Annotated in this window: 52 protein-coding genes and 1 tRNA gene (2 of these 53 cut by a window edge); 31 read left to right on the plus strand and 22 right to left on the minus strand. The window is 63.4% G+C overall.

From position 1 onward, the window contains the following. The 3 genes from NKI58_RS07485 to NKI58_RS07495 form a co-directional block, all read right to left on the minus strand. Positions 1–284 carry the 5' end (the start) of an SH3 domain-containing protein gene (locus NKI58_RS07485; protein WP_352783614.1) on the minus strand. Its footprint begins 517 nt before the window's first position, so only the first 284 of its 801 coding nucleotides appear in the window; the start codon lies at positions 282–284; its stop codon lies off the left edge, out of view. Between the two features lie 259 nt (positions 285–543). Beyond that, complete coding sequence (locus tag NKI58_RS07490) at positions 544–1830, minus strand: NAD(P)/FAD-dependent oxidoreductase (protein WP_352783616.1); 1287 nt, start codon at positions 1828–1830, stop codon at positions 544–546. Positions 1831–1987: 157 nt separating this feature from the next. Continuing rightward, complete coding sequence (locus NKI58_RS07495; protein WP_352783617.1) at positions 1988–3421, minus strand: glutamine synthetase family protein; 1434 nt, start codon at positions 3419–3421, stop codon at positions 1988–1990. A 167-nt stretch (positions 3422–3588) separates the two neighbouring features. Here NKI58_RS07495 and NKI58_RS07500 point away from each other — a divergent pair, with 167 nt between their 5' ends. Beyond that, positions 3589–4305 carry an HAD family hydrolase gene (locus tag NKI58_RS07500; protein WP_352783618.1) on the plus strand — a complete coding sequence of 239 codons (717 nt, stop codon included), beginning with the start codon at positions 3589–3591 and terminating at the stop codon, positions 4303–4305. Positions 4306–4337: 32 nt separating this feature from the next. Here NKI58_RS07500 and NKI58_RS07505 read toward each other — a convergent pair whose 3' ends face one another. Further along, positions 4338–4727 (minus strand): ANTAR domain-containing protein, encoded by a 390-nt coding sequence (locus NKI58_RS07505; protein WP_245274728.1) that lies wholly within the window; start codon positions 4725–4727, stop codon positions 4338–4340. Between the two features lie 160 nt (positions 4728–4887). Here NKI58_RS07505 and NKI58_RS07510 point away from each other — a divergent pair, with 160 nt between their 5' ends. Together NKI58_RS07510 and NKI58_RS07515 are read left to right on the plus strand one after the other, a co-directional pair. Beyond that, on the plus strand, positions 4888–5046 hold the full coding sequence (locus NKI58_RS07510) for a hypothetical protein (protein ID WP_352783621.1): 159 nt from the start codon (positions 4888–4890) through the stop codon (positions 5044–5046). 111 nt (positions 5047–5157) lie between these two features. After that, complete coding sequence (locus NKI58_RS07515; protein WP_352783623.1) at positions 5158–5619, plus strand: RidA family protein; 462 nt, start codon at positions 5158–5160, stop codon at positions 5617–5619. A 65-nt stretch (positions 5620–5684) separates the two neighbouring features. Here the strand turns inward: NKI58_RS07515 and NKI58_RS07520 are convergent, their stop codons facing one another. Beyond that, the gene (locus NKI58_RS07520) at positions 5685–5927 is read right to left on the minus strand and encodes an SMc00767 family acetate metabolism repressor (RefSeq protein ID WP_023719402.1); all 243 of its coding nucleotides are present in this window, start codon (positions 5925–5927) and stop codon (positions 5685–5687) included. Between the two features lie 78 nt (positions 5928–6005). Continuing rightward, positions 6006–7295, minus strand: a complete 1290-nt coding sequence (gene aceA, locus NKI58_RS07525) for an isocitrate lyase (protein ID WP_352783625.1) — start codon at positions 7293–7295, stop codon at positions 6006–6008. A 236-nt stretch (positions 7296–7531) separates the two neighbouring features. On the opposite strand from aceA, the gene NKI58_RS07530 reads away from it, so the two are divergent. From NKI58_RS07530 to NKI58_RS07560, 7 genes are all read left to right on the plus strand, one after another. Beyond that, the gene (locus NKI58_RS07530; protein WP_352783627.1) at positions 7532–8983 is read left to right on the plus strand and encodes a helix-turn-helix domain-containing protein; all 1452 of its coding nucleotides are present in this window, start codon (positions 7532–7534) and stop codon (positions 8981–8983) included. 197 nt (positions 8984–9180) lie between these two features. Further along, positions 9181–10080, plus strand: coding sequence for a DUF2167 domain-containing protein (locus NKI58_RS07535; RefSeq protein ID WP_352571625.1), 900 nt, complete (start codon positions 9181–9183; stop codon positions 10078–10080). Between the two features lie 182 nt (positions 10081–10262). Further along, positions 10263–11216, plus strand: a complete 954-nt coding sequence (locus tag NKI58_RS07540; RefSeq protein ID WP_023677450.1) for a DMT family transporter — start codon at positions 10263–10265, stop codon at positions 11214–11216. Between the two features lie 352 nt (positions 11217–11568). Next, positions 11569–12666 carry a polyamine ABC transporter substrate-binding protein gene (locus NKI58_RS07545; protein ID WP_352783629.1) on the plus strand — a complete coding sequence of 366 codons (1098 nt, stop codon included), beginning with the start codon at positions 11569–11571 and terminating at the stop codon, positions 12664–12666. Positions 12667–12739: 73 nt separating this feature from the next. Continuing rightward, on the plus strand, positions 12740–13879 hold the full coding sequence (locus NKI58_RS07550) for an ABC transporter ATP-binding protein (protein WP_352577542.1): 1140 nt from the start codon (positions 12740–12742) through the stop codon (positions 13877–13879). 9 nt (positions 13880–13888) lie between these two features. Then, positions 13889–14857, plus strand: a complete 969-nt coding sequence (locus NKI58_RS07555) for an ABC transporter permease subunit (protein WP_352577543.1) — start codon at positions 13889–13891, stop codon at positions 14855–14857. Next, positions 14854–15672: an ABC transporter permease gene (locus tag NKI58_RS07560; RefSeq protein WP_352577544.1), complete on the plus strand. Its 819-nt coding sequence runs from the start codon at positions 14854–14856 to the stop codon at positions 15670–15672. The genes NKI58_RS07555 and NKI58_RS07560 overlap by 4 nt, the downstream gene beginning before the upstream one ends. 7 nt (positions 15673–15679) lie before the next feature. Here NKI58_RS07560 and NKI58_RS07565 read toward each other — a convergent pair whose 3' ends face one another. Beyond that, the gene (locus tag NKI58_RS07565) at positions 15680–17530 is read right to left on the minus strand and encodes an AsmA family protein (RefSeq protein ID WP_352577545.1); all 1851 of its coding nucleotides are present in this window, start codon (positions 17528–17530) and stop codon (positions 15680–15682) included. Positions 17531–17813: 283 nt separating this feature from the next. Between NKI58_RS07565 and NKI58_RS07570 the strand changes: the two genes are divergently transcribed. Further along, complete coding sequence (locus NKI58_RS07570) at positions 17814–19772, plus strand: acetoacetate--CoA ligase (protein ID WP_352783631.1); 1959 nt, start codon at positions 17814–17816, stop codon at positions 19770–19772. A gap of 282 nt (positions 19773–20054) precedes the next feature. Here the strand turns inward: NKI58_RS07570 and NKI58_RS07575 are convergent, their stop codons facing one another. Beyond that, positions 20055–23801, minus strand: coding sequence for a PAS domain S-box protein (locus NKI58_RS07575; protein WP_352826587.1), 3747 nt, complete (start codon positions 23799–23801; stop codon positions 20055–20057). 253 nt (positions 23802–24054) lie between these two features. Between NKI58_RS07575 and NKI58_RS07580 the strand changes: the two genes are divergently transcribed. Together NKI58_RS07580 and NKI58_RS07585 are read left to right on the plus strand one after the other, a co-directional pair. Further along, positions 24055–24513 (plus strand): phasin, encoded by a 459-nt coding sequence (locus NKI58_RS07580; protein WP_254819298.1) that lies wholly within the window; start codon positions 24055–24057, stop codon positions 24511–24513. A gap of 339 nt (positions 24514–24852) precedes the next feature. Further along, a tRNA-His gene (locus NKI58_RS07585) sits at positions 24853–24929 on the plus strand. 60 nt (positions 24930–24989) lie between these two features. On the opposite strand, the gene NKI58_RS07590 is transcribed toward NKI58_RS07585, so the two are convergent. After that, positions 24990–25898, minus strand: a complete 909-nt coding sequence (locus NKI58_RS07590; protein ID WP_352571618.1) for a LysR family transcriptional regulator — start codon at positions 25896–25898, stop codon at positions 24990–24992. Positions 25899–26036: 138 nt separating this feature from the next. Between NKI58_RS07590 and NKI58_RS07595 the strand changes: the two genes are divergently transcribed. The 4 genes from NKI58_RS07595 to NKI58_RS07610 all read left to right on the plus strand — a co-directional run bounded on the left by NKI58_RS07595 (position 26037) and on the right by NKI58_RS07610 (position 28719). Beyond that, on the plus strand, positions 26037–26789 hold the full coding sequence (locus NKI58_RS07595) for an SDR family NAD(P)-dependent oxidoreductase (protein WP_352571617.1): 753 nt from the start codon (positions 26037–26039) through the stop codon (positions 26787–26789). Between the two features lie 92 nt (positions 26790–26881). Continuing rightward, a complete protein-coding gene (locus tag NKI58_RS07600) occupies positions 26882–27610 on the plus strand; it encodes an SDR family oxidoreductase (protein WP_352541770.1) in 729 nt (242 codons plus the stop codon). After that, complete coding sequence (locus tag NKI58_RS07605; RefSeq protein WP_352577548.1) at positions 27610–27954, plus strand: Atu4866 domain-containing protein; 345 nt, start codon at positions 27610–27612, stop codon at positions 27952–27954. Before NKI58_RS07600 ends, NKI58_RS07605 begins: the two co-directional genes overlap by 1 nt. A gap of 510 nt (positions 27955–28464) precedes the next feature. Continuing rightward, positions 28465–28719, plus strand: coding sequence for a DUF768 domain-containing protein (locus tag NKI58_RS07610; protein ID WP_023677464.1), 255 nt, complete (start codon positions 28465–28467; stop codon positions 28717–28719). A 61-nt stretch (positions 28720–28780) separates the two neighbouring features. Here NKI58_RS07610 and NKI58_RS07615 read toward each other — a convergent pair whose 3' ends face one another. From NKI58_RS07615 to NKI58_RS07625, 3 genes are all read right to left on the minus strand, one after another. Next, entirely contained in the window at positions 28781–29908 is a 1128-nt protein-coding gene (locus NKI58_RS07615) for a DmpA family aminopeptidase (RefSeq protein WP_352698063.1), read from the minus strand. Positions 29909–29915: 7 nt separating this feature from the next. Continuing rightward, positions 29916–31481 carry an exodeoxyribonuclease VII large subunit gene (gene xseA / locus NKI58_RS07620; protein WP_352457093.1) on the minus strand — a complete coding sequence of 522 codons (1566 nt, stop codon included), beginning with the start codon at positions 31479–31481 and terminating at the stop codon, positions 29916–29918. Positions 31482–31551: 70 nt separating this feature from the next. After that, entirely contained in the window at positions 31552–32508 is a 957-nt protein-coding gene (locus NKI58_RS07625) for a LysR substrate-binding domain-containing protein (RefSeq protein ID WP_023680469.1), read from the minus strand. Between the two features lie 178 nt (positions 32509–32686). On the opposite strand from NKI58_RS07625, the gene NKI58_RS07630 reads away from it, so the two are divergent. Then, positions 32687–32977: a DUF1127 domain-containing protein gene (locus tag NKI58_RS07630; protein WP_352571613.1), complete on the plus strand. Its 291-nt coding sequence runs from the start codon at positions 32687–32689 to the stop codon at positions 32975–32977. A 175-nt stretch (positions 32978–33152) separates the two neighbouring features. Here NKI58_RS07630 and NKI58_RS07635 read toward each other — a convergent pair whose 3' ends face one another. The 4 genes from NKI58_RS07635 to NKI58_RS07650 all read right to left on the minus strand — a co-directional run bounded on the left by NKI58_RS07635 (position 33153) and on the right by NKI58_RS07650 (position 37288). Then, positions 33153–34211 (minus strand): DUF937 domain-containing protein, encoded by a 1059-nt coding sequence (locus tag NKI58_RS07635; RefSeq protein WP_352783639.1) that lies wholly within the window; start codon positions 34209–34211, stop codon positions 33153–33155. Between the two features lie 102 nt (positions 34212–34313). Next, positions 34314–35687, minus strand: coding sequence for a glutamate--cysteine ligase (locus tag NKI58_RS07640; protein WP_023680466.1), 1374 nt, complete (start codon positions 35685–35687; stop codon positions 34314–34316). A gap of 186 nt (positions 35688–35873) precedes the next feature. Next, positions 35874–36608 (minus strand): 16S rRNA (uracil(1498)-N(3))-methyltransferase, encoded by a 735-nt coding sequence (locus NKI58_RS07645; RefSeq protein ID WP_352853115.1) that lies wholly within the window; start codon positions 36606–36608, stop codon positions 35874–35876. Positions 36609–36640: 32 nt separating this feature from the next. After that, the gene (locus NKI58_RS07650; RefSeq protein ID WP_023680464.1) at positions 36641–37288 is read right to left on the minus strand and encodes a hypothetical protein; all 648 of its coding nucleotides are present in this window, start codon (positions 37286–37288) and stop codon (positions 36641–36643) included. A gap of 74 nt (positions 37289–37362) precedes the next feature. On the opposite strand from NKI58_RS07650, the gene NKI58_RS07655 reads away from it, so the two are divergent. Continuing rightward, positions 37363–38061 (plus strand): type 1 glutamine amidotransferase, encoded by a 699-nt coding sequence (locus tag NKI58_RS07655; RefSeq protein ID WP_352457097.1) that lies wholly within the window; start codon positions 37363–37365, stop codon positions 38059–38061. A 296-nt stretch (positions 38062–38357) separates the two neighbouring features. Then, on the plus strand, positions 38358–38489 hold the full coding sequence (locus NKI58_RS07660) for a hypothetical protein (RefSeq protein WP_280952144.1): 132 nt from the start codon (positions 38358–38360) through the stop codon (positions 38487–38489). A 28-nt stretch (positions 38490–38517) separates the two neighbouring features. Here the strand turns inward: NKI58_RS07660 and NKI58_RS07665 are convergent, their stop codons facing one another. The 3 genes from NKI58_RS07665 to NKI58_RS07675 are packed head-to-tail and all read right to left on the minus strand — an operon-like array spanning position 38518 to position 41323. Further along, positions 38518–39288, minus strand: coding sequence for a metallophosphoesterase family protein (locus tag NKI58_RS07665; RefSeq protein WP_352457601.1), 771 nt, complete (start codon positions 39286–39288; stop codon positions 38518–38520). A 38-nt stretch (positions 39289–39326) separates the two neighbouring features. Continuing rightward, positions 39327–40463 carry an alpha-hydroxy acid oxidase gene (locus tag NKI58_RS07670; RefSeq protein WP_352784856.1) on the minus strand — a complete coding sequence of 379 codons (1137 nt, stop codon included), beginning with the start codon at positions 40461–40463 and terminating at the stop codon, positions 39327–39329. A 56-nt stretch (positions 40464–40519) separates the two neighbouring features. Further along, positions 40520–41323 (minus strand): FCD domain-containing protein, encoded by an 804-nt coding sequence (locus NKI58_RS07675; protein WP_352589305.1) that lies wholly within the window; start codon positions 41321–41323, stop codon positions 40520–40522. A 210-nt stretch (positions 41324–41533) separates the two neighbouring features. Between NKI58_RS07675 and NKI58_RS07680 the strand changes: the two genes are divergently transcribed. From NKI58_RS07680 to glcF, 5 genes are all read left to right on the plus strand, one after another. Beyond that, a complete protein-coding gene (locus tag NKI58_RS07680; protein WP_352571607.1) occupies positions 41534–42868 on the plus strand; it encodes a DUF3422 family protein in 1335 nt (444 codons plus the stop codon). 136 nt (positions 42869–43004) lie between these two features. Beyond that, a complete protein-coding gene (locus tag NKI58_RS07685; RefSeq protein WP_352589307.1) occupies positions 43005–44501 on the plus strand; it encodes an FAD-linked oxidase C-terminal domain-containing protein in 1497 nt (498 codons plus the stop codon). 224 nt (positions 44502–44725) lie between these two features. Then, the gene (locus NKI58_RS07690; protein ID WP_352589310.1) at positions 44726–45982 is read left to right on the plus strand and encodes an FAD-binding protein; all 1257 of its coding nucleotides are present in this window, start codon (positions 44726–44728) and stop codon (positions 45980–45982) included. After that, on the plus strand, positions 45979–46362 hold the full coding sequence (locus NKI58_RS07695; protein WP_352577553.1) for a DUF4870 family protein: 384 nt from the start codon (positions 45979–45981) through the stop codon (positions 46360–46362). Before NKI58_RS07690 ends, NKI58_RS07695 begins: the two co-directional genes overlap by 4 nt. A gap of 68 nt (positions 46363–46430) precedes the next feature. After that, positions 46431–47762, plus strand: coding sequence for a glycolate oxidase subunit GlcF (glcF, locus tag NKI58_RS07700; RefSeq protein ID WP_352783645.1), 1332 nt, complete (start codon positions 46431–46433; stop codon positions 47760–47762). Between the two features lie 12 nt (positions 47763–47774). Here glcF and NKI58_RS07705 read toward each other — a convergent pair whose 3' ends face one another. Both NKI58_RS07705 and NKI58_RS07710 read right to left on the minus strand, forming a co-directional pair. Then, positions 47775–48695 carry a bifunctional 5,10-methylenetetrahydrofolate dehydrogenase/5,10-methenyltetrahydrofolate cyclohydrolase gene (locus NKI58_RS07705; RefSeq protein WP_352784862.1) on the minus strand — a complete coding sequence of 307 codons (921 nt, stop codon included), beginning with the start codon at positions 48693–48695 and terminating at the stop codon, positions 47775–47777. Positions 48696–48956: 261 nt separating this feature from the next. Then, positions 48957–49691 (minus strand): L,D-transpeptidase, encoded by a 735-nt coding sequence (locus tag NKI58_RS07710; RefSeq protein ID WP_352625629.1) that lies wholly within the window; start codon positions 49689–49691, stop codon positions 48957–48959. A 222-nt stretch (positions 49692–49913) separates the two neighbouring features. Between NKI58_RS07710 and NKI58_RS07715 the strand changes: the two genes are divergently transcribed. Beyond that, complete coding sequence (locus NKI58_RS07715; RefSeq protein ID WP_352783650.1) at positions 49914–50549, plus strand: DNA-3-methyladenine glycosylase I; 636 nt, start codon at positions 49914–49916, stop codon at positions 50547–50549. 4 nt (positions 50550–50553) lie between these two features. On the opposite strand, the gene NKI58_RS07720 is transcribed toward NKI58_RS07715, so the two are convergent. After that, a complete protein-coding gene (locus NKI58_RS07720) occupies positions 50554–50805 on the minus strand; it encodes a hypothetical protein (RefSeq protein WP_031213141.1) in 252 nt (83 codons plus the stop codon). A 233-nt stretch (positions 50806–51038) separates the two neighbouring features. On the opposite strand from NKI58_RS07720, the gene hisS reads away from it, so the two are divergent. From hisS to NKI58_RS07745, 5 genes are all read left to right on the plus strand, one after another. Continuing rightward, a complete protein-coding gene (gene hisS, locus NKI58_RS07725) occupies positions 51039–52598 on the plus strand; it encodes a histidine--tRNA ligase (RefSeq protein WP_352784865.1) in 1560 nt (519 codons plus the stop codon). Positions 52599–52769: 171 nt separating this feature from the next. Beyond that, positions 52770–53888: an ATP phosphoribosyltransferase regulatory subunit gene (locus NKI58_RS07730; protein WP_352784867.1), complete on the plus strand. Its 1119-nt coding sequence runs from the start codon at positions 52770–52772 to the stop codon at positions 53886–53888. After that, positions 53885–54586, plus strand: a complete 702-nt coding sequence (gene hisG, locus NKI58_RS07735; RefSeq protein ID WP_352784869.1) for an ATP phosphoribosyltransferase — start codon at positions 53885–53887, stop codon at positions 54584–54586. The genes NKI58_RS07730 and hisG overlap by 4 nt, the downstream gene beginning before the upstream one ends. A gap of 166 nt (positions 54587–54752) precedes the next feature. Then, positions 54753–54962 carry a hypothetical protein gene (locus tag NKI58_RS07740; protein WP_352784872.1) on the plus strand — a complete coding sequence of 70 codons (210 nt, stop codon included), beginning with the start codon at positions 54753–54755 and terminating at the stop codon, positions 54960–54962. A 31-nt stretch (positions 54963–54993) separates the two neighbouring features. Further along, positions 54994–56629 carry the 5' portion of an AMP-binding protein gene (locus NKI58_RS07745; protein WP_352784874.1) on the plus strand. Its footprint extends 131 nt past the window's final position, so 1636 of the gene's 1767 nt are visible here — the first part of the coding sequence; it begins with the start codon at positions 54994–54996; its stop codon lies beyond the right edge, outside the window.

Genomic DNA, 56629 nt, shown 5'->3' on the forward strand with positions numbered 1-56629 from the left:
GCTTCCGCTGCGGCCACCGCTGGGGAAACCGCATCTGCCTTGCCCGTCGTCCGCGGCGCCGCAGCAAGCTTGGCAGGCATGATCTTCGTCGTCTTGACCGGGATGGTCGGAACGATCTGCTCAGGACTTGCGGCCGCTTGCCGCTCATTTGCCGGCAATGCCAGCCACAGTGCCACCGCGGCAACGCCGAGCAGTGCGGCCGTGCCAAGCGCGGCTATCACCAGATGCGCGTTCGACCGGACCCCGTGCCAGAACGTCGGCCGCATATCGTAACCGAATTGCATCGCAAGGCGCCGTCGTTCCGGCGCGCCGAAACTGAAGGGCTCTCTCACACTTGCCACCTCCATTTGCGGGCCGATGTTCTTACGACCCATGCCGGAGAGCCGGCATTTCGATCGGCATCGGTCCCAAACCAAAAGCGGGCAGGCCCGCAAAAATTCCCCGTTCAGCTGCCCACGAGCATCATCTTTCGCCCGCGATTGTGGCATCACTGCGCCCTTGGCGGGAATTCTGCGCCCTGGTTAAGGATTCTGCGACGTCTGGTTAAATCCTGTCCCGCAACGCGTACCAGTTGAGCGCAAGAAAGAGCAGTGGCGCGCGCAAACGCCGGCCGCCGGGGAAGGGTGGAATTTTCAGGTCCTCGATCAGCTTCAGCCGGTCGCGGTTGCCGGCGACCGTCTCGGCATAAAGCTTGCCGAAAAAGTTCGACAGCATGACGCCGTGGCCGGAATAACCGCCGATCGAGGTCACATTGGGCATCACTTCGCGCACGAACGGCTTTCTCGGCACGGTGATGCCGACATAGCCGCCCCAGCCATGGGTGATCTCGACGTCCTTCAGTGCCGGATAAATCTCGGCAATCTGCCGGCGGATGTGGATGTGGATGTCCTTGGGATCGTTGACCGCATAGATCTCGCGCCCGCCAAACAGCAGCCGCCCATCCTTCGATTTGCGGAAATAGCGCACGACGAAGCGCGAATCGTCGACCGCCTCGCCACCCGGTAGTACTTTGGAATCGGCTCCCAGCAGTACCGTCGCGCCGATGAAGGAGCCGATCGGCATGATATGCGCGGCACTCACCGGTTCGAGCGTACCGCCATAGGCATTGACCCCGATCAGGCATTTAGCGGCGGCGATCGTGCCCTTCGGCGTCACAACCCTCACCTTGCCGCCGCTGGAGGTGATGCCGGTTGATGACGTCTGCTCGAATAGCTTTGCGCCGGCCTCTGCCGCCACCTTTGCGGTGCCGATGACCAGTTTCAGCGGATGGATGTGGCCGGTGCCGGTGTCGCGGGTGCCGCCGAAATAATGCGTCGAGCCCAGCCGCTCGGCTGTCTCCGCGGCATCCATGAATGAGATGTGCGGATAGCCGAAACGGCTCGCCATGATGTCGGCATGCGCCTTGTAGTCGTCGACATAGCGCTTCTTGTGCGCCACCGACATCTGGCCGGGCATATAGTCGATCTCGATCTGGTGCATCGCGGCAAAGTCGAGCAGATGCGCCTTGGCCTCTTCGGCCAGGTCGAACAGCGCCTTGGCGCGGGAAAAGCCGTATTCCGCTTCCAGTTCCTCGGCCCAGGCCCGTTGTCCGGTGCCGAGCTGGCCACCATTGCGGCCCGATGCGCCGTCACCGAAACGATGCGTTTCGATAAGCACGACATCCGCGCCTGTCTTAGCGAGATGAGCCGCCGCCGACAGACCGGTAAAGCCGCCGCCGACAATCACCACATCGCATGTCCGGTCGCCGTCGAGCGCCGGATATTCTGGCCTTGGCCCGGCCGTGTCTTCGTACCAGGAGCGGCCGGGGGAGATTGGGGATTGGTAAATCATAGGCGCGCCGCCATTCGGCAGCGGTGAATACGGTGAATGGTGAATGGTGAATGGTGAATAGAATACAAAGCGGCCCGCTTGCCGCCGGCGAAAACATTTTTCATCTCAACCATTCACCATTCACCATTCACCATTCACCATTCACCATTCACCCCCTTCACACATTCAGCAGCAAATACTCCCTCTCCCACGGGCTGATCACTTCCATGAAGGTCTCGAATTCCGCTCGCTTGATCGCCGTATAGGTGGCGGCAAATGACTTGCCGAGCAGGGCGCAGAGTTCCTCGTCGGCCTCGAACAGGTCGACGGCTTCGAGCAGGCTGCGCGGCAGGTCGATCTGGTCCTCGTTGGCGGTCGTCAGAACCGGCGGCTCGGCCTGGATCTTGTTGGTCATGCCGATCAGCCCGCAGGCGAGCGATGCCGCCATCGCCAGATAGGGGTTGGCGTCAGAGGAGGGAATGCGGTTTTCGACGCGCCGCGCCGCCGGGTCGGAGCGGGGCACGCGGAAGGCCGTGGTGCGGTTGTCGTAGCCCCATTTGTTGTTGACCGGCGCCGAGGCCGACTGCGTCAGCCGCCGGTAGGAATTGACGTAGGGCGCAAACATCACCAGCGCGTTGGGCACATGTTTCTGCATGCCGCCGATGAAATGGAAGAAGGCCTCGGTCTCCGAGCCGTCCTCCGCCGAAAAAACGTTCTTGCCGGTCTTCTTGTCGATGATCGACTGATGGATATGCATGGCCGAACCGGGCTGCCCTTGGATCGGCTTGGCCATAAACGTGGCGTAGATCTCGTGCTTGAGCGCCGCCTCGCGGATGGTTCGCTTGAACATGAACACCTGGTCGGCGAGCTCGATCGGATCGCCGTGACGCAGATTGATTTCGAGCTGGCCGGCGCCCTCCTCGTGGATCAGCGTGTCGATCTCCAGGCCCTGGCTTTCAGAGAAATGGTAGATGTCGTCGATCAATTCGTCGAATTCGTTAACCCCGGCGATCGAATAGCCGGCGCCGCCGCCGATCGGCCGTCCCGATCGACCTACCGGCGGGGTCAGCGGATAGTCCGGATCGGGGTTCTTGCGCACCAGGTAGAACTCGATCTCGGGTGCCACGACCGGCCTCAGCCCACGCTTGTCATAGGCGGCAAGCACGCGCTTCAGCACGTTGCGCGGCGTGAACTCGACCGAGCGGCCGTCCTGGTGGACGAGGTCGCAGATAACCGCCGCGGTAGGGTCCTCCTCCCACGGCACCACCGTCAGCGTCGAGAGGTCAGGCATCAGCTTGAGGTCGCCGTCGTCCTCCGGATAGTGGAAGCCGTTGCCGTCCTCCGGATAGCCGCCGGAAATCGTTGTCATGAACACCGCCGAAGGCAGCGCCAGCGAGGTGTTGGAGGTGAACTTCTTCGATGGCATCATCTTGCCGCGCGCAACCCCGGCCTGGTCGGGTGTGATGCATTCGATATCTTCGATGCCGCGCCATTCCAGCCAGGCGCTGACTTCCTTCCAGTTCTTGACGCCACGTTGGTTTTTCACGAAGGCAGGCGTGCGGGCGCGTCCTCCGCGGCTCGACGGACGGACTTCCTTTTTTGCAGGCGGCATCAATCACCAGATTTGTTGCAGATTGTGGAGTATAGCCGTTGCCGACGACGAAAGGGAAGGGGAGCCGGCTGGCGTGCGCCTCGATAACCGGGGGAACACAACGACTTTCGGATAAAAGCCTCCTGGTCTAGGGTCGGCCTCCCGCAACGCTGCAATTAATGGTCCCCATGCAACACAGCCGCAAACTGACGACGATCGGCTTCGACGCCGATGACACGCTGTGGCAGAACGAACAGTTCTTCCGCGTGACCGAGAAGCGCTTTGCCGCACTGCTCGCCGATCACGCCGAGGAGGACCGGATTTCAGCAAGATTGCTGGAGGCCGAGAAGCGCAACCTCGCGGTCTACGGCTTCGGCATCAAGGGGTTCACGCTGTCGATGATCGAGACGGCGATCGAGGTCACCAACGGCCAGGTGCCGGCCTCGACTATCGCCGAAATTCTCGCCGCGGGCCGCGAGATGCTCAACCATCCGATCGAGCCGCTTCCGCATGCGCGCGAAACCGTGGAAAAGCTGGCCGGCGCCTACCGCCTGGTGCTGATCACCAAGGGCGACCTGTTCGACCAGGAACGCAAGCTGGCGCAATCCGGGCTGGGCGAGCTGTTTGATGCCGTCGAGATCGTCAGCGACAAGAGCGCGGCCATCTATAGCCGCATCTTCAGCCGCCACGGCGACGGCCCGGAAAAGGGCATGATGGTCGGCAACTCGCTCAAATCGGACGTCGTGCCGGCCATCGAAGCCGGCAGTTGGGGCATCCACGTTCCGCATGAGCTGACCTGGGTGCTGGAACATGTCGAGGCGCCGGTCTCGGCACCACGCTTTCGCCAGGTAGCCAATCTCGGTGAACTGCCGGGCTTGATCGAGCGTATCGGCGAGATTGATTGATCAGGTCTGCAGCCGAGGCATCACGGTAGGCGTCAATTGCGGCTAATTGCGATCAGCCGGTCGATCACCGGCTGCAGCCGTTCGGTGGTGATCGGCTTGACGACCACTGCATCGATGACGCTGGACAGGCCCAGGCTCTCCGGCGTGCCGGTCTTGACTGAAAGCAGGATCACCGACGGAAGCGATCTGCCTGACGCCCTTCGCAGTGCATCGATACCCGACAGCAAGGCGTCGCAGTCCCCATTCTCCGCACCGCCGTCGAGAACGACAGTCCCGGGAATCAGCGCGTGCAAGGCCTTTGCCGCGGTTTCGGGAGTTTCCGAGATCGGTTTGAGGCCGGACCGCTCCACGATTTTTGAAACCACGACGCGGTTGATCGGTGATTTTCCGACCACCAGCACCCGCGAGAAATCCGGGAGCATCCGCGTCTCCATGTCCCGGCTGACAAAAGGCAGCTGTTTTGCAGTCTCGATATCGCGATTCGCTGGGCACATGGCGGGGCAGGCCGTTGTTCAATGTTTCAATGCAGGGTTGAAACTCGAGAGGTAATTGGCGTGAGATCACTGCTCATGTCAAGCTCAAATGGCGTATCAGGAGAATATCGCAAGAAACATTAAAATTAAAATTAAGTGCTTTTCTTTGCCGCCGCCCGAAGAAGAAGTTGCCACCACAACCGGGCAGGCTCAGCTAAGTTTGGCTTTGCAGCGCGAACGCACCAACTCACAGCCGCAGCCGGGTTGACGTAAGGTTGGACGAAGGCGAGTCAGGCCTGTCGCCAGCTTGTCGTATCGCCTCGCCGGACTACCCTTCCTCGTTGGCTAAGCACGTCTCTTTGACCGACGGGAGATGACGATGGAACTCGTGACTCACAAGAAATTCAAAAATGGCCGGTTGATGCCATGGGGAAAGGGTACGGTCGTTACCGGCGCAAAGGGGTTTGTCTACCTTTCCGGAAACACCGCGACGGCCGACGACTACGATCCGATCGGCAAAAGCGGCGGCGCCGCCATTGGCGATGCAGCGGCACAGTGGCGCGCAATTCTCACCAATATCAAATCAGATCTGGAGGAGCTTGGCAGTGCGCTCGAGCATCTCATCCGGCTGACCTTCTTTGTTAAGGAGCCATTTCCAGATGGCGGCGTGCTGAGCTCTCCCAATTTCCGCCTGGACGTCTTGGACGAATTCTTTGCGGTGCACTGCCCGAAGCACTGCAGCTACAACAACCCGCCGCCCTCGGAAGTTATTGGCGTTGCAGCGCTTGCGCAGCCTGATCTTGTCATTGAAATCGTTGCATTAGCGGCTCTGCCGGATTAGGCAAAGCCGCGGCGTGCGGGGTGCGATAACATGCGCTCAAAAAAGGCGCGGTGCGGTAGAATTCATCAGTCGTGGCTCCGTTGCGTGACGATGACCGGGATCAGCAGATCGCCCCAGTTGCCGTCGCCGCCATGGTGTCGTGCCGAGCGCACCAGCTCGACCGAGACGCCGGCCTCGACCGCCTTCATCACCGACTGATTGAGCCTGTGCAGATCGTTCGCCAGCATTCGGATGGTTGCCTGCTGGTCGACATTCATGCTGGTGGCCTGCTCTTCGGCCCGTTCCTTGACGCGGCTTATCGAAGCCATTGGTCTTCTCCCTGTGTTGCCATGCCTGTTGTGTTGCCATGCCCGTTTGGGCGTTCCCTCTGTTTGTCTGCTACCCCGCTATTCCGCCGCCGGCCTGAACTGGGCGTGCTCGGTCGATCCACGCATGGCCGTGGTCGAAGACTGGCCACCGGTGATCGCCATCGAGACGGCGTCGAAATAGCCGGTGCCGACCTCGCGCTGGTGCTTGGTGGCGGTGTAGCCATTGGCTTCTGCGGCGAATTCCGCCTCCTGCAGTTCCGAATAGGCGGCCATCTGCCGCTCCTTGTAGCCGCGGGCGAGCTCGAACATGCCGAAGTTGAGCTGGTGGAAACCGGCCAGCGTAATGAACTGGAACTTGTAACCGATGGCGCCGAGTTCCTTCTGGAAGTTCGCAATCGTCGCGTCATCGAGATTCTTCTTCCAGTTGAAAGACGGCGAGCAATTATAGGCAAGCAGCTTGCCTGGATGATGCTTGCGCACGCCTTCGGCAAACGTCCTGGCCTGCGCCAGATCGGGCTTGGAAGTCTCGCACCAGATCAGGTCCGCATAGGGCGCATAGGCGACGGCGCGGGCGATGCAGGGCTCGATGCCGTTGCTGACATGGTAGAAGCCCTCCGCCGTGCGGCCGGCGCCATAATCGACGAAGGGCTGGTCGCGTTCGTCGATGTCGGAGATCAAGAGCTTTGCCGCTTCAGCGTCGGTGCGCGCCACGACCAGCGTCGGCGTGCCCATGACGTCGGCGGCAAGCCGCGCGGCGTTGAGGTTGCGGATGTGTGCGGCGGTCGGGATCAGTACCTTGCCGCCGAGATGGCCGCATTTCTTCTCCGAAGCCAGCTGGTCCTCGTAATGGACGCCGGCCGCACCCGCCTCGATGAACGCCTTCATGATCTCGAAGGCGTTGAGCGGGCCGCCGAAGCCGGCTTCCGCGTCGGCGACGATCGGCGCGAACCAGGTGTCGACCGACAGCCCGTTGCCTTCCGAAGTCTCGATCTGGTCGGCGCGCTGTAAGGTGCGGTTTATGCGCTTGACCAGTTCGGGCGCGGCATTTGCGGGATAAAGCGACTGGTCCGGGTACATGGAGGAAGCGGTATTGGCATCAGCGGCGACCTGCCATCCTGACAGATAGATCGCTTTCAGCCCGGCCCGCACCTGCTGCATCGCCTGGTTGCCCGACATGGCACCCAGCGCGTTGACGAAATCCCCTTCATGGATGAGCTGCCACAGCCGGTTTGCCCCCATTTCGGCGAGGCTCTGCCGGATCTGCACCGAGCCGCGCAGCCGCTTCACGTCGTCCGGCGAATAGGGCCTTTCGATGTCATCAAAGCGGCCTTGCGGCGCCGAGGGGACGAGGTTGTAAAAGTCGGTCATTGATCACTCCAGGCGGTTTTGATGCCGGTTTAGGAAGGCGTTGCAGAGGGAAAATATGTGCGCCATATGTGACATCATTTACACGTCGGCACGACGCAAGCGAGGTAAACCTCCTGATCAGTCATAAAATAAGGGAAAACCTGTGTTGTGTTTGACTGATGAGAGCTGTAAATCTGTCATGATTGTAAAGGCCGCCATGCCATTGGCGGATGTAAATTTCTGTCAAGGGCAGTCGATTGGCCGACCACAAAATCTTTGCCGGGCCGCGCATTCGTCGCATCCGCAACGCCAAGGGGCTGACCCAGACGGCGATGGCCGAAGGGCTCGGCATCTCGCCGTCCTATCTCAATCTCATCGAGCGCAACCAGCGGCCGCTGACGGTGCAACTGATCCTGAGGCTGGCAACCGTCTACAAGGTCGACCCACATGAATTGCAGGGCGAGGCGAGGGGGTCGGTCGCCGATTTGAAGGAAGTGTTTTCAGATCCGCTGCTGGCCGGCGAACTGCCGGGCGACCAGGAACTCATCGAGCTTGCCGAGGCGGCGCCCAACGCTTCCGCCGCTGTCATAAAACTGTTTCGCGCCTATCGCGAGCAGGCCAAGCGATTATCGGATCTCAACGAGCTGCTCGCGCGTGAGGGCAAGGCGACCGCACTCTCCGGTGCCCGGCTGCCGATCGACGAGGTGCATGAGATTTTCGAACGCCGGCCGAACCATTTTGCCGCGCTCGAAGAGGAAGCCGAGGCATTCACGTCGGTGCTCGATCCTGGCGACGATCTGTTCAGTGCGTTGAAGGCTTGGCTGCGGCGTGAATTCGGCATCGTCGTCAAGGTACTGCCGGTCGCCACCATGCCCAACTGGCGCCGTCGCTATGACCGTCACTCGCAACGCCTGTTCCTGTCCGAGCGGCTGTCGCCATTCGATCAGCTGCGCGAGGTGGCTATGGAGGCCTGCCTGATCCGCATGAGCGTCGCTGTCGCCGCCGAGATCCAGGCGCTGAAGCTGACCACGGACGAAGCCCGCCGGCTGGCGCGTTTCGAGCTCGGCCGCTATGCCGCGCACGCTCTGATGATGCCCTATCAGCCTTTTCACGCCGCTGCGGTCCGCACCCGCTACGATATAGACATGTTGCGGTCGCGCTTCGGCGTTTCCTTCGAGCAGGCGGCGAACCGGCTGGCCACGCTGCAGCGGCCGGGTGCGTCAGGTGTGCCGTTCTTCATGCTCGAGGTCGACAGTGCCGGCAATCGGTTCCGCAAGGCGGGCAGCCACGGCTTTCCGCAAAGCCGCTTCGGCGGCGGCTGTCCGAGGCTGCCGGTCCATGCCGCCTTCGCCCAGCCCGGCCAGATCCTGGTCGAGGCAGTGGAAATGCCCGACGGCGCGGCGTTTCTCTGCATTGCCCGCACGCTCGAAGGGCCGCAGGGCTCGTTTGCCGAGCGACCGCGGCGCACGGCGCTGCTGCTCGGCTGCGACATCGGTTTTCGCGACGAGGTCGTCTATGGAGCGGCATTGCCGGGGCCGGCCGCGATCGGCAAGACCGGACAGAGCGCCGCTGCGCTGGCGACGCCGGTCGGCCCTGCCTGCCGGCTGTGCGAACGCATCGGCTGCCTCGCCCGCGCCGAGCCACCCGTTACACGTCCGCTCGGCCTCGACGAGATGGTCACGGGACTGTCGGCGTTCGATTTCCAGTGATTCGGCTCCAGCAATATTGCGGCTGAATCTTCGACCAAAGGACCTCATCTGTTCCTGCGGCGGCAACCAGTAAGCTGGTTCGCGGTTGCCGGCCAAAATATTGGTTCAGCCAAAATATTGATTCAGCCGAATATTGATTCAGCATTGACGGGTACGGTATCAAAAAAAAGAACTGCGCAACGGTCGGGGGATCAATGATGGGCAGGACAGTTTTTTGGCTTGGCTTGGCGCTCGCGTTTTCCGCCGATCCCGCTTTGGCTGAAAAGTCCTCGGATTTCTTCAATTCCTATCAACACTATAATGATGCCGGCAAGGCGTTCCTGGACAAGATCGATCCGAAGACCGGCGCGATAAATCTTGCCGAAGGCATCCATCTCGACCTCAAGGACAAGTTCTATTTTCTGGACAAGAAAGACACGCTCTCCGTACTCACCGAAGCCTGGGGCAATCCGCCCGACTCTGGTTCCGATGCCCTCGGCATGATCTTTCCAGTCTCCCATGATCCCATTGCCGACAACAATTGGGGGATAGAGCTGCGCTGGGAAAAGATCGGTTACGTCGACGACAGCGACGCCGCGTCCATCGATTACAATGAACTGCTGCGCAACATGCAGTCAGACACTCTGTCCGGCAACGATCAGAGGGTAAAGGATGGCTATGCGCCCATTACGCTGATCGGCTGGGCGTCGCCGCCGGTTTATGACGCGGCCCACAAGCGCCTGCACTGGGCCAAGGAGCTGCAATTTGGCAACGATGCCGCCCATACGCTCAACTACGACGTCCGTTTCCTTGGCAGGGAGGGCGTCTTCGTGATGAGCTATATCGCGACGGTGGAACAATTGCCGGAGATAAGGCAAAGCCTGGATGAAGTGCTTGGCCTCGCGGACTTCAATACCGGCAAGACATACGCCGATTTCGTGCCGGGCGTCGATACGGTTGCGGCGATTGGCGTCGGTGGCCTGATTGCCGGCAAGCTGGCGGCGAAAGCAGGTTTTCTGGTCGTGGCGCTGATCGCGCTGAAAAAGTTTGGCCTGCTCCTGCTGATTCCGCTGGCCGGTCTCTGGCGTTTTATCCGCGGCAACAAGAGCACCTCGTAACGCATCATCGACAGGTCGCCTCGGATCATCGCCGGGCGAGGGGCGAGGCGCCGTCATCAGTGCGCCAAAGGGAACATCGAACTGGATCACGCCCGGCCTTCTGCTTTGCGTTACGCGAATTAGGCACGTCTCTGTCGTCCATTGCACATCGTGCTGCTCCGAATTCGCCGACAGTCGTACCCATGACCGATACCGCATCATCTCCGGTTGCCGCTTCGCCGATCGTGTCGCCGCAAGGGGAACGCGTCGGCTTCCTGCTGGTATTCCTGTCGGCGTTGATGTGGAGCTTCGGCGGCAGCATTGCGCGCTTCATCGACAACGCCGACAGCTGGACGGTGGTGTTCTGGCGCTCGGTCTGGGCCGCCGCCTTCCTGCTCTGCTTCATGGTCTGGCGCGACGGCTGGCGTGGCACGCTGAAGCTGTTTCGCGGCATGGGCCTGGCCGGCCTTGCGGTGGCGTTCTGCTTCGCCACGGCGTCGACCTCTTTCGTCGTGGCGCTTGCCTATACCACCGTCGCCAACATCCTGTTGATGCAGGCCGGCGTGCCGCTTCTGGCGGCGCTGTTTGCCTGGGCGCTGTTTCGCGAACGGGTGGCGGTGGCGACCTGGGTGGCGATCGCCGCCGTCATTGTCGGCGTCGCCATCATGGTGTCGGAATCGCTCGATGGCGCGGTGTCGCCGATCGGCGACGGGCTGGCGCTGCTCATCGCTGTCATGTTCTCGATCGCCACCGTCATCACGCGCCGCTTTGCCCATGTGCGCATGACGCCGGCGACCTGCCTCGGCACGATGCTGGCGGCCGCCTTTGCGGCATCGCAGGCGTCGGCGCTGGGCGTCTCCAGCCATGATATGGGCTTCCTCTTTGCCTTTGGCGTGATCAATCTGGGACTTGGTCTCGCCTTCTTCGCCACCGGAGCCCGGCTTGTTCCGGCCGCCGTCGCCGCGCTGCTCGGCACGTTCGAACCTATCCTTGGCCCGATCTGGGTCTGGCTCATCCATTCCGAGGTGCCGTCGGCGCGCACCATCGTCGGCGGTGCGGTCGTGGTCACCGCGCTGCTCGTCCATATCGGGCTCGAGTTCAAGCGTCAGACGCGGCCCGCGCGAGCGGGCGTCACCGGTGTGCCGTCACCTAATTAATGCAGTGCGCGCGTCAAAGCGAGATGAACCATTGACAACGTCGCAGCCGCGCGGGCAGGCTGCGATCACGGCAACAACAAGACAGGCGTATCTTGCCAAGTCTCCATGCCGGCCGCATCGAGGCCGGACAATATCGTCGTCTCCCTGCCCGCGCCGTAGCGAAAGCTTCCGACGGCGTCGGAACACCACCAACGCCACGCCAGGTCTTCGCTGTCGGCTCGCCGCCGAACGATAATGGCGCCGGCAATTCGCGCTTGTCGCCTGCCTGCAAGCCCAATACCTTGAAGCAAATGCCCAGCCGCGCGGACGCCGCGACGAGCTGGCGACGGAACACTCATCAAAGGAGAATAGCATGATCCGCAAAGCGCTCTGGCTTTCGGCGACTTCGGCGTTTCTGGCAGTTTTTACCTTGGGCGCGCATGCCGAGGACCGTGTCGTCAACGTCTTCAACTGGTCGGACTATATCGACAGTTCGATCATCGACGACTTCACCAAGGAAACCGGCATCAAGGTCGTCTACGACACTTTCGATTCCAACGAGATCCTGGAAACGAAACTGCTCGCCGGCGGCAGCGGCTACGATGTCGTCGTGCCCAGCGGCAATTTCCTTGCACGCCAGATCCAGGCGGGTGTGTTCCAGAAGCTCGACAAATCGAAACTGCCGAATATTTCCAACATGTGGGATGTTATTTCGGAACGGACCAATGAATACGACCCAGGCAACGAATATTCGGTCAACTATATGTGGGGAACGGTCGGCATCGGCTACAACATCAAGAAAGTGCAGGCGGCGCTCGGCTCCGACAAGATCGACAGCTGGGACGTGTTCTTCAATCCCGAAAGCCTGGCCAAATTGAAGGACTGCGGCGTCTATGTGCTGGACTCGCCGGCGGACATGATACCGGCGGCACTGAAATATCTCGGTCTTGACCCGAACAGCACGTCTGCCAACGATATCGCCAAGGCCGAGGAGGCTCTGCTCAAGGTCCGGCCCTATATCCGCAAGTTCCACTCTTCCGAATACATCAATGCCCTGGCCAACGGCGACATCTGCGTGGCGGTCGGCTTCTCGGGCGACATCTTCCAGGCGCGCGATCGCGCCGATGAAGCCAAGCAGGGCGTCGAGATCGGCTACTCCGTGCCGAAGGAAGGGGCACAGATATGGTTTGATCAGATGGCGATCCCGGCCGATGCACCGCACGTCGCCGAGGCACACGAATTCGTCAACTACATGATGAAGCCGGAAGTGATCGCCAAATCATCAAATGCCGTTCTGTACGCCAACGGCAACAAGGCTTCGCAGCAGTTCATCGACAAGGCGATCCTGGAAGATCCGGCGATCTATCCGGATGCAGCCACGTTGCAGAAGCTCTACACCGTATCGCCTTACGATCCCAAGACCCAGCGCAACATCACCCGCACCTGGACCAAGATCGTCACCGGCCAATAGCAATCTGACCAGGCCCCGGCAGCCGTTGCCGGGGCCGCTTTCTCATGGGGCAAGCAGCAGGACGGAGTGGGACATGAAATCGCTTGGCAGCATCCGCAGGGATTTTGCGCCATGGAACGATCCGAACGCCAAGCCATACATCCAGTTCGACAACGTCACCAAGAAATTCGGTGAGTTCACAGCGGTCAACAACCTGTCGCTGACCATTTTCGAACGCGAATTCTTTGCCTTGCTCGGGGCCTCAGGCTGCGGGAAATCGACGCTGCTTAGGATGCTTGCCGGCTTCGAGGAGCCGACCGCCGGCCGCATCCTGCTCGATGGCCAGGATCTGCGCGGCATTCCGCCCTACCGGCGGCCGGTCAACATGATGTTCCAGTCCTACGCCTTGTTTCCGCACATGACGGTTGAGAACAACATCGCCTTCGGCCTCAAGCAGGAAGGCATGGCCAAGGCCGACATCGACAAGCGCGTCGCCGAGATGCTGAAACTGGTCAAGCTCGAGCAGTTCGCCAAGCGCAAACCGCACCAATTGTCGGGTGGCCAGCGCCAGCGCGTCGCGCTCGCGCGCTCGGTGGCCAAGCGGCCGAAAGTCCTGCTGCTCGACGAGCCGCTTGGTGCGCTGGACAAGAAGCTGCGCGAGGAAACCCAGTTCGAGCTGATGGACCTGCAGCAGAACCTCGGCCTCACCTTCGTCGTCGTCACCCATGATCAGGAAGAGGCGATGACGATGGCCGACCGCATCGCCATCATCGACAAGGGCGAGGTGATGCAGGTGGCGACGCCGGCCGAGGTCTACGAGGCGCCGGGCTCGCGCTTCGTCGCCGGCTTCGTCGGCAACGTGAATATGTTCGACGGCAGGATCGCGGCTGGCGAGGCCGGCAGCGCAAGCATCGACGCCGGCAACGGCATCACCATCCGCACCGAAAATGCCGGCAGTGCGACCGCCGGAACATCCGTCACCTTCGCCATCAGGCCGGAGAAGATCAAGGTGTCTTCGACGAAACCGGCCGGTGCCGTCAACGCCATCGAGGGCGAGGTCTACGACATAGCCTATCTCGGCGACATGACCGTCTATCACGTCAGGCTGGATGACGGTCAGGTGGTGCGGGCGAGCACCATGAACGCGGCACGCCTCACCGAGGACCCGCTGACCTGGAACGACCGCGCCTGGGTCTCTTTCCGCCCCGACGCCGGCGTCGTCCTGACGCGGTAGGAGCTGATCATGTCCGCTGTCACCGCCGCAACAAGCTCTCCGGCAAGCGCTGCCGGCAAATCCGCCTTGGTCAGGCTGGGAGCGGCCTTCGTTAGCCGGCTCGTCATCATCGTCCCCTACCTCTGGCTGCTGTTCTTCTTTCTCGTCCCTTTCATCATCGTCTTCAAGATTTCGCTGTCGCAGACTGCGATCGCCATGCCGCCCTACACGCCGGTGCTTGATTTCCGCAGCGGCATTTCCGGGTTTATTTCAGAATTCGGCGCACTGAATTTCGACAACTATACCTGGCTGACGCAGGACGCGCTGTATTTCAATGCCTATGTGACGAGCGTCATCGTCGCCGCCATCTCGACGGTCCTGACATTGCTGGTTGGCTATCCCATAGCCTATGGCATGGCGCGCGCCCCGGCGACGATTCGCCCGACCTTGTTGATGCTGGTGATCCTGCCGTTCTGGACCTCGTTCCTGATCCGTGTCTACGCCTGGATTGGCATCCTCAAGCCCGAGGGCCTGCTCAACCAGCTGCTGCTCGCCACCGGCATCATCAGCCAGCCGCTGATCATCCTCAACACCTATACGGCGATCTTCATCGGCATCGTTTACTCCTATCTGCCGTTCATGGTGCTGCCGCTCTATTCGTCCTTGGAGAAAATGGACCATTCTCTGATCGAGGCGGCCAAGGATCTCGGCTGCCCGCCGACCAGCGCCTTCTGGAAGATCACCTTTCCGCTGTCGCTGCCCGGCGTCATCGCCGGCTGCCTCCTGGTGTTCATTCCTGCTGTCGGCGAGTTCGTCATCCCCGACCTGCTCGGCGGCTCGCAGACGCTGATGATCGGCAGGACGCTGTGGAACGAGTTCTTCGCCAACCGCGACTGGCCAGTGTCGTCCGCGGTTGCCGTCATCTTGCTGCTGCTGCTGATCGTGCCGATCATGCTCTTCCAGCGAGCCCAGGCGCGCGCCCAGGAGCAGGACCAATGAATGCGACCTGGAGCCGCTTCAACATCACTTCGATCGTGCTCGGCTTTGCCTTTCTTTACCTGCCGATCGTCCTGCTCGTTGTGTTCTCTTTCAACGAGTCGAAGCTGGTCACCGTCTGGGGCGGCTTTTCGACGAAATGGTATGTGTCGCTGTTCCACAATCGGGGTCTGATGGACGCCACCTGGGTGACGGCCCGCGTCGGCGTCATCTCGGCCACGGTGGCGACCGTGCTCGGCACGCTGGCGGCGCTCACCTTGACACGCTACACGCGCTTTCGCGGCCGGCTGCTGTTTTCGGGCATGGTGTTTGCGCCGCTGGTCATGCCGGAAGTCATCACCGGCCTGTCGCTATTGCTGCTCTTCGTCGCCGTCGGCCTCGACCGCGGCTTTCTGACGGTGACGCTTGCCCACACCACGCTTACCATGTGCTTCGTGGCGGTGGTGGTTCAGTCGCGCCTGATCACTTTCGATCGTTCGCTGGAAGAGGCCGCGATGGATCTCGGTGCGCCACCGGTGAAGACCTTCTTCCAGATCACGCTGCCGGTTATCATGCCGGCGATCGTCTCCGGCTGGATGCTGGCCTTCACGCTGTCGCTCGATGATTTGGTTATTGCCAGCTTCACCTCGGGACCCGGCGCCACGACGCTGCCGATGAAGATCTACAGCCAGGTCCGCCTTGGCGTGACGCCGGAAATCAACGCAGCGTGCACCATCCTGATCGCGGTCGTCGCAGTTGGCGTGATCATCGCTTCGCTCGCAAACAAACGCCGCGAGGTGCAGCGCCAGCGCGACGAGCAGGCGGCGCAGCGAGGTTGAAGGCTCGCTACTCTCCCGAAACGCCGCGGCTTATCGGCGAGATGAACGGCGTGCTCCACGTGCCGCCGACGAAGAACGACGACTGCTTGGGCGCCTGGCCGTTCGTCTGCGTGGCAGCTTGGCTCGGCTGGACGATGCCGCCGGACAGCGCCAGCCCGCGTCCGGCATAGGATGCGATGCCGGAAAGCCAGATCTTGTATTGCGCGGAATTCACCTCGGCCTTGTCGATGCGCGCCACGCCGTTCGAAATGCTCGCCTTGAGCTCGGCCCCGTCGATCGGCAGCGTTCCGTCCGAGACGTCGTCCAGCGCGAAGAATCCGCCCTGTTCGGTGTGCTTGAGGAACGCCGGCAGGTTAAGCCGGCTCAGCGCACCCGCGCCGAACGTCGCGGACAGCGAGCCATTGGCGTTTTCGAAAATCGAGTCCCAGGTTCTGCCAGGCCCCTTGAGGATGACCGAAACGGTTCCAGTGCCGATCGGCACCAGCCGCGTCATCCCGGCCGCGGTGCCGAAAGCGCCGCCGTCGATATCGGAAGCAAGCAGCCGGATCTCGACTTCCGTGCCGGCGGGCTTGCGGTCGAAACGGACGCTGCTCTGGACGTTGCCGCCAAAGGCGGATGCATCCGAGATGTCGAAGGCGGCAAGGCCGTTCTTGACCTGGGCAGTGGCAGCGACGTCGGCAAGCTGGATGGCGCCGGCGGTGGCATGCGCCGCCGACAGCCTGAGATCGAGATTGATCCGGTCGGCGAAGCTTGTGTCGATTTCGCCCGGGCCGGTGCCGCCGGCGGATGGTACCGGCGTAAAGGCGGAGAGAAATGATCTGAGGTCGAGCGTATCGAAGGCAAGTGTGCCGGAGATCACCGGCAGTGCCTCACCATAGGTGAAGTCCAGCGCACCCATTCCCGGGTTGTTGTCGAGGGTCAGGGCCGTGTTTTCAAATTTGACGCGCCCGGCCGTCGCCGTGATCTTGCTTGAAACCGAGATCGAGCCGATTGCGGCACCGGGCGCGATGCCGGCCTGCGACCATTCGAGCACGCGTCGGAGCGAAGGTGCGGCGAATTTTGCCTGGCCGTCGAAATAGCCGTTCTCCGACATGCTGGCGCGGCCGTCGAACGAAAAACTGGCCGGTGCCGCCTTGAAGGAAAATGTGGCCGGTGCTGTACCGCCACCAAACAGCACGAGCGGGCTCGGCGATGCGGCGTCGATGGCAACACTTTCGCCGCGCCATATCCCGGTCGCCGACAGCGTCGCATTGCTGTTCATCGCGGCCCAGTTCGCCTGGCCGCTCAGGCTGCTCAATATCTCCTGGTCCTTGCCGCCGATGGCAGCCACTACGCGGCCGTCCCTGAACTCGACTGTGCCGAACGGATCTGTCGGCAGCTTGCCGAGATCCGGCTTGGCGGGATTTGTGTTGACCACCGCGCGGGCAGCATCGATCGAACGCGTAATGCGCCCGCCGCTGGGAATCGCAGGCAGGAAAAACCCGCTCGCGGTACGCTGAACCCGGATCGTCGGTCGTACCAGCCGCGCCGTCGAAAACATCACATCGCCACGCAGCGCCGCCATGGCCGAGAGGTCGACCTCGACCCGTTCGGCCTCGACCACGGGCGGCGCATCCGTCTCCGTCCATTGCGACAGCGTCACGTCGCTCAGGATCGCCCGGAAATTCGGCCAGACCTCGATGCGCGGCGCGCCGTCGATGGTGACCCGGAAACCGCTCCACGCGCTCATTTCCCACGCGATACGGTCGCGTACGATGCGGGTCGAGGCGATCAACGGCAAGGCTGCGACAACCAGCGCGATGACGATGACGGCTGCGCCGATCGCCCATATACCGCGTCGGATCAAAGGTGATGGCATATCGCCCCGTATGCTTCCATTCCGACAAAATCGCCCGACGGGTGTAACCGACGGCTGACGCATTTCAAGTCTTTATGGCCCGGCGATGGCATTTGCGCACACCCTGACCGGCGCGGTCCAACAAAATCTTGCTCTGCTGCATCGCGATATGCATAAGCGATGCCAATGCATGTCGCCCAAAAGTGCGCAGCGGTTTTGGGATAAACGACATGCATAAAGACAAAAGTTTAAAGCGCGTCGCGTGAATCTCTTCAAACGTGACGTGCTTTAAGGAGGAACAATGATGGCTGACGACGCACCGCTCTGGATCCCGACGCAAGAGCAGATCGACGCAGCGCCGATGACCGCCTTCATGAACGCCGCGGCGAGCATAGCCGGCGAGGCTTTCTCCTCCTATACCGACCTGCATCGCTGGTCGATCGATCACCGCGAGACCTTCTGGAGCCTGGTCTGGGACTTTTGTGGCATCGTCGGCGACAAGGGCGAACGCGTGCTGGTCGATGGCGACAAGATGCCCGGCGCGACCTTCTTTCCTGAGGCGAAGCTGAACTTCGCCGAGAATCTCCTCAAGAAAACCGGGCTTGGTGACGCAATCGTCTTTCGCGGCGAGGACAAGGTCGAGCGGCGGCTGTCCTGGAACGAGCTGCATGCGCTGACCTCGCGGCTGCAGCAGCTTTTCCTGTCGCTCAAGGTGAAGAAGGGCGACCGCATCGCCGCGATGATGCCCAACATGCCGGAGACCGTTGCTGCGATGCTGGCGGCCGCGTCGATCGGCGCGGTCTGGTCGTCCTGCTCCCCAGATTTCGGCGAGCAGGGGGTTCTCGACCGGTTCGGCCAGATCGAGCCTGTCGTGTTCATCGCGCCGGACGGCTACTGGTACAATGGCAAGGCGATCGAAGTCGCCGACAAGATCGCGGCCGTGGCGGGCAAGCTCGCCACCGTCCGCAAAGTCCTCATTGTCGACTATCTCGGCACCTCGCTCGACGTCGCCGCGACCATCGGCAAGGCGGCTGCGCTGGAAGAGGCGCTGTCACCCTTTGCCGCAGGGCCTGTCGCCTACGAAAGGCTGCCGTTTTCGCATTCGCTGTACATCCTGTTTTCATCGGGCACGACCGGCATTCCCAAATGCATTGTCCATTCGGCCGGCGGAACGCTGATCCAGCACGTCAAGGAAGAACGGCTGCATGCCGGCCTGCTCGACGGCGACCGCTTCTTCTACTTCACCACCTGCGGCTGGATGATGTGGAACTGGCTGGTGTCGGGCCTGGCATCGGGCGCCACCTTGCTGCTCTACGACGGCTCGCCGTTCTACCCGGACGGCAATGTGCTGTTCGACTTCGCCGATGCCGAAAAGATGACCTATTTCGGCACCTCGGCCAAATTTATCGATTCCGTGCGCAAGGCCGGCCTGAAGCCGATCCGCACGCATGATCTTTCCAGCGTGCGCACCATCTCATCGACCGGCTCGCCGCTATCGCCGGAAGATTTCCGCTTCGTCTACGAAGGCATCAAGAAGGACGTGCATCTGGCTTCGATTTCCGGCGGCACCGATATCGTCTCCTGCTTCGTGCTCGGCGTGCCGATCGAACCGGTATGGACCGGCGAGATCCAAGGGCCCGGGCTCGGCCTTGCCGTCGATGTCTGGGACGATGACGGCCGCCCGCTCCGCCAGGAGAAGGGCGAGCTCGTCTGCACCAAGGCGTTTCCGGCAATGCCGATCGGCTTCTGGAACGACCCTGACGGCAGGAAATACAAAGCCGCCTATTTCGAACGTTTCGACGATGTCTGGTGCCACGGCGATTTCGCCGAATGGACCGTCCATGGCGGCCTGATCATCCATGGCCGTTCCGACGCCACGCTCAATCCGGGCGGTGTCAGGATCGGCACGGCGGAGATCTACAATCAGGTCGAGCAGATGCCGGAAATCCTCGAAGCGCTGTGCATCGGCCAGGATTTCGACAATGACGTGCGCGTCGTACTGTTCGTGCGGCTGGCGGCCGGCGTTGAGCTCGATGCCGAGCTGGAAAAACGCATCCGCGCGAAAATCCGCACCGGGGCGAGCCCGCGCCACGTGCCGGCCAAGATCGTCGCCGTCAGCGATATTCCGCGAACCAAATCGGGCAAGATCACCGAGCTCGCGGTACGCGACATGGTGCACGGCCGCGCCATCAAGAACAAGGAAGCGCTCGCCAATCCCGAAGCGCTCGAGCTGTTCCGCAACCTGCCGCAGCTTGCCGACTGACCCCGGGATCCAAGGTGGGAGCCGTTTTGAGGTCTCAGGTATCGTTAACAAATTATCTCTTCGGAATTTACCTAGATTTCATGAGTGGTACACATTGGTAAATTTTCCGGCGTGCCGGTAAGGATTTGTTAAGGCCCGGCATCAATAGTCGTGCGTAACTTGAGGGAGAAATCCCGTTCCTCTTAGCCCCGAGAGGATCTGATTCGCTCAAGCCCCGTTGTGACAGCAATCCTATCATTCAAGGCGTCCTGTTGGACGCCTTTTTTCTTTGCGCAACCATAGCTAACCGGCGAGCACGCGGGTCGAGGGAAAGGCGACTTCGACCAGGGTTCCCTCGCCGGGCGTCGAGTTGATGGTGAACCGGGCCCGGTTCGCTTCGACCATCGCCTTGGTCAGCGGCAGCCCAAGACCCGTGCCGTCGCCACGGCCGCGCTTCAGCGCATTGATCTGCTTGAACGGCTTCAGCGCCTGCTCGATCTCGGACTGGCTCATGCCGATGCCGGTATCGCGCACGCGCATGACGACATCGCCGGAGATCTCGTAAGCCGTCGACACGATCACCTGGCCGCCAGCCTGCGTGTAGCGGACGGCGTTCGACAGGATGTTGAGCGCGATCTGCCGCACGCTGCGCAGATCGGCCACCACTTCCGGCAGCCGCGAGGCGAAGCTGGAGCGGATGATGACGCGTTCCCGGTTGGCTTGCGGCTGCATCATCGCCACGGTTTCGGCCAGCGTGTCGTTAAGCGACACCGCCTCATAGGCCATCTCCTGCTGGCCGGCCTCGATTTTCGAAATGTCGAGCAGGTCGTTGACCAGATCGAGCACGTGGTTGCCCGAACGGTTGATATCGCGCAGATAGTCGCGATAGCGGTCATTGGCCACCGGCCCGAATTTCTCGTCGACCATCAGCTCGGAAAAGCCGATTATGGCGTTGAGCGGCGTGCGGATCTCGTGGCTGATGCGGGCCAGAAAATCGGTCTTCTGCGACGAGGCGCGTTCGGCGACCGCGCGCGCCTGGGTCAAGTCCTCTTCGGCCCGCTTCCACTGGGTGATATCGCGCACCACCGCACAGAAGCCGCTGTCGTTGGGCAGCCTGCCGATGGTCATGAACAGCGGAATGAAACGCCCCTGCGCCTCGCGCCCGATCACCTCGCGGCCATCGTTCATCACGCTTGCGACGCCGGGCTCCGACAACCCCTCGAGATAGTCACGCGCCGCGCGCTGGCTTTCGATCGCAAACAGCGAGACGAACGGTTTGCCGGTCACCTCGTCGCTGTCGAAGCCGAACAGCGCTTCCGCCGGACGGCTAATTGAACGGATCGTTCCGTTACGGCCGATCAGCACGACGCCGTCGGTGGCGGTGTCGATGATGGTGCGCATTTCGGCAATGCGTGCCTTGAGCTCGGAAACATCCGGCTGCGTTTGGTCTTCGGCGGCGCCATGTGGAATGGCTGCTGCTTCGTCGTCGCCGGAACGGCGTACGACCAGCATCAGCGCCTTGCCGTTTCCCCAGGGCACGGAGCGTAAAATCGCATCGATCGGAAACTCCTGACCTTCGCGCGTTTTCAGCCGCAGAGCGCGGTCGCCGCCGTCGGAACTGCCGTCGTCCGCATAAGGATCGGCAAACAGCGCGCCGAGCCCGCCGGCCTCGTCCAGGGCATTGAGCGTCGCATAGCCGGTCAAGCCGAGCAATTCGTCGTTCGCGTAGTGCAGTTGATCGCCGGAATGGATAAGCACCGGCACTGGCAGCTTGCCGAGGATCGAGGTATCCGGCCCCTTGTTGTCCTCTCCGGCAAAGGCCGACGGCACGAAGCCGTCGAGTTTGAGCGGTGGTGCCTGCGGCCGCTCGACAGGCGGCACCTGGCCGGCAGCGTCGGCTGCGGCTGCGCTGTCCTCGGACCAATCCTCGCTATCCTCGGCGTCACGGAAATCTTCGGCCGTCATGCTATCGTCGTCGCCATCCCGCGGCGCTTCGGCGACGATCGTTCGACGGTTCGTGCTGGGCTCAACGCCTTCCTGCGCTTCATCGCTGGGTTCGCGATCGGCATAGTCGAGCAGCGATCCGGAAACAGGGCGTGTGACGGGTTCGCCGGCTTGCGCCTCTGCTACCGCCTCATCCGGCTGCTCGCCGTCGAGCCGGGCGAGGTCCTTCTGGTCCTCGGCATCGGCCTCGGGCGGTTCGGCGGCAGCCGCCTCGCTTTCCGGACCTGGTTCCGGCATCTCACCCTTGTCCGTCGGGCCGGCTTCTTTCAGCTTTGGCTCGTCGGCCTTGCCGGCTGCCTCGACTTTCTCAACCGGCTTCTGCTTTCCGGCGCTGGGCTGTTCTTCGGCCGGGGTGCTGTCCTTCTTGAGACGCTCGCCAATCTCGCGAAACGCGCTGCGTTCCAGCGTCGACAGGCCCTTGTCGTTGGCCGGCTGCCGGTGCTCGGCCAGCCGGATCACCTTGTCGGCAAAGCGCCGCTCGGGTTTTGGCACGATGGTCAATGCCGGCACTTCGCCCCTGAACGGATCGGCGGGTTTAGGTGTCTCGGGGAGAGGTTCGACGGCTTTCGGCCCGATGGTCACGGCAGGTTTCTCCTCGGCGACAAGGGCCATGCCGACGGCATCCGGATCGACCACCGCATCGCCGCTCCTGGCCACGCCGAAACCGCGAAAACCTTCGAAAACGCGGCTGCGGCTGTAAACCGGGAGCGCCGCCAGATCGACGGGTATCTTCAGATCGGTGCCGGCGACCGGCCACAGCACGGAGCGGCCGGACCAGGTGTCGCGCCGTTCGAGCAGGCCGGCAATCTCGCCAGAAGCATCGAGGCCATAGGCGGCCGAAACATCCTCGAAGCGGCGGCCGATCACGTCGGCGGCAGGCTTGCCGACGAGCTCGGCAAATTCCGGCGACAGGGCGCTGAAATGGCCCTCCGCGTCGGTACGCCAGACGAAACGCATGGGCGCGGCGGTGCGATCGATCGCCGAAGCGCGGTGTTCGGCCGGCGAGGCGGCTTTGGTGGCCTTTGCGGCGCTTTCCGGCGAAGTATCCGCGCCGGCCTGCGAAGCGTCCGGGCTGGTCTCGACTTTGCCGGACGCAGCTGCCCCGGGCGGGACCTGCGCGTCGTCGCCGGCATTGAAGTACCAATGGTCATGCTGCGTCGGCGCTTCGCCAACCGTGCGGTGATCGTCGGCCGCGTCGGCAGGTTCGTGCTCGGCCGATGCCGAGGTGCCTTCCATCGCTGCAAGGTCGATCTCCGCCGCGCCGGTGCTGGCGATTGGCTGCTCGTTGTCCTGGTCCGTTGGCTGGGGAAGATCGCCACCGCTCAGTGCCGCTGCCGCCTCGGTTTCCCCGCCGGCGCGCTCGCCATCGGGGGCCTCGCCGTCAAGCCGGTCCTCGTCGATCACCACCAGCAGGTGCCGCTCTTCCGTCAGCCGGGCAAGGCCCGCGGGATAGGAGCTGGACCCACCCGGAACCAGGCGCTTGACGATGCGGTCGCTCTCGTTCGCCACATCGGCGACAAGTGCGGCCAGCGTCTCAGGCCGGATGCCGAGCGCCGAAAAGCCGTGCGATGCGGCGTCGATATTGCCCTTGGCATCGACAAAGGCGATGTAGTGGCCGTCTTCCGTAAAGCCACCGATGGCGCGGTCGGCGATCTCGGCGGCGCTTCGCGAGCCGGTCTGCGCCGCCTGCAGCGCCAGCATGATTGCTTCCTCGCCATCGGGCATGGTCACCGCGCTGGCCAGGAAACCGACGGCACGGCTGGTCAGGCCGGTCGCCAGCCGGACCGTGATGGCACGGTCGCGGCCGATCTGCGGAAAACCGCTGGTTGCCATGATCTGGCGCCGGGCGATCAGCGGCAACCCTGCCGAGGCGCCGATGATAGCGCCGATGTCCGGATAGCCGAATACCGCCGCGCCGGGCCCGTTGGCCCAGATCACCTGCTCGAGATCTGCCGACAGAATGGCGATCGCGTCGCCTGCGGCGAAGCGCAGGCGGACGGCGTCGAGCACGGCGACGTCAAGGAAGGAGTAGTTTTCAGCCGGCATGCGCTTGGCGACCCTCACAGAGCGGGCAATTTGCGGTTAACGCTTTGTTAATAAAAGCCGACGGCGCGAAGGTCCACAAGTCATAGCGTGCAACCAGCGGAATCTCTAGGCGCGTGGTTAACGCTGCGAACCAAATATTTTATGGTGCGATGCAACAAACATGTTGCAACGCACAAAATTTGCCTTTATATTGCCATGATAGATGAACGAGACGGCATTTTGTCAAAGCCGCTGCCGCTGAAAAGGATGGAAAATGTCCAGGACCAAGACCGCTGAAACGATCGAAAACGTTGAATTCCCGAGCTTCGACGCTTCGAAGGCCACCGACCAGATCCGTGCCTTCGCCGAAAAGGGCGTTGAGCAGTCGAAAGAGGCCTACGCCAAGCTGAAGACCGGCGCCGAGGAGACCCAGAAGGCTCTGGAATCGACCTACGAGACCGCCAAGTCCGTTTCCAGCGACCTGTCGCTCAAGACCATCGCCGCCCTGCGCGCCAATGCCGAAGCCGGCTTCTCGCATTTCGAAGCCCTGATCGGCGCCAAGTCGCTGTCGGAAGTCGTCGAGTTGCAGACCGCTTTCCTGCGCAAGCGCGTTGAAATGACCGTCGAGCAGGCTAAGGACTTCCAGGCGGTTGCTGCCAAGGCGGCCGAGGACGTATCCAAGCCGATCAAGACCGCCTTCGAGAAGGCCGTGAAAGAAATCAAGATCGCCTAATATTTGCGCACAGTTTGACGATGCATCAAAAGGTCGCATTTCGTCAGACAAATAGATGTGCGATATAGTGATTTAAGTGAATACCCGGCGGGTGGAACCTCCTCCCTCTGCTCACCGGGGTGACCAGCCAGCACCTCCTCCCGCTGGCTCGTAACAGGAAAAGGCCGGCACCTCCTCCCGCCGGCCTTTTCTTTTGTCCGGCGGAAAATGACGCGATGCCGGAGCGAGCTTTTGCCTTGCCAAAAGCCTTGAATTAAACTCCGATAGCCCGTATGGACGCATCGCCGAACGACAGAGCGGATCCCGAACGTTTCATCTCGATCCCGCTCAGGCAAACGTGCCGTTGTAGCTCAGATGGTTAGAGCGCCGGATTGTGGATCCGGAGGTCGCTGGTTCGATCCCAGCCAACGGTACCATTCAGCTTTCAGCCAGGCTTCTGACCAATAGCGCAAGCGATCTCTACGATCCGGTTGCGGTTACCTGCGATCCCGCGCCTGGCGCGTGGCGCGCAGGTGGTCCACGAGGCCCCTCAGCTTCGGCGCGATATTCCGTCTGCTGGGGAAATAAAGATAGAAACCCGCAAACGGCGGAAAATAGCCGTCGAGGATTGGCACGAGCTCGCCGCGGTCGAGCCAGGGGCGGAATGTATCGGCCATGCCGAACGTGATTCCGGCGCCTGCAACGGCCAGTCGGATCATCAGCCACATGTCGTTGGTAGTGATCTCGGGCGCAACCGCCACGTCGAACTCGCGCCCGTCCTCGCCGAACTCCCACCGATAGGGCGAAACTCCCGGCGCCGGCCGCCAGCCGATACATCGATGTGCCACAAGCTCGCGCGGATGGGCGGGTGCTCCGAACTTCTCGAGATAGCGCGGGGCGCAGACGGCCATCTGCCGCTGATCGCCCGATACCGGCACGGCAATCATGTCCTGCTCGATCACTTCGCCGAGCCTCACTCCCGCATCATAGCCTTCGGCAACGATGTCGAATTCCTCGTCGGTGACCACAATATCCAGATGCACCTCGGGAAACCTTTCTGCAAAGGACGCCAGCAGCGGTCCTGACAGAAAGGCCTCTGCGATAGACGAAACCGCGATCCGTAGGCGGCCGCGCGGGCGGTCCAGAAACTCCGTGGTGGCTTCGATTGCCGCGTTCACGTCGGCGATCGCCGGTGCGACGCTCGCCAGCAGGCGTTCGCCCGCTTCGGTCAGGTTGACGCTGCGTGTCGTGCGCTGCAGCAATGCGATGCCAAGGCGCTGTTCAAGCCTGAGGATGCTCTGGCTGACCGCTGAGCGCGTCACGCCCAGACGGTCTGCCGCAGCGCGAAAATTGCGTTCCTCGGCCACGGTGACGAAGACGGCAATCGCATTGAGATCGATGTCCATTGGTTAGTCAAACTTACCATCTAGGTTAACGGCGGGCGGGTTATCGCGACAATGCCATGGCTCTATCTCTGTCGCAACGGCAAGAAAGGCTTGATCCCCCGATCCAAGTCGATGCCGGCTGACCAAGGAGATACCCCCATGACATCACTTCCTTCCCCCTGGGACCTGGATGGAAAAGTCGCCCTCGTGACCGGCGCGGCACGCGGCATCGGCCGCTGCACGGCGGAACTGCTGCGGGCGCGGGGCGCCCGGATCGTGGCAAGCGATCTCAGCGACAGCGTACGCGAATTGGAAGCCGAGGATGTGGCGACCCTGGTCGGCGATGTCGCCGACGAGGATCTGGCCAGACGCTCGGTCGAACTCGCCGCGAAGCGCTTCGGACGACTGGACATTGTCGTGAACAATGCCGGTCGCACGCTCAACAAACGACTGACTGAGACCTCGGTCGACGACTATGACCGCATCCTGCAGATCAACGCGCGCGGCAGCTTCGTCACTGCCCGTGCCGCAGTGGAATTGATGGCCGCCGGCGGTAGCGGCGCGATCGTCAATGTCTCGTCGATCTCGGCCGTCGCGGCCTTCGAGACGCAGGCGGCCTATGCCTCCTCCAAGGCGGCTGTCGCACAGCTGACCAAGGTGATCGCGATCGAATACGGGCGCACGGGCATTCGCTGCAACGCCGTTGCCCCTGGCGTGATCGAAACCGACATCATGGAAGGCGTGGTGGAGAATGGCCGGGAGATGCTGCGCAGCTTCGGCGGCGCGCATCCAATCGGCCGGATCGGCCAGCCGCAAGAAGTTGCCGAGGCCATCGCCTTTCTTGCCTCGCCGGCATCCAGCTTCATCACCGGGGCCTTGCTTCTGGTCGATGGCGGCTACACCGCCCAGTGAGCCCCCCAATAGGGCCGGCGCGCCGCGGGAGCTCACCCGCACCCAATCCCTTCACATCGTGAAAATAATCACAGACCAAAAGGATCATCTCGATGACCATGAACAGAGTTGTTCTGATCACCGGTGCCTCCAGCGGCATCGGCGCTGGCATTGCCCGCGAGCTTGGCGCGGCAGGTGCGAAGCTGATGCTCGGCGCACGCCGCACCGACCGCCTTGAAGCGCTTGCGGCCGAAATCGAGGCAGCTGGTGGAACGGTTCGCGTGCGAGCGCTCGACGTCACCAGGAGGGCGGATGTCGCAGCATTCGCCGACGCAGCCCGGGCCGAATGGGGCCAGGTCGATGTCATCGTCAACAATGCCGGCGTCATGCCGCTGTCAGCCATGGCAGCCATGAAGGTCGACGAGTGGGAGCTGATGGTGGACGTCAACATCAAGGGTGTTCTGTACGGCGTCGCGGCGGTTCTGCCCGAGATGACGGCACGCGGCTCCGGTCACATCATCAATATCGGTTCCATCGGCGCACTGGCCGTCTCGCCCACGGCCGCCGTCTATTGCGCAACGAAATACGCTGTCCGCGCGATTTCCGATGGGCTCCGCCAGGAGAGTGACGATATCCGCGTAACCTGCATTCATCCTGGCGTGGTGGAAAGCGAGCTGGCGAACACGATCTCCGACGAAGCCGCTGCCGCCGCCATGAAAACCTGGCGTGCTATTGCCCTGCAACCCGATGCCATCGCCAGGGCAGTGCGCTACGCAATCGAACAGCCCGACGATGTCGACGTCAACGAGATCGTCGTGCGTCCGACGAAGGCGGCGCATTGATGCGATCCACTTTGGCCGCAGTGCTTACGCGTATTGCCGTTGCTGTAGCTCCAACCGGCCTGACCCTTCCTTCAACTCCAATCCTCGCGGAAGAACCAATGACGCACCAAGATCATCCCTATGTCGGAATGTGGGTCACCGAGGATCGCCATATCAGGCACGAACTCCTGCCGAACGGCCGTTATGACGAAGCGCGCGGTGACCGCGAAAGCGCCTACCGGGGACGCTATGAAGTGCACGGCAACCACATAGAATACTGGGACGATACGGGCTTCACCGCGGATGGTGAGTTCGTCGAAGGCGTCCTCTATCATGCCGGCATGATCCTTTACCGCCGGCGGTAGAGAGCCACCCTGAGACAAGCACTTCAGGATTCCACAAGACGCTATTGCATGCCTTGCATGAGACGCTCGGCAGCTTGCACTGCAAGGCCCGTCACACCACATATCTTCACGCAAGCGCGGCGGAAAGAAGCAGGATCGCGAGCAGAGTCGACATTGCAAATGGTTGTCACTATATAGCGGCGGCTTTGACGGCTCGCCTCTTACATGGTGCCGGCGAGAGCGCGGTAAATGTGCTAGTCATTGTGACATCTATTGTGATCTAAAACGGCTTGAAAATCGAAAAAAAGCAAATAGAAACAATAGCGCGGGTCGAACGAGTTTCGTCGAGAGAATCAGTCCTCAAGAACTAGAACGTGCTCCTTGAACCCTCCATTCCCTTCAGCTCTGTGGACCTCGGACAAGTTCGGCTTGCCGGGCGAAGCCGACTCGGCTCGAATGGCAGCACGCATCTTTTCGAAGATGCCGACGTTTATGATTACCAACCGGCATAGCCGCTAGGGAAACAGCAGTATGAGTGAACACGCGATCGAGTTCTTGCGCGGGTGGATTGGCGAAAAAGTCCACTGCCAGCCCTCGCCAGCCAGAATCGAGAAGCAGGCCGAGACCCTCGCCAGGGAATGTGCGGCCAAGGCTGCCGAGGCCGGCATACCCCTGGAGGATATCCAGGAAGAGGTCGGCGACATTCAGGAGCTCATTGCTTCGAGGCTCGAAGAGGCGGCCGAGGCCGACCAGGACGAGCGGAATTCCAACAAGCCTGCCGGCTGACGGACCGCCTCCGGCAAAACCTGCCGGGCGAACATTGCCTGTCTGATGCAGTTGCGCGGTCTTATCGCCGCGCAGCTCTGCCAAATCTCTCCTTAAGCCATGTTTTCGGCAACGCCGGCACGAAATTGCCGTCGCGCCCGGTCATGTCTTCATTGGCGACCAGCGCGTTGAGGATTGCTTCCTCCACGCTCTGAACGACGGCGTCGAAGAACGGGTTGATATCGGCATCCGGTATGTAGCCGGCGCTGACCAGCTTGCCGGCCGCGCCGCGCGCCGCGTCGGGATTGGCCGTGCTGAAGGCCAGAAAGATATCGCCGGACGAATTGTATCCATAGCCGCCGGTTAGCGCCACGCCGAGCGGCACGCGTTTCGCCAGCCGTTTCAACTGATGCGGCATGAATGGCGCATCGGTGGCGACGATCGCGATGATCGAGCTCTTCTCCGCTCGCGGCGTGTTGTCCCGGGCCGCCGGATCGGCGAGTTCCGCTCCGGCTCTGATGCCACGGATCACGAGGTTTCGCCGTGCACCGAAATTCGACTGGACGAAGCAGCCGATCGTTAAACGCTTTCCATTCCAGTCGACGCTGCGCGAGGATGTGCCGGACCCTGCCTTGAAGCCGAAGGTGATCATGCCTGTGCCGCCGCCGACGCTGCCCTCTTCGATCGGCCCGCTATCAGCCGTTTCGAGCGCGGAAAACACGTGCTCGAAGCTCACATGGTGGCCGTTGATATCGTTCAGGAAGCCGTCGTAAGTCTCGCCCGCCACCGGCAGCGCCCAGGCGCTGTCGAGCGATTGCGGCAGCACCGTCTGCATCCAGCGCAGCGTTGCGTCGCGGCTGACGCCGCAGGAATGCGTGTTGGTGATGGTGATGGGAAGATTGAACGCTCCGAGCTCCTCTATCAGATGCGAGCCGGTCAGTTCGCCATTGCCATTGGCGCTGAACATCCCGGCAAACGCCGGGACGGCCAACTCGTCTCTGGGCCGTGGCAGGATCGCGGTCACGCCGGTGCGTACCGGACCCTTGCCGACGACGAGCGGCCCATCCCCTGAGATCAGCGTGGTATAGCCGACCGTCACGCCGGGCACATCGGTGATGGCATTGAAGCGGCCTGGCGTGCCATCGAATGGGATCGCGAAGGCGCGGGCGCGCAGTTTGCCCGAGGGCGTCGCAAGATGCGGGTCGGTCATTTTTTCCTCAGAAAAGCGAACCTTGGCCGCCCGGCGCCTTGAGCTTGGCCGCGGGCTTGGCAACCGTCTTCGGCCGCGCCGTGCCACTGATGGCGACTGCATCGGCGGTGCCGTCGGCGAACTCCAGCGAAAGCGCCATCCCCGACACAACTTCTGCCGCGTGCTTGACCACCGCGCCGTCCGCATCCTTGACCAGCGCGAAGCCTCGCGCCAGCACGGCCTTGTGCGAGAGCGTCGCCAGCAGCCGGTCGGCCTGCGTCAGTTTTCCACGCAGACGGTCCAGCCGCCGCGAAATCGCCTGGTCCTGCCGCCGCGTCAGTGCCAGCAGGGCATCGCCTTGCAGTTTCTGCCGTCTTGCGATCGGCGCCGGTGACAGTCTGGTCGCCGTGCGCGAAAACCGCGCCCGACGCTCGCGCACGATGGCGAAGAAAGCCGCTTGCGCACGGGCGAGGTCGCGGCGGGTCAGAGTGCGGGCTTCGTTCATGCGCCGCGACAAAGTCGCCGGCGTCAGCCGCTGCCCCAGAAGCCTGGCTCGCTTGCGCTCGACGCTGACCGACAGCGCCCGGCCGAGCCGGCTCGTCGCCTCGTCGAAGCGCCGCCGCGGCAGCGCCAGCAACTGGTCGGGCGAGGGCAGCGCACGGGCGGCCGCGCGTGCCGCCTGCCGCTTGCGTTCGAAATTGCGCGACAGTGCGGTCTTCAACCGCGCGCCAAGGCCGGCAAGCGTCGCTTCGAGGTCGACCTTGACCGGCACGGCGATCTCGGCGGCGCCTGTCGGCGTCGGCGCCCGCACATCCGCCGCCAGATCGATCAATGTCCAGTCGGTCTCGTGGCCGACCGCGGAAATCACCGGAATGCCCGAAGCGGCGACGGCCCGGGCAAGCGCTTCGTCGTTGAACCCCCACAGATCCTCCAGGCTGCCGCCGCCGCGCGCCACGATCAACAGATCGGGCCGCGCGATGGCGCCGTCCCATGGCAGTGCGTTGAAGCCGTTGACGGCAGCGGTCACTTCCGCACCCGCCGTCTCGCCCTGCACCCGCACCGGCCAGACCAGCACGTGCAGCGGAAACCGGTCCTTGATGCGGTGGATGATGTCGCGGATGACGGCGCCTGTCGGCGAGGTGACGACGCCGATGACGCACGGCATGAACGGCAGCCTGCGCTTGCGCGCCGCGTCGAACAGGCCTTCGGCCTGCAGCCGGCGCTTGCGCTCGTCCAGCAGCGCCATCAGCGCACCGGCACCGGCCGGCTCGAGATTGTCGATAACGATCTGGTAGTTCGACTTTCCGGGATAGGTGGTGAGCCGGCCGGTGGCGATCACCTCCATGCCTTCCTCTGGACGGAATTTCAGCCGGCTCATCGTGGTCTTCCACACCACGGCGTCGAGCCGCGCGCGATCGTCCTTCAGGCAGAAATAGGCATGGCCGGAGGAATGCGGTCCGCGATAGCCGGAAATCTCGCCGCGCACCCGTACATTGCCGAAGACGTCCTCGACCGTACGCTTCAGCGCGCCGGAAATCTCGCTCACCGTATATTCGGTGGCGTTGGTGCGTGATTCGGATGCTGCGTCGCTCATCGGCCGATTGGGGGACGATTGCTGGCCGGCGTCAAGGCGGCCGTGTTCGATGTCCGCCCCAAACGCGCGATCACCAGCCCGGCAGGATCTGGTTCGGCTTGGTCCGCTTCATCTTGGCGAAGGCGAGGGCGGCGAAATCGAACGTGCCGGTCTCCTCGCCGAGTGGCACGGAAATATTGTCGAGGCTCTCCGAAATGTGGCGCGCAAGCGCGTCGACGATCTCCGGCCGCGAGGTCTGACCGCGCATGATACCGATGCGGCAATCGGGCAGGGCGCCGAAACCGTCGGCCTCGCCCAGCACCCGCATGCCGGGCCGCAGCGCGCATTCCGGCAGCACCGAGATCGCCAGACCGGAAAGCACCGCGGCGGCGATGACGGTGGCAGAGAAGCTGGTGAACAGGATGCGATAGTCGCGGCTCTGCTGATCGAGCACGTCGGCGGCGGCCCGCCGCCAGATGCAGTTCGGCCGGCCGAAGGCCATCGGCAGGATCGGCTGCTCATGCGTCGCATGGTTGGCCGAGGTAACCCACAGCAGCGGTTCGCGCCGCACCACTTCCGACTGGCCGCGCGCGTCGTTGTGCGTCACCAGCGCCAGGTCGAGATTGCCGCGCTTGATGTGTTCGACCAGTCCCGGCGTCGGTTCGCAGATAACGGTCAGTTCGACATGCGGGTTGGAACGGGCAAACCGCGCCATGATCTCTGGCAGGAAGCGATCGGCATAATCGTCCGGCGTGCCGATGCGGATGGTGCCTTCGAGCCGGCGGTCGTCGAAGGCGGCCAGTGTTTCCTTGTTGAGATAGAGCAGCCGCCTTGCGTAGGAGAGCAGTCTGTCGCCTTCCTCGGTCAGCCTGTTGGTGCGGCCGTCTTTTTCGAACAGCGGCTTGCCGATCCGTTCCTCCAGCCGCCGCATCTGCATCGACACCGCAGACTGGGTGCGATGCACCGCTTCCGCCGCGCGGGTAAAGCTGCCGGTGTCGACAATCGAGATGAAGGTCTGCAACTGATCGAGATCGAGCGGCGCTTTCATTGGCCTAATCCATCATTGATGCTGATGCTAAAGATTAGAAACATTCGTTGGATTAATCAATCGGGCCATGGCAAATTCCGATTGTCCACATGAAGGCATGTGAATCGAAGCCGGAACGGCCGCTGTCGCCAGCGCCCGATCGACCGGTTTCGCCCGTTCGAATGTGAAGGAGACCGACATGGCTACGTTTGATTTCGCTACCGAGACCTCGCGCATCACCTCGCGTCCGGCCGTTGCGACGCGCGTGGCCAATGCCGCTGCCAATGTTTACCGCGCCTGGAGAAACCGCCGCGCCTTTTATCGCCTCGGCGAGATGTCGGATGCCGAGCTCGCCGACATCGGCCTGACCCGCGCCGACCTGCACGTCGCTGTCGGTGTACCCTTTGGCCGCGATCCGACAGAAAGGCTTCGCGTCATCGCGGTCGAGCGCGCCGAAACGATCGAGGATATTGCCCGCAAGGTGGTGTGATCGCGTGGTTTCGCCGTTCGGGCGCGTTGAACCTTTTTGAGGCACGACGCCACTAAGTTACGCAGGCTCCCCACTCCCTGCCGGATCCCCCCGGCCAGCCTGCGCGCTGCCCGGTCCTCCCAGGACCGGGCTTTCTTTTTTGGGCGGCACTGATGATTGATTGCCGGTGTCTGGTCTACCGCCGGCCCATGCCCTGCTTGAACTGGTCGAAGATCGACTCCATGCCTTTCTGGTAGTCGTCGCGCTGCTGGGCGCCTGTCTCGAACATCTTGCCGAACAGGTCGTCAAACGGATTTCTCGGCCTGCCGCTCGGATTGGCCTGCGGCTGCGGCGCCTGGGGTTGCTGCGGCGCCTGACGCGGCTGAGACTGTTGTGCGCCACCGCCGAACATGTCCTGCAGCACCTTGCCGAGCGGATTGTCACCATAAGGGTTCTGTGTCTGCTGGGGTTGGTTCTGCGGCTGCTGTGGCTGTGGTGCACCGCCGCCGAACATATCCTGCAGCACCTTGCCGAGCGGATTGTCACCATAAGGGTTCTGTGTCTGCTGCGGCTGGCTTTGTGGCTGCTGCCCGCCGCCGAACATGTCCTGCAACACCTTGCCCAGCGGGTTGTCGCCGTAAGGGCTCTGCGTCTGTTGCGGCTGCTGCCCGCCGAACATATCCTGCAGCACCTTGCCGAGCGGGTTATCCGTGGGGCCTGCAGGCTGAGGGGTCGGTGCCTGGCTGCCGCCGCCAGCCTGCCGCATCATCTGCTCGATGAGCTCGCCAAGCGGATTGCCGCCACCGCCTGCCGCATGCATCTGCCCGCCTAGCTGGTCGGTGGTCTGCTTGAATAGCCCGCCGATCATCATCGAGGCGATTGCCGGCAGCATCTGCTGCAGGACCTGCTGGCTGACGCCGCTCGCCTGCGCGGCCTGGCTGGCGACGGCCCGCGACAGGTCCTTCGAGCCGAACAAATGGCCGAGAATGCCCTTGCCTTCATCGAGGCCCTGCGGCGAGAAGGCCCGGCTTGCATCCTCGAAATATTTGGCGTGCTGGCCGCTGGCCATCGCCGTCATGAAGGAGCCGAGCCCATAAGGGTCCGCCGTGTTGCGCTTCAGCCCCTGCGAAAAGGCCGGCAGCAGCGCCGCGACCGCCGCCTGCGTCTGCTGCTGCGAAAGCCCGAACTGCTGGGCCAGCGCCTGCATGCCGTTGCCGTTCTGGGCCTGTGCCAGAATATCGAACAAGGAAGGCATTGTTTTCTCCTCCGGGAAAATCCTCGTTGGAGAAGCCTAATTCGTTTCCATCACTGATTGAAGCGAATTTGCCGGACCATCGGCCAAGCGGATAGCGAAGCGTTAATACGCGTATTCCATGAACACCGGCTCGATCGAGCCGCCCCAGCGTGTGTGGTAGGCCGAGAGCATCTCTTCGGCGCTGGTGGTGCCACGCGCGACGACCTCGTCCAGCGTGTTGAGGAACGAGGTCTCGTCATAGCCGTCGCGGTTCTTGCGGCCGCGGTTCTTCAGTCCCATGCGCGAGATGACGAGCACGTCGCGGGCTATCTCGCGCAGTGTCGTGTTGCGGAAGGGCGCCGAAATGCCCTGTTCGGGCACCGCGTTGCGCATCGCCAGCACCTCGTCATAACTCCAGCTCGAGGTCAGCGCCTCGGCCGCGTCGAGCGCAGCCGCATCATAGAGCAGCCCGACCCAGAAGGCCGGCAGCGCGCAGATGCGCCGCCACGGCCCGCCATCGGCGCCGCGCATTTCGAGAAAGCGCTTCAACCGCACGTCCGGGAACAGCGTCGACAGATGGTTCGCCCAGTCGCCCATCGTCGGGAGCCCGTCCGGCAGTTCGTTGCGGGCGGCGCCCGCCATGAACTGGCGGAAGGTGATGTGCGTCATGTCATGGTACTGGCCGTCGCGGATGACGAAATACATCGGCACGTCGAGCGCCCATTCGACATAATCGGCAAAGCCGAAATCGGGCGAGAAGCAGAATTCGAGCAGGCCGGAGCGCTGATTGTCGGTGTCGCGCCAGATCTCGCCGCGCCAGCTCTGCAAGCCGTTCGGCCGGCTTTCGGTGAAGGGCGAGTTGGCAAACAGCGCCGTCGACAGCGGCTGCAATTTCAGCGACACTTGCATCTTGCGGCGCATGTCGGCTTCGCTTTCGAAGTCGAGGTTCACCTGGATCGTGCAGGTCCGGTACATCATGTCGAGACCTTTGGTGCCGACCTTGGGCATGTAGCGGGTCATGATCTCGTAGCGCGATTTCGGCATCTTCGGCGTCTCGGCCAGCGACCATTTCGGGCTGCCGCCAAGGCCGAGAAAACGAATGCCCATCGGTTCGGCGATCTCGCGCACCTGCGCCAGATGCGCATTGCCTTCGCGGCAGGTCTGGTGGATCGTCTCCAGCGGCGCGCCGGACAGTTCGAACTGGCCGCCGGGCTCCAGCGAGATCGCGCCTTGGCCGGTCGGCTCGACCAGTCCGATGATGCGGCCGGCATCCATGATCGGGTCCCAGCCGAGTTTGTCCTGCATGCCTTCGAGGATGGCGCGGATGCCGCGCTCGCCGCCGTAGGGCACCGGGGCATTGCCGTCAACATAGAACGGGAATTTCTCGTGCTCGGTGCCGATGCGCCATTTGTCGCGCGGCTTGTTGCCTTCGGCCAGGTGCTCGACGAGTTCGTCGACGCCTTCGATCGGCCGGAAATCGGTAGTATCGCGCGCCATAATAGCCCTCCGCACATGGCCCCGAAAACCGGCTTCGATTTTCGGAAAGGATCATGTGCCCAATCAATATGTTACAGCGTCCTTTGCGCGCCCGAAAGGACGCGCGGCCACTGCCGGCGCTAGATGGACGAAATGTCAGTAGCCGATCAAGCGAAAAATCCTGAGCCAGAGGGTAACTGGAATTGATCACCAATCCCCGATTGTCGCCTGGATCAGCGCCAGTGCCGCTACGGCCGCCGTGTCCGCCCGCAGGATGCGCGGCCCAAGCGGAATGGCGGTAACGAAGGGCAGGGCTCTCAGCATCCTGCGCTCCTCGTCGGAAAAGCCGCCCTCCGGCCCGACCAGCAGGCCGAGCTTGTTCTCCCGCACCGCCTGCAATGCCGGCAGGGGACTGTTGGTCGATGCATCCTCGTCGCAGAAGATCAGCCGCCGCTCACGGTCCCAGTTGCTGAGCAGGCGCTCGAATTTTTCCGCTTCGCGCAGCTCCGGCACCGCCAATATGCCGCATTGTTCGGCCGCCTCGACGACATTGGCGCGCAGGCGCTCGATGCCGGGCTTTGCCACCTGCGTATGCTGGGTGATGACCGGCTGCAGGATGCCAGCGCCCATCTCGACCGCCTTTTGCACGAGGTAGTCGAGCCGCCCCTGCTTCAGCGGCGCGAAACAGTAGACGAGATCGGGCAACGGCGGCTGCGGCCGCTGCGATGCCAGCAACTTCAGGCGCAACGCCTTCTTCGATTTTGCCGCGATCGCCGCCGACCATTCGCCGTCGCGGCCGTTGAAGACCAGAATTTCGGCGCCTTCGCCGAGCCGCAGCACGTGCGAGAGATAATGGCTCTGCTGCGGGCCGATGTCGAACTCGATGTCCGGTCCAAGCCCGTCCGGCACGAACAGCCGCTGCATCTTGTAATTGGCGCGCATCGCCGAGGAATGCGGCAACGTCACCCTCGGCGTCAAGCCTCGGCGGAAGGATGCCAGACAGGCTCGTAGCCTTTCTGCAGCACCGAAACAGTTGTCGCTGGCGTGAGCAGGCGGATTGGACTGTCGGTAAAACCGCCGAACCCCACCGGTTCGCCATAACCGCCGAAACTCCAGGGCAGCGCGGCGCCGTCAAACAGGACGTACGCCCTGTTTCCTGACGAGATCATCGTGCCGTCCGGCAAGTCCGCAAGCGCTTCCGGTTCCAGTCTCGGCGCCCGCCCGCCCGATGCCACGCGCTCCTTGTGCAGGCGCTTGTCGAGTTGCGGCGCGCGTGGCTCGGCAATGCCGAAGGCGTCGCCGAAACGCCGGACAAAATCCCTGGCCCGCTCGCGCCGGCAGAAGAAGCAGGGCCGGTGCCCGGCGGCAAGTGCCGTCACCTCGTCGAGGAAAAACAGTTCGGTCCAGCCGGCCTTGCCGCCAGCCCGGTTGCGCCCCATCGGCTCGCGCCGCACGTTATGGAATTCGCAGACGCAGATGATCCAGGCTTGCAGCGCCCAGCGCTTCTTCAACAGCGTTCTCGTCTCGGGGTCGTGAATGATGCCGCGATTGCCCATGAACAGGCCGCGCTCCGGCACGGCATGGATGGCGCCGAACGGGTCGACCCGGTTTTGCAGTGGCATAGGCGTTCCCTGTTGGCTGCAATGCTGGCGCCATGATATCGCTCGTTGCATCAATTTCATGTCAGCAGGTTTCGATGCGGGTCTTGGTTGTCCAGAACTTCGACAATGAGGGCCTTGGCCAGATCGGCGCGGCCCTTGTCGAGGCGGGCGTCGATATCGACCTGCGCCGTCCCTACTGCGGCGACGCGCTGCCGCAAGATAGCGGCGGGCATGACGCCATGGTAGTGCTCGGCGGCGCCCAGAATGCGCTGGACGACGAGCTCTGTCCTTATTTTCCGGGCCTGCTCGACCTGACGCGCGACTTTGCCGAGAGGGATCGCGCGGTGCTTGGTATCTGCCTCGGCAGCCAGTTGGTCGCGCGCGCCTTTGGCGGCGAGAACCAGATCGGCGGCGCGTCGGAGTTCGGCTGGCACGAGGTCGCGCTCACCGCGGCGGCGCAGGCCGATCCGGTGCTCGCCGCCTTGCCTGAAAAATTCCCGATCTTCGAATGGCACGACGACACCTTTGTCTTGCCCGAGACTGCCGTTCGGCTGGCCGGCAATGCCGTCGCCGAGAACCAGGCGTTCCGCATCGGCCGCGCCGTCTACGGCTTCCAGTTCCATTTCGAGGCCGACAGTCCGATGGTGTGCGACTGGAGTACCTCCTTCGCACCGCTGATCGCCGAGCGGCATCCTGAATGGGCGGGCCGGCTCGACGATGAAATGGCCCGCAACGGACCGCAAGCCGATGCCGCCGGCCTGGCCATCGCCCGCGCCTGGGTGGCGACGATCTGACGGCCCATATAGTCAACGTATTTGGCGACGTTGCATATTTGGCACGCGGCGGCAAATCCGCCGGGGAAAACGCGTTTCATCCTTGGCCTGTGTCTGTCCGCCAGCCTAAAAGGCGCCCGCTCTGCATCTTGCGTGCAACCGCGATGAACCTTTCCTGTGACCCGCGCGACACACCGCCGATACAGAACATGCCTAGAAGCGCGAAACCGTCAGACATTTGCGACGTATTTCGCGTTTCAACGCATTGGTAACCCGCTCGTGCATAGATGCAGAAAGCTCAACAAGAGATGACGTCCGTGAAAGCAGCCTTTTTGTCCTTTGCCATGTTGTCGGCCATCGTCTTGTGCGGCCTCGGCATTTATTCCGCCGACGCAGCCAACAACCACAATGCCGTTGACGGCTACGGCGTCACCGCCGCGCTTCGCTAGACCCTCTACACATAACCTCACGCCTTACCTACGCCCGCTCACCCGTCACTGTCAGGATATGCTTGTCAGCGCCGTCCACGACGAGCGCGGTGAGGTTTCCCGACTGCCAGGCGAGGGTGTCGACATTGACGCGGTTGCCGGTGATCTCGGGCTTGGGCACCGGCGTATGACCGTGCACCACGATCTTCGGATGAAGACCGGTGTGGTCGTGGAAGACCTCGCGGATCCAGATCAGGTCCTGCCGGGTCTGGCTTTCCAGCGCAATGCCGGGCCGGATGCCGGCATGGCAGAAGAAGAAATCGCCGAACGTTACTGAAAAGGGCAGCGAGCGCAGGAACTCGACATGGTTCTGCGGCACGGCCTCGATCAGCGCGGCGTGTCCTTGCCGCAATGCCGCATCGGCGCGGCCAAACCAGGCGCTGCTCCCACCGAGCGACACGCCATAGGACAGCGCCGTCTGGATGCCGCCATAGCGCATGAACAGGCCGTCCGGGTCGGGGACATCGAGAAAATCGAGGAAGCCGAGATCATGATTTCCGGCCAGCATCAGGTGACGCGGATCGCGTCTTTGTGCGTCGATCAGGAAATCGATGACGCCCCTGGAGTCCGGGCCCCGGTCGACATAGTCGCCGAGATGGATCACGCGCCAATCGGCCGACGGTCTTTGACTGAGCTCCGCCTCGATCCGCCGGTGCATGGCGGTCAGCAAATCGAGCCGGCCGTGCACATCGCCGATCGCGTAAAGGCGCATGCCTTGCGGTCCGCGCGCCTCGTAGAAACTGATGCCGGGCTCCGTCAATGCCTGCGTCGCCTCCATGATCATGCCGTCACGGGACTTTAGCGCCGAAGCTGATCCTTGCCCATGTCGGTGACCAGACGCTTTCCGCACAGCGCCAGCGTTATGTCCATCTCCTTGCGGATGATTTCCAGCGCCTTGGTAACCCCTTCCTTGCCGAGCGCGCCGAGGCCGTACAGGAAAGGCCGTCCGATATAGGTGCCCTTGGCGCCGAGGCACAGCGCCTTGAGCACGTCCTGGCCGGAGCGGATGCCGCCGTCCATATGCACCTCGATCGTGTCGCCGACGGCATCGGCGATCTCTTCGACCGCCATGATCGACGACGAGGCGCCGTCGAGCTGGCGGCCGCCATGGTTGGATACGATGATCGCGTCGGCGCCTGTCCTGGCCGCCATCAGCGCATCGTCCTTGTCGAGTATGCCTTTCAGGATCAGCTTGCCGCCCCAGCGCTCCTTGATCCAGGCGACGTCCTTCCACGACAGATGCGGATCGAACTGCTCCTTCGTCCACGACGACAGCGAGGCGAGGTCGCCGACGCCCTTGGCATGGCCGACGATGTTGCGGAAGCTCCGGCGCTTGGTGCCGGCCATGCCGACGCACCAGCGCGGCCTGGTCGCCATCTGCCAGAGGTGCTTCGGCGTCATTCGCGGCGGCGCCGAAAGCCCGTTGCGGATATCCTTGTGGCGCTGACCGAGGATCTGCAGGTCGAGCGTCAGCACCAGCGCCGAACATTTCGCCGCTTTTGCGCGATCGATCAAATCGAAGACGAAGTCCTTGTCGCGCAGCACATAGAGCTGGAACCAGAATGGCTTCCTGGTCACCGACGCGACATCCTCGATCGAGCAGATGCTCATAGTCGACAGCGTGAACGGCACACCGAATTCTTCCGCCGCCTGGGCCGCCAGCATCTCGCCGTCCGGATGCTGCATGCCGGTCATGCCGGTCGGCGCCAGCGCCACCGGCATCGTCACCTTCTCGCCGATCATGGTCGATTCCAGCGAGCGGTTGTCCATGTCGACAAGCACGCGCTGGCGGAACTTGATCTTCTGGAAATCCTCTTCGTTGGCCCGGTAGGTGCTTTCGGTCCAGGCGCCGGAATCGGCGTAGTCGAAGAACATCTTCGGCACGCGGCGGCGCGCCAGGTCCTTGAGGTCGGCGATGGTGAGAATGCTGCTCATGGATCTTTTTTCCGCTGGTTCTTCGCTGGTTCGTCGTTGAATTTTCTGGGCGGTGCCTACGGCTGTTTTCTTGCCGGCTCACCGTCACCGGGCTCGGAGCGCTGCCTGAGCCTCAGCCGCGACACGCGCTGCCAGTCGCCGCTGCGCTCGGCCTCGGCCATCGACCGTTCGACATAAGAGATGTGGTCCATCGCCGCCTGCCGCGCCGCGGCTGCATCGCCGGCCTTGACCGCCGTGTAGATTGCCCGGTGCTGCGAAAGCAGCGTCTCGCGCGCGCCCGGCACGCTGAACACCAGCCGCCGGTTCTGGAACACGCCTTCCGACAGCAGCCGATAGCACGAGCGCAGCGTGTGCAGCAGGATGATGTTGTGCGCGCATTCGCAGATCGCGTGGTGGAACTCGACGTCGATTTCCGCCTCGTCGTCGAAATTGCCGGTCCGGTGCGCCTCGTCCATACGTGCCATGATGCGGTCGAGCAGCGCCAGATCGTCCGATGTGGCACGCCGCGCCGCATATTCCGCCGCCACCGCCTCGATCTCGCGGCGGTACTCCAGATAGTCGGTCACCGCCTTGCGATGCATCGAGATCAGGTCGGTCACCGGCTTGGTGAACAGCTGGCCGATGACATCGGCGACATGGGTGCCGCCGCCTGGCCGTGTCGTCAACAGCCCGCGCCCTTCCAAGGCTTTCAAGGCATCGCGCAGGATCGGCCGCGACACCTCGAACTGGCGCGCCAGTTCGCGCTCGCCCGGCAGCCGGTCGCCGGTGCGCAGGACGCCTTCGAGGATCAGGCTCTCGATCTGCTGCACCACCTCGTCGGCGGTGCGCGAATGCTCGATCCGGGAGAAAATGTCGCTCAAACGGGATGCCTGGGGGTTGAACCGATGTCGCGCAAGATAAAGCCAGCGTCGCCAACTGGTCAAATTATTTATCCAATTCGCCGTGGCCGGGTCCGTTTCACAGCCGCGGCGCCATATCATCTTCAGCTAAATTGGGCGTTTGCGTCCCCTGGCGATTGCCTCTAGAGGGACATCATTGCCAAGGGCTCACAGAAGCCCGGGGGACCAGCCGTGCCAGACGCCGACCCGTCCAACCTCGAATTCCAGCTGCGCGCCAAAGCCGTGGGCGGCACCGTCATGGGCTTTCCGGCGCATGAAGGTCGGCCGGGCGCGCTCGGCGAGGTCCACGCCCGGCCGCAGCCGCTGGTCGAAAAACCGCGCGTGCTGGTGCAGCTTTCCTTCATGACCGAAGCTGGATCCGGGATCGATCAGGCCGTGCTTTCCGAATTGTCGCGACGCCTCGGCATCGCCGCGCCCGACCCTCACGCCCGCCACCACGCGATGAAATGGGGCAAGGGCTCGCTGCGTTGGGAACGCCACACGGAATTCTCGACCTATCTCTGGGAAGGCCCGCTCGCCGAAAACGGCAGGGGGCAAGAAGACACACCCTTCGGCAACGGGTTTTCGCCGCCGGGCACGGTGATTTCCGGCATCAGGCTGGAGATCCGCAAATGGACGCCGGCGAACGAAAAACTGATCGCCGGCTTCGACCCGACCAGCCTGTGCTATTCGCTGGTCGAGCGCGGCAACGCGGCCATCGTCACCGATTTCCGTCAGGATGGCGACGGCTTGACCCGCATGCTGGTGCTCGACCGCGGCCTGACCCCGGCGCGCACCGGGGCACTGTCGCAGCGGCTGATCGACATCGAGACCTACCGCACGCTGGCCATGCTTGGGCTGCCGCTGGCCCTGACGCTGTCCGGTCGCGCCCGCCGCATCGAAGACAGGCTGGCCCAGACCACGTTGGAAATGAAGGTCGCCGAGACCCGCGACAGCCAGACGCTACTTGCCGACTTGACCGAACTGGCCGCCGAGTTGGAGGCCGATGCCGCCTCCAGCCTCTACCGCTTCGGCGCCAGCCGCGCCTATGACGGCATCGTGCGCGAACGGCTGGAGGCGCTCGACGAAGAGGCGGTGCCCGGCTACGACACCTGGGGCGGTTTTCTGCAGCGCCGCGTGGCGCCGGCGATGCGTACCTGCCGTTCGGTCGAGGAGCGTCAGGCCAACCTGTCGACGAAGCTCACCCGTGCCACCACACTGCTGCGCACCTGGGTCGACGTCGAGGTCGAGAAGCAGAACCGCGATCTTTTGGCATCGATGAACAATCGCGCCCGCCTGCAATTGCGGCTGCAGCAGACGGTGGAGGGGCTCTCGGTCGCCGCCGTCTCCTACTATGTCGTCGGCCTCATCGGCTACGTCGCCAAGGGCGCCTCGATCTTCGGCCATGCCTTCGCGCCGGAAATGGTCACCGCCGCCTCGGTGCCGCTCGCCATCGTGCTCGTCTGGTGGGGCGTGCGCCGCGTCCGCCGCATGCACTCCGAACCAGGCAAGCAGCCGGGCGAGTAGTGTGGGGCGCAGCGGCAGATTGCCGCTGCGGAAGGCAGTCTCGGCCATAGGCCTCTCATCCCGGCCAACGCGGCATTTGCAAGCGACCACCGTCGCTGGTAAAAGATTTTTACCAGTCGATCGAAGGAGGCTGTCGATGTCCGGCCTTGCCATGCCGAAACCAGACGACGCCACGATGCGCCGGCGCGACGAGATCGTCGCCGATATGCGCATCATGGTGCCGGGCGAGGGCGTCGTCGACGCCGCCAATGCCATGCGCGCCTTCGAGAGCGACGGGCTCACCGCCTACCGGCAATTGCCGCTGGTCGTGGTGCTGCCGCAGACCGTGGCGCAGGTCTCGCGGGTGCTGAAATATTGCAGCGACCGCAACATCCGCGTCGTGCCACGCGGCTCCGGCACCTCGCTCTCCGGCGGTGCGCTGCCGCTCGAAGACGCGGTGCTGCTGGTAATGAGCCGCTTCAACCGCATCCTCGAGATCGATTTTCAGAACCGCGTCGTCGTCGCCCAGCCCGGCGTCACCAATCTCGGCATCACCACCGCCGTCGAGCAGGAGGGTTTTTATTACGCCCCCGATCCATCCTCCCAGATCGCCTGCTCGATCGGCGGCAATGTCGCGGAAAATTCCGGCGGCGTGCACTGCCTGAAATACGGTCTCACCGCCAACAATGTGCTCGGCATCGAGATGGTGCTGATGAATGGCGAGGTGGTGCGCCTCGGCGGCAGCCATCTCGACGCGGAAGGCTACGACCTGCTCGGCGTCATGACCGGCTCCGAAGGACTGCTCGGCGTCGTAACCGAGGTCACCGTACGCATCCTGAAAAAGCCGGAGACGGCGCGTGCCCTGCTGATCGGTTTCCCGACCAGCGAGCAGGCCGGCCAATGCGTTGCCGACATCATCGGCGCCGGCATCATTCCGGGCGGCATGGAGATGATGGACCGTCCGGCCATCCACGCCGCCGAGGATTTCGTCCAGGCCGGCTATCCCTTGGATGTCGAGGCGCTGCTGATCGTCGAGCTGGACGGGCCGGGTGTCGAGGTCGATCACCTGATCGGCCTGGTCGAAGCCATCGCCTATAGGAACGGCTCGACCATATGCCGCATTTCGCAATCGGAGCAGGAGCGGCTGAGCTTCTGGGCCGGCCGCAAGGCGGCTTTCCCGGCGGTCGGCCGCATCTCGCCCGACTACTACTGCATGGACGGCACCATCCCGCGCAAGGAACTGCCGCGCGTGCTCGCCGGCATGCGCGAGCTGTCGGAGAAATACGGGCTCGGCGTCGCCAATGTCTTCCACGCCGGCGACGGCAATCTGCACCCGCTCATCCTCTATGACGCCAACGTGCCGGGCGAACTCGACAAGGCGGAGAGTTTCGGCGCCGACATATTGCGGCTCTGCGTCAAGGTCGGTGGCGTGCTGACCGGCGAGCACGGGGTCGGCGTCGAGAAGCGCGACCTGATGCCGGAAATGTTCAACCAGATCGACCTCGACCAGCAGATGCGCGTCAAATGCGCCTTCGACCCCAACCATCTTTTGAATCCCGGCAAGGTCTTCCCGCAATTGAGGCGATGCGCCGAGCTCGGGCGGATGCACGTGCATCGCGGGCAAGTGGCGTTTCCGGACATTCCGAGGTTTTGAGTGGGTATGTTGGCGCTTGAACACCCCCCTCTGTCCTGCCGGACATCTCCCCCTCAAGGGGGGAGATTGGCAGCTTGCACGCCTCAGCCTTCTTTCAATATTGACGATTGGCGAAGCCAGACGCGACGTCCGATCTCCCCCCTTGAGGGGGAGATGTCCGGCAGGACAGAGGGGGGCGCGAAGGAACGCGACGTCTTTGCATTTGCCATTGGCGCATCCGCCTCATGACCACCTTCGTCCCCACCACCGCAGCCGAAGTCCTCTCCACCGTCGCCTGGGCCGCGGCGGAAGACGCACCGCTGGAAATCCTCGGCCACGGCTCCAAGCGCGGTATCGGCCGGCCGCAGCAGGGCGAGCATACGTTCGACCTTTCCAAACTCTCCGGCGTCATGCTTTACGAGCCGGCCGAACTGGTGCTGTCGGCAAAAGCCGGCACGCCGCTGGCCGAAATCGAAAGCCTGCTTGCCGAAAACGGCCAGCAACTTGCCTTCGAACCGATGGATTACGGCCCGCTGCTCGGCGGTGAGCCAGCGCGAGGCACGATCGGCGGCGCACTCGCCGCGAACCTTTCCGGCCCGCGCCGGCTGAAGGTGGGTGCTGCGCGCGACCATATCCTCGGCATAGCGGCCGTTTCCGGGCGCGGCGAGGCCTTCAAGTCCGGCGGCCGCGTCGTCAAGAACGTCACCGGCTACGATCTGTCCAAGCTGATGGCCAACAGCTGGGGCACGCTGGCGGTGCTCACCGACGTCACCTTCAAGGTGCTGCCTGCTGCCGAGACCGAAGTCACGCTTGCCATCCGCGGCCTGCTCGACGATCACGCCGCCGCCGCCATGGCGCTGGCGCTGGGTTCCAGCGCCGAAGTGTCGAGTGCTGCCCATCTTCCCGAACGGGTCGCAGCTAGGGTCGCTGGCGGCAGTCTCGGCAGCGATGCCGCGACGCTGCTGCGCATCGAGGGCTTCGGCCCGTCGGTCGCTTACCGCATTGCCGCGCTGAAAGACCTGCTGAAAAACGCTGGGCCGCTGCAGGAGATTTCCGGTTCGGTCTCGTACTCGGTCTGGCGCGATGTCCGCGACTGCGCGCCGTTCGCCGATGGCAGCGAAAGGCCGGTGTGGCGCGTCTCGATGGCGCCGTCGCGGGGCCACCAGATGGTGCTGGCGCTGCGCATGCAGGCCCCGGTCGATGCCTTCTACGATTGGCAGGGCGGGCTGATCTGGCTGCGCATGCAGCAGGACGATCCCGAGGCTGGCCTGTTGCGCGGCCTGATCAGAAGACATGGCGGCGGCCATGCGACGCTGGTGCGCGCAATCCCTGCACATCGCGCCGCCGTGCCGGTGTTCGAGCCGCAGGCGCCACCGCTGGCAGCACTGTCGGCGCGGCTGAAGGCCGAATTCGACCCGAAGAATATCCTCAATCCCGGCCGTATGGCGCCGGGCGCAAGCTCTGCTACTCTCGCGCCGGCAACCGAGGGAGGAGCACAATGAGCGATCCAGGCCAAAACGGTACGTCACGCCAGACCGACCGCTGGCTGGAGCCCGGCCCGACCAACGCGCTGGTCATCTACATCCTCTATCTCGCCGGCCTGGCCATCGGCGTCAGCGGTATTGTCGGCGTCGTCCTGGCCTATATCAATCGCGGCAAGGCCGGCGGCTTCGTCGAGAGCCATTACACATTCCTGATCCGCACCTTCTGGATCGGCCTGCTCTATGCACTGATCTCGGCGCTGCTGATGATCGTGGTCATCGGTGTCGTGCTGATGGTTGCCGTCGCGGTCTGGTTCATCGCCCGCTGCATTCTTGGCCTGCAGGCGCTGCAGCGCGGCGAGCCGGTCAAGAACCCGGAAAGCTGGTTTCTGGGATTATGAGCATGATCCCCAAAAGTGGGTACCGGTTTTGGGAAAAGATCATGCTCAAACGGTAGGGATTCGTTTACGTGCAGACCAATTTCTCAGCTGCCCAGCTCGCCGATCCGCATGTCGCGGAATCGGAGAAGATCCTGCGCAAATGTGTGCATTGCGGCTTCTGCACCGCCACCTGCCCGACCTATGTGACGCTCGGCAACGAACTGGATTCGCCGCGCGGCCGGATTTATCTGATCAAGGACATGCTGGAAAACGGCCGGCCGGCCGACAAGCAGATCGTCACCCATATCGACCGCTGCCTGTCCTGCCTCGCCTGCATGACCACCTGCCCGTCGGGCGTCAACTACATGCATCTGGTCGACCACGCCCGCGTCCATATCGAGGAGACCTACAAGCGTCCGCTAGCCGATCGCCTGACACGCGCCATGCTGGCCTTCGTGCTGCCCTATCCCTCGCGTTTCCGCGCGGCGCTCAAGCTGGCGAAGCTCGGCCAGCCATTCGCCGGCCTGTTTGAGAAAATCCAGGCATTGAAGCCTTTGGGCGCGATGTTGAAGCTGGCCCCGGCGTCGGTCCCGGCAGTCTCGCCGATGGCCTCGCCGGGCGTCCATGCCGGGCAGGGCGCGAAGAAAAATGGCCGCGTCGCCATCCTCACCGGCTGCGCGCAATCCGTGCTCGATCCCGGCATCAACGACACGACGATTTCGCTGCTGACCCGGCTTGGCGTTGAGGTCGTGGTGCCCGAGGGCGAGGGCTGCTGCGGCGCGCTGGTGCATCATATGGGGCGCGAGGACGCTGCCTTGGCGTCGGCCCGACGGAACGTCGACGCCTGGACGCGCGCCGTCGAGCAGGGCGGACTCGACGCCATCGTCATCACCGCATCCGGGTGCGGCACCACCATCAAGGATTACGGCTTCATGCTGCGTCTCGATCCGGCCTATGCCGACAAGGCCGCGCGCGTCTCGGCGCTGGCCAGGGACATCACCGAATATCTGGCAAGCCTCGACCTGCCCGAGCCGGTCCGCAAGCCGGGCACCATCGTCGCCTATCACTCAGCCTGCTCGATGCAGCACGGCCAGAAGATCACCCGCCAGCCGAAGGAGCTTCTGGCCAGAGCCGGCTTCGTCGTGCGCGAGCCGCGCGAAGGGCATTTGTGCTGCGGTTCCGCCGGCACCTACAACATCCTGCAGCCCGAGATTTCGGCGACGTTGCGCGACCGCAAGGTCAGGAATATCGAGGCGACCGGTGCTGAAATCGTCGCCACCGGCAATATCGGCTGCATCACCCAGATCGCTTCCGCCGCCAAGCTGCCGGTGGTGCACACGATAAAGCTGCTCGACTGGGCCTATGGCGGGCCGAAGCCTGAAGGCGTTCGCGAAGAGAGGGCGGTTGTCGCGGCCGAGTGATGCGCCAGTCGCCTACTCCGCCGCCAGCCTGTCCGCTATGCCGTAGGTGGCCTGGTAGCGGGCGCGCTGGCGGCTGAGCGCTACCATCGTGTTGCGCAGCAGGATCGCCACGGTGATCGGGCCGACGCCGCCCGGCACCGGCGTGATCCACGACGCGACATGCCTGACGCTTTCGGTGTCGACGTCGCCGACGATGCGGCTTTCGCCGTCCGGCCCGATCTCCGAATTGATACCGATGTCGATGACGGCAGCGCCCGGCTTGACCATGTCGGCCTTGATCAGCCGCGGTTTGCCGACCGCGACGAACAGTGCGTCGGCGCGGCGTGCGTGTGCCGCCACCGAACGCGTCATGTGGTGACAGACGGTCACCGTCGCGCCTTCGCTCATCAAAAGGAACGCGATCGGCTTGCCGACGATCTCGGAATGGCCGACGACCACCACCTCGAGCCCCTTGAGGTCGAGGCCGGTTTCCCTGAGCAGTTCGACCGAAGCGGCGGCGGTGCAGGGCGCCAGGTCAAGCTGGTTGTAGACGATGTTGCCGATCGAGGCCGGATGCATCCCCTCGACATCCTTGAGCGGATGCACCGCCGCCTGCAGCGTCTTGATCGGAATGTGCACCGGCACCGGCCGCTGGATGATGATGCCGGTGACGCGCGGGTCGGCGTTAAGCCCGTGGATTGCCGCTTCCAGCTCGCCGGCGGTGATGTCGGCGCGAAAGCGCCTTTCCTCGAAGCCGATGCCGGCCAACCCGGCCTTGGCGCGCTGGTTGCGGACATAGACGTCGACCGCGGCGGTATCGCCGACGGTGACCGACACCAGCTTGGGCGGAAAGCCTTCGGCGGTGGCGATCGCCGCGTCCTCGCGCACGCCGGCGATAATGCGTTGGGCAACCGGGCCGCCTCTGAGATAGCGGCTGTCATCGGAAAGGGACATCGAGATGGGGCCTTTATCTGGATTTTAGCCGCCACATAGCAAAGCAACCGCGAAAAGGCAGCGCGAAAAGCGAACCGCCATGCCGGTCGCGCGACGTGCCGGCGAAATTTTCCCGTCAATTCCTGCTGGCGGAAACAAAAAGGGCAGCACGGCTTGCCGCGCTGCCCTTTCGTGACTAGCCGCATCCCCACACGGCCCGTCCCCCGTTATTCAATGCTCCCGAGGCTTCTGAGCAAAATCATCGGTGAGGTCAACCGCAGATTACATCACTACAACCGTCGTGCCAACATTGACCCGCTCGTAAAGGTCGACCACGTCCTCGTTGCGCATGCGGATGCAGCCCGACGACACCGCGCCGCCGATCGTCCAGGGCTGATTGGTGCCGTGGATACGGTACTCGGTCGAGCCGAGATAGAGCGCGCGTGCGCCGAGCGGGTTTTCCATGCCGCCGGCGAGATAGGTCGGCAGATAACGGCCCTTGGCGGCTTCGCGGGCGATCATCACGGCCGGGGGCCGCCAATCCGGCCAGACGCGCTTGTTGGTGATCTTGTGGGTGCCGGACCATTCGAAGCCCGGCTTGCCGGTGCCGACGCCATAACGCCGCGCCTTACCGTTCTTACCGACCAGATAGAGGAAATTCTCTCGCGTATCGATGACGATCGTGCCCGGCTTCTGCGGGCCGTCATAAGCGACTTCCTGCGGCAAATAGAGGGGATCGATCTGCGGCCGCATCACCATGCGCTTGGCCGGCGCCTGCACCGCTGCGGTGCGCAGCTGATCGGGTTCGGCCAGCCGCCGGTAGCGCCGTTGCGGCTGCGCCTCTTGCCGGCTCTGCCGCACGATGCCCGGCGCATGGCCGAGCTGCAGCACCCAAGGCGCCGAAAGATCTGGGCTGACCACCACCGGCGGCCTCTCGGCATAGCGGTCGTTGGCATTCGCGGCACCGGCCGCAAGCACGGCCGCGGCGCCGAACAGTGGGAACAAGAATGTCTTCATCGCAACGCACCTTGATCGTCGAACATGCCGGGGTGCAAAGCCTCCCCGATTTCGCCGACATTGGGCGCGAAGCGGCAACCGAAACATGAATCGGAATGCGTAAAATGCCGATCTGTCAGTAAAGCTTTTGGTGTGGTTACCGCCCGGTTCAGGAATCTGGTAAAGCCGCGGTAAAGGCCGCGTCAAAACGCGTTAACGCCAAGACACGAACGGAATTCCGCCATGGATGAAAAGACAGGTCTGCTTGCCGGTCCCGACGGCATCGCCCGCTGCTTCTGGCACGGCAACCTGCCGGATTATCTGCACTACCACGACCACGAATGGGGCCGGCCGGTCGCCGACGACCGCCGCCTGTTCGAGAAGATCTGCCTCGAAGGTTTTCAGTCGGGCCTGTCCTGGCTGACCATATTGCGCAAGCGCGACAATTTCCGCGAGGCGTTTGCCGGCTTCGATGTCGACAAGATCGCCGCCTTCACCGACGCCGATGTCGAGCGCCTGCTCGGCAATGCCGGCATCATCCGTCACCGCGGCAAGATCGTTTCGACCATCAACAACGCCAAGCGCGCCCGCGAACTCATCGACGAGGCCGGCTCGCTGGCCGCCTGGTTCTGGAAGTTCGAACCCGGCCCCGACGAGCGGCCCGAGATCGTCGACCTCGCGCATTTGCGCGCCAATCCGACGACGGCCGTCTCGGTCCGCATTTCGAAAGAGCTGAAGAAGCGCGGCTGGAGCTTTGTCGGCCCGACCACCGTCTACGCCTTCATGCAGGCGATGGGGCTGGTCAACGACCATCTCGAGGGCTGCGTCTGCCGCGAGCCGGTCGAGGAGGAACGGAAAGCGTTCAAGCGGCCGAAATAGCGGCTCAGGCGCCGCCGGCGCCGGCGAGGAAAAACCCGGCAAGGATGGCCGCCAGCGCGGCGAACACCGGATAGATCACCAGCAGGCCGGTCATCAGCACGTCGCGCATCGTCGGTCCGCTGCGCTGTTGCGCCGCGATCTCGAACGGTCCGGCGATTTGCTTCGTCTTCGGCGCATAACCATCGGCCGGCCGCAGCCGGACCGAGGCGTCGCGTGCGCCGCTATCGATGATGTCGAACTTCTGTAGCGTGGCCATGGCCCCGAGCCCCTTGTTTCGGCGCGCTTATCGGCCCGGATTGTGTCGGCACGATGCCGCGCGCATGGCGCAATTGTTTCAGCTTCTTTTTCGCCTCTCCTTCTCCCACAAGGGGAGAAGGAGAGGCGCAAACCCTTGCCGCTCCCGGCTGCATCGGTTAGGACACCCGCGCCGTGGAAATCGGTCATTTAACCGATCCCCGGAAGCGCCACGAAACACCGAGTACCCATCCCATGGCCGACAAATCCGAAAAGATGAAAGCGCGGCTGCCGCGCGGCTTTGTCGACCGCGGCGCCGACGATCTCCGCGCCGTCGAGAAGATGATGGCGACGATCCGCTCGGTCTTTGAGCTCTACGGTTTCGAGCCGGTCGACCAGCCGCTGATCGAATACACCGATGCGCTCGGCAAATTCCTGCCCGACCAGGACCGGCCGAACGAGGGCGTGTTCTCGTTCCAGGACGATGACGACCAGTGGCTGTCGCTGCGCTACGACCTGACCGCGCCGATGGCGCGCTTTGTCGCCGAGAATTTCGAGCGCCTGCCGAAACCCTATCGCAGCTATCGCTCCGGCTGGGTGTTCCGCAACGAGAAGCCGGGCCCCGGCCGCTTCCGCCAGTTCATGCAGTTCGACGCCGACACGGTCGGCACGCCGGGTGTCGCGGCCGATGCCGAGATGGCGATGATGATGGCCGATGTGATGGAGGCGCTCGGCATCAAGCGCGGCGACTACGTCGTCCGCGTCAACAATCGCAAGGTGCTCGACGGTGTGCTCGAGGCGATCGGCCTCGGCGGCGACGAGAACGCTGGCCGCCGGCTGCAGGTGCTGCGGGCGATCGACAAGCTGGACAAGCTGGGCGTCGGGGGCGTGCGCCTGCTTTTGGGCGCCGGGCGCAAGGACGAGAGCGGTGATTTTACCAAGGGCGCCGGGCTGGGTAACGCGCAAATCGATGTTGTGATCAGCTATTTCACGGTCATGGCGCAGCATGATCCCGAACAAATTGTCCAGACACTGGGATCTATCACCCCAGGGCTCAGCAATCTTGTCGAGGAAAGGAAACTCGAACATCTCGGCATAACGAATGCCTCGTTTGTTGAGGGTCTTGCAGAGCTGGAGCAGATAAGAACCATGGTCGCGCAAAGCGGCTACGGTGAGGATCGCATCCGCATCGACCCCTCCGTCGTGCGTGGCCTCGAATATTACACCGGCCCGGTCTACGAGGCCGAGCTGCTGGCCGAGATCCCCAACGAGGACGGCCAGATCGTGCGCTTCGGTTCGGTCGGCGGCGGCGGACGTTATGACGGCCTCGTCTCGCGCTTTCGTGGCGAGCCGGTGCCGGCGACCGGTTTTTCGATCGGCGTCTCGCGCCTGATGACGGCGCTGAAGAACCTCGGCAAGCTCGATACTTCCGATGTCATCGCGCCGGTCGTCGTGCTGACCATGGACAAGGATACGGAAAGCCTCGGCCGCTACCAGAAGATGGTGGCCGAGCTGCGCGCCGCCGGCATCCGCTCGGAAATGTATCTCGGCGGCGCCGGCATGAAGGCGCAGCTGAAATATGCCGACCGCCGCGGCAGCCCGGTCGCCGTCATCCAGGGCGGCGACGAGCGCGCCAAGGGCGAGGTGCAGATCAAGGACCTGATCGAAGGCGCGAAGATGTCGGCCGAGATCGCCGACAACGCCGAATGGCGCGCCGCACGACCGGCGCAGGTGACCGTGGCGGAAGGCGATCTGGTCGCCGAGGTGAACAAGATACTGACGGCGCAGGCCGAGGAGCGGGCGCGTGGCAAGTAGGGCGCCGCTTCCTTCTCCCCCTGGGGGAGAAGGTGGCCGAGCGAAGCTCGGTCGGATGAGGGGTGTTCCAGGGAACGCCGACGCCTCATTTCTTCCGGCACCCCTCATCCGTCTTGGCGCGTCGCGCCAATCCACCTTCTCCCACAAGGGGAGAAGGGGAGGTGGCGTTTTATGACCCCCCGCCCCGCCATCGCATCCGACATCGCGACGCTCTTCGCCGCGCGCAACACCCATGCGGTCGAGGTCGCCGTGCTGCAGCCGGCCGATCCGTTCCTCGACATGGCCGGCGAGGATTTGCGGCGCCGCATCTTTCTCACCGAGAGCGAGACCGGGCAGACGCTTTGCCTGCGGCCGGAATTCACCATTCCGGTCTGCCTCGACCACATTGCCAGCCAGGCCGGCACGCCGCGCCGCTATTCCTATCTCGGCGAGGTGTTTCGCCAGCGCCGCGAGGGCGGCAACGAGTTCTTCCAGGCCGGCATCGAGGATCTCGGCGACCGCGACACGGCCGCCGCCGACGCCCGTTCGCTGGCCGATGCGCATGCGCTGCTGTCGCTGGTGCTGCCCGGCCGGGAGCTGGCGGTGACGCTCGGCGACCAGACCATTTTCGAGGCGGTGCTTGCAGCCCTTGGCCTGCCGCGCGGTTGGCGCATGCGGCTGGCGCGCGCCTTCGGCTCGGCGCCGATGCTGGAGGCGGCGCTTGCCGATCTCGCCAATCCGCCGCGCAACAGCCAGCTTGCCGGCCCGGTCGCCGCCCTTGTCCTCGATGGCGATCTCGACAGCCTTTCGGCGCATATCGCCGGCGGCATGGAAGAGGCCGGCCTGTCGGCAACGGCCGGGCGTTCGCCGTCCGAGATTGCGCGGCGCCTGATCGAGAAAGCCGAACTGCGCAGCGTGCGGCTGTCGAACGAGGCGTTTGCGGCGCTGAAGAGCTTTTTGGCCATCGACGTGCCGCTCGATAGCGCCGCCGGGGCGCTCGAAAGTTTTGCGATCGATGCCGGGCTTTCGCTGGGCGCCGCGCTGGGGAATTTTGCCGCCCGCGCCGCGGCAATCGAAACCCTCGGCCTGCCGATGTCTGAAATCAGCTACGACGCCGCCTTCGGCCGCCCGCTCGATTACTACACCGGCCTCGTCTTCGAGATCGCGGCGCAGGATGGCGACCGGCCGCTCGCCGGTGGTGGCCGCTACGACCGACTGCTGACGCTGCTCGGCGCCAAAACGCCGATCCCCGGCGTCGGTTTTTCCGTCTGGCTCGACCGCATCGAGGCGCTGCGGGAGACGGCGCCATGATCACGCTGGCGATCCCGTCGAAAGGCCGGCTCAAGGAGCAGGCGCTGGAGGTGCTGGCCAAGGCCGGGCTTGCCGTCAGCCTGCCCGGCGACGAGCGCAAATATCGCGCCCGCATCGACGGCCTTGACGGCGTCGAGATAGCGTTCCTGTCGGCCTCGGAGATATCAGGCGAAATCGGCCAGGGCTCGGTCGATCTCGGCATCACCGGCGAGGACCTTTTGCGCGAAAACCTCGCCGATTGCGAGACGCGCGCCGAAATCATCGCCCGCCTCGGTTTCGGCAATGCCGATGTCGTCGTCGCCGTGCCCGATATCTGGCTCGATGTCGACACCATGGCCGACCTCGACGACGTCGCCGCCGATTTCCGCCAGCGCCACGGCCGCCGGCTCAGGATCGCCACCAAATACTGGCGCCTGACCCAGCAGTTCTTTTCGCAAAAGCACGGCATCCAGGTCTACCGCATCGTCGAAAGCCTGGGTGCCACCGAAGGCGCGCCGGCGGCCGGGTTGGCCGATATCGTCGTCGACATCACCACGTCAGGCGCGACGCTGCGCGCCAACCATCTCAAGGTGCTGGCCGACGGCGTCATCCTGCGCTCGCAGGCCTGCCTCGTCGCGTCGAGGAAGATGCGTTCGGCGGCCGACGAGGCGGTGTTGCGCGATATTGCGGCAAGGATGGCATCGGTGAATTCAGGCTGACGTCGCCAATCTCCCCCCTTGAGGGGGAGATGTCGCCGAAGGCGACAGAGGGGGTCGGTACGTCTTGACGCGACTCTCCTAACGGACAGAACAGGCAGGTGCTCCACGCGAGACGACCCCCTCTGGCCTGCCGGCCATCTCCCCCTCAAGGAGGGAGATTGGCAGCTTGGCCGCTGGCACCGACCTGAAGCGATTTTCTTGGCGTACAGCAATTTTGTTCTTGCTTTGTGCCGGCAGCTATGCTACTAATTTCGCTATGGTGCCAATTGGCCCCGAAGACCCGCCCGCCGAGGCGGGTTTTTTATTTTCGGCCCTTACAGGCGAGTTCCCACCCAGCCCTGCCATCGGCGGGATTTCCACCACCCCGCTGGGCTGATAGGCTCGTTCTGTCTGCGGAGGACACGGCGATGCCGATCAATCTCGACGAGTTGAAGAATGCCAGCAATTTGCGCTCCAGGCGCGATGGCGGTTCGTTCATTGCGCCGGTCGACGGCACGGCGCATGTCTCGGGGGAGCGCAGCGTGCCGCTGCTCAACCTGACCATCCCGGCGCTGTTTGCCGATACGGTCGGCAAATACGGCACGCTCGATGCCGCCGTCTTCGTCGAGCAGGACAAGCGCTTTACCTGGGAGGAACTGTCGGAGACGGTCGATGCGCTGGCCGCCGGCTTCCTGGCGCTCGGCCTCGAGAAAGGCGATCGCGTCGGCATCTGGTCGCCGAACCGCTGGGAATGGCTGGTGACGCAATTCGCCACCGCCCGCATCGGCCTGATCCTGGTCAACATCAACCCGGCCTATCGGTTGGTCGAGCTGGAATATGCCTTGAACAAGGTCGGTTGCCGAGCGCTTGTCACCGCCGCCAAATTCAAGAGCTCCGACTATCTCGGCATGATCGAGACGCTGGCGCCGGAGATCGCCAAGGCCACCCCCGGCAAGCTCGACGCCAACAAGCTGCCGGCACTGAAGACAGTCATCCGCATGGACGAGGAGAATTCGCCGGGCATGTTCAATTTCGCCGACGTGCTGGCGATGGCCGGGCGCGACGAGCATGACCGGCTCGACCGCATCTCCGACGGGCTGAAACCCGACGATGCCATCAACATCCAGTTCACCAGCGGCACGACCGGCGCGCCCAAGGGCGCGACGCTGACCCACAACAACATCGTCAACAACGGCAATTTCGTCACCTCGGCGATCCGGCTCACCGTCGACGACCTGCTGTGCATCCCGGTGCCGCTCTATCATTGCTTCGGCATGTCGATGGGCACGATGGGCTGCGTCACCAAGGGCGCGACCATGGTTTTCCCGAGCGAGGGGTTCGATGCGGGCGCCACCCTAAAGGCGGTGGCAACGGAACGCTGCACCGCGCTTTACGGCGTGCCGACCATGTTCGTCGGCCTGCTCGACCATCCGGATTTCGCCTCCTTCGATCTCGCCAGCCTGCGCACCGGCATCATGGCCGGCTCGCCATGCCCGATCGAGGTGATGAAGAAGGTGGTGTCGCTGATGCATATGGCTGAGGTGACCATCGCCTACGGAATGACCGAGACCAGCCCGGTCTCGTTCCAGAGCAGCGTCGACGATCCCCTGGAAAAGCGCGTCTCCACCGTCGGCCGCGTCCATCCGCATGTCGAGGTCAAGGCCATCGACGCCGAAGGCGCCACCGTCGCGGTCGGCGCGCCGGGCGAGCTCTGCACGCGCGGCTATTCCGTGATGAAGGGCTATTGGGACGACGAGCAGAAGACCCGCGAGGCCATCGACGCCGACGGCTGGATGCACACCGGCGACCTCGCCACCATCGATGCCGAGGGCTATTGCAACATCGTCGGCCGGGTCAAGGACATGGTCATCCGCGGCGGCGAGAACGTCTATCCGCGCGAGGTCGAGGAGTTCCTCTATCGCCACCCCAAGGTCAAGGAGGTGCAGGTGTTCGGCATTCCCGACCCGAAATACGGCGAGGAGCTGTGCGCCTGGATCGTGCTCAAGCCCGGCCAGATCACCACGGAGCAGGAGATCAAGGCTTTCTGCGCTGGCCAGATCGCCC

The organism is Mesorhizobium sp. M0522, from assembly GCF_040321085.1.
Taxonomy (GTDB): Bacteria; Pseudomonadota; Alphaproteobacteria; order Rhizobiales; family Rhizobiaceae; genus Mesorhizobium.

Bases quoted from the DNA above. Each gene is read 5' to 3' on its own strand.
- NKI58_RS07490 (WP_352783616.1), bottom strand. From the start codon at position 1,830: ATGATTTACCAATCCCCAATCTCCCCCGGCCGCTCCTGGTACGAAGAC.
- NKI58_RS07495 (WP_352783617.1), bottom strand. From the start codon at position 3,421: ATGCCGCCTGCAAAAAAGGAAGTCCGTCCGTCGAGCCGCGGAGGACGC.
- NKI58_RS07500 (WP_352783618.1), top strand. From the start codon at position 3,589: ATGCAACACAGCCGCAAACTGACGACGATCGGCTTCGACGCCGATGAC.
- NKI58_RS07505 (WP_245274728.1), bottom strand. From the start codon at position 4,727: ATGCTCCCGGATTTCTCGCGGGTGCTGGTGGTCGGAAAATCACCGATC.
- NKI58_RS07510 (WP_352783621.1), top strand. From the start codon at position 4,888: ATGGCGTATCAGGAGAATATCGCAAGAAACATTAAAATTAAAATTAAG.
- NKI58_RS07515 (WP_352783623.1), top strand. From the start codon at position 5,158: ATGGAACTCGTGACTCACAAGAAATTCAAAAATGGCCGGTTGATGCCA.
- NKI58_RS07520 (WP_023719402.1), bottom strand. From the start codon at position 5,927: ATGGCTTCGATAAGCCGCGTCAAGGAACGGGCCGAAGAGCAGGCCACC.
- aceA (WP_352783625.1), bottom strand. From the start codon at position 7,295: ATGACCGACTTTTACAACCTCGTCCCCTCGGCGCCGCAAGGCCGCTTT.
- NKI58_RS07535 (WP_352571625.1), top strand. From the start codon at position 9,181: ATGGGCAGGACAGTTTTTTGGCTTGGCTTGGCGCTCGCGTTTTCCGCC.
- NKI58_RS07540 (WP_023677450.1), top strand. From the start codon at position 10,263: ATGACCGATACCGCATCATCTCCGGTTGCCGCTTCGCCGATCGTGTCG.
- NKI58_RS07545 (WP_352783629.1), top strand. From the start codon at position 11,569: ATGATCCGCAAAGCGCTCTGGCTTTCGGCGACTTCGGCGTTTCTGGCA.
- NKI58_RS07550 (WP_352577542.1), top strand. From the start codon at position 12,740: ATGAAATCGCTTGGCAGCATCCGCAGGGATTTTGCGCCATGGAACGAT.
- NKI58_RS07555 (WP_352577543.1), top strand. From the start codon at position 13,889: ATGTCCGCTGTCACCGCCGCAACAAGCTCTCCGGCAAGCGCTGCCGGC.
- NKI58_RS07560 (WP_352577544.1), top strand. From the start codon at position 14,854: ATGAATGCGACCTGGAGCCGCTTCAACATCACTTCGATCGTGCTCGGC.
- NKI58_RS07565 (WP_352577545.1), bottom strand. From the start codon at position 17,530: ATGCCATCACCTTTGATCCGACGCGGTATATGGGCGATCGGCGCAGCC.
- NKI58_RS07570 (WP_352783631.1), top strand. From the start codon at position 17,814: ATGGCTGACGACGCACCGCTCTGGATCCCGACGCAAGAGCAGATCGAC.
- NKI58_RS07575 (WP_352826587.1), bottom strand. From the start codon at position 23,801: ATGCCGGCTGAAAACTACTCCTTCCTTGACGTCGCCGTGCTCGACGCC.
- NKI58_RS07580 (WP_254819298.1), top strand. From the start codon at position 24,055: ATGTCCAGGACCAAGACCGCTGAAACGATCGAAAACGTTGAATTCCCG.
- NKI58_RS07590 (WP_352571618.1), bottom strand. From the start codon at position 25,898: ATGGACATCGATCTCAATGCGATTGCCGTCTTCGTCACCGTGGCCGAG.
- NKI58_RS07595 (WP_352571617.1), top strand. From the start codon at position 26,037: ATGACATCACTTCCTTCCCCCTGGGACCTGGATGGAAAAGTCGCCCTC.
- NKI58_RS07600 (WP_352541770.1), top strand. From the start codon at position 26,882: ATGACCATGAACAGAGTTGTTCTGATCACCGGTGCCTCCAGCGGCATC.
- NKI58_RS07605 (WP_352577548.1), top strand. From the start codon at position 27,610: ATGCGATCCACTTTGGCCGCAGTGCTTACGCGTATTGCCGTTGCTGTA.
- NKI58_RS07610 (WP_023677464.1), top strand. From the start codon at position 28,465: ATGAGTGAACACGCGATCGAGTTCTTGCGCGGGTGGATTGGCGAAAAA.
- NKI58_RS07615 (WP_352698063.1), bottom strand. From the start codon at position 29,908: ATGACCGACCCGCATCTTGCGACGCCCTCGGGCAAACTGCGCGCCCGC.
- xseA (WP_352457093.1), bottom strand. From the start codon at position 31,481: ATGAGCGACGCAGCATCCGAATCACGCACCAACGCCACCGAATATACG.
- NKI58_RS07625 (WP_023680469.1), bottom strand. From the start codon at position 32,508: ATGAAAGCGCCGCTCGATCTCGATCAGTTGCAGACCTTCATCTCGATT.
- NKI58_RS07630 (WP_352571613.1), top strand. From the start codon at position 32,687: ATGGCTACGTTTGATTTCGCTACCGAGACCTCGCGCATCACCTCGCGT.
- NKI58_RS07635 (WP_352783639.1), bottom strand. From the start codon at position 34,211: ATGCCTTCCTTGTTCGATATTCTGGCACAGGCCCAGAACGGCAACGGC.
- NKI58_RS07640 (WP_023680466.1), bottom strand. From the start codon at position 35,687: ATGGCGCGCGATACTACCGATTTCCGGCCGATCGAAGGCGTCGACGAA.
- NKI58_RS07645 (WP_352853115.1), bottom strand. From the start codon at position 36,608: ATGCGCGCCAATTACAAGATGCAGCGGCTGTTCGTGCCGGACGGGCTT.
- NKI58_RS07650 (WP_023680464.1), bottom strand. From the start codon at position 37,288: ATGCCACTGCAAAACCGGGTCGACCCGTTCGGCGCCATCCATGCCGTG.
- NKI58_RS07655 (WP_352457097.1), top strand. From the start codon at position 37,363: ATGCGGGTCTTGGTTGTCCAGAACTTCGACAATGAGGGCCTTGGCCAG.
- NKI58_RS07670 (WP_352784856.1), bottom strand. From the start codon at position 40,463: ATGAGCAGCATTCTCACCATCGCCGACCTCAAGGACCTGGCGCGCCGC.
- NKI58_RS07685 (WP_352589307.1), top strand. From the start codon at position 43,005: ATGTCCGGCCTTGCCATGCCGAAACCAGACGACGCCACGATGCGCCGG.
- NKI58_RS07690 (WP_352589310.1), top strand. From the start codon at position 44,726: ATGACCACCTTCGTCCCCACCACCGCAGCCGAAGTCCTCTCCACCGTC.
- NKI58_RS07695 (WP_352577553.1), top strand. From the start codon at position 45,979: ATGAGCGATCCAGGCCAAAACGGTACGTCACGCCAGACCGACCGCTGG.
- NKI58_RS07705 (WP_352784862.1), bottom strand. From the start codon at position 48,695: ATGTCCCTTTCCGATGACAGCCGCTATCTCAGAGGCGGCCCGGTTGCC.
- NKI58_RS07710 (WP_352625629.1), bottom strand. From the start codon at position 49,691: ATGAAGACATTCTTGTTCCCACTGTTCGGCGCCGCGGCCGTGCTTGCG.
- NKI58_RS07715 (WP_352783650.1), top strand. From the start codon at position 49,914: ATGGATGAAAAGACAGGTCTGCTTGCCGGTCCCGACGGCATCGCCCGC.
- NKI58_RS07720 (WP_031213141.1), bottom strand. From the start codon at position 50,805: ATGGCCACGCTACAGAAGTTCGACATCATCGATAGCGGCGCACGCGAC.
- hisS (WP_352784865.1), top strand. From the start codon at position 51,039: ATGGCCGACAAATCCGAAAAGATGAAAGCGCGGCTGCCGCGCGGCTTT.
- NKI58_RS07730 (WP_352784867.1), top strand. From the start codon at position 52,770: ATGACCCCCCGCCCCGCCATCGCATCCGACATCGCGACGCTCTTCGCC.
- hisG (WP_352784869.1), top strand. From the start codon at position 53,885: ATGATCACGCTGGCGATCCCGTCGAAAGGCCGGCTCAAGGAGCAGGCG.